Origin of the sequence: Allofournierella sp. (genome assembly GCF_048388525.1) — a bacterium.
Taxonomy (GTDB): domain Bacteria; phylum Bacillota; class Clostridia; order Oscillospirales; family Ruminococcaceae; genus BQOK01.
Genome location: NZ_DBGCTQ010000014.1, coordinates 1 through 43839 on the forward strand (window position 1 = coordinate 1; position 43839 = coordinate 43839).

General features: G+C 58.8%; 42 protein-coding genes and 1 pseudogene. 30 read left to right on the plus strand and 13 right to left on the minus strand.

What is annotated here, in order from left to right; all coding sequences use genetic code 11:
- The 8 genes from ACMLHZ_RS01375 to ACMLHZ_RS01410 all read left to right on the plus strand — a co-directional run.
- Positions 1-497, plus strand: a 497-nt coding sequence (locus ACMLHZ_RS01375; RefSeq protein WP_418666023.1) for an Hsp70 family protein, incomplete at its 5' end; no start/stop codon positions are given.
- A gap of 130 nt (positions 498-627) precedes the next feature.
- Complete coding sequence (dnaJ, locus tag ACMLHZ_RS01380; protein WP_418666024.1) at positions 628-1812, plus strand: molecular chaperone DnaJ; 1185 nt, start codon at positions 628-630, stop codon at positions 1810-1812.
- Positions 1813-1976: 164 nt separating this feature from the next.
- On the plus strand, positions 1977-2453 hold the full coding sequence (locus ACMLHZ_RS01385) for a MarR family winged helix-turn-helix transcriptional regulator (RefSeq protein ID WP_418666025.1): 477 nt from the start codon (positions 1977-1979) through the stop codon (positions 2451-2453).
- A 236-nt stretch (positions 2454-2689) separates the two neighbouring features.
- Positions 2690-4411, plus strand: a complete 1722-nt coding sequence (locus ACMLHZ_RS01390; protein WP_418666026.1) for a PatB family C-S lyase — start codon at positions 2690-2692, stop codon at positions 4409-4411.
- A gap of 61 nt (positions 4412-4472) precedes the next feature.
- Positions 4473-5807 (plus strand): APC family permease, encoded by a 1335-nt coding sequence (locus ACMLHZ_RS01395; RefSeq protein ID WP_418666027.1) that lies wholly within the window; start codon positions 4473-4475, stop codon positions 5805-5807.
- A 186-nt stretch (positions 5808-5993) separates the two neighbouring features.
- Complete coding sequence (locus ACMLHZ_RS01400) at positions 5994-7184, plus strand: MalY/PatB family protein (RefSeq protein ID WP_418666028.1); 1191 nt, start codon at positions 5994-5996, stop codon at positions 7182-7184.
- Between the two features lie 134 nt (positions 7185-7318).
- Complete coding sequence (locus ACMLHZ_RS01405; protein ID WP_418666029.1) at positions 7319-8227, plus strand: MBL fold metallo-hydrolase; 909 nt, start codon at positions 7319-7321, stop codon at positions 8225-8227.
- A 381-nt stretch (positions 8228-8608) separates the two neighbouring features.
- Positions 8609-9814 carry an MFS transporter gene (locus ACMLHZ_RS01410; RefSeq protein ID WP_418666030.1) on the plus strand — a complete coding sequence of 402 codons (1206 nt, stop codon included), beginning with the start codon at positions 8609-8611 and terminating at the stop codon, positions 9812-9814.
- A 57-nt stretch (positions 9815-9871) separates the two neighbouring features.
- On the opposite strand, the gene ACMLHZ_RS01415 is transcribed toward ACMLHZ_RS01410, so the two are convergent.
- On the minus strand, positions 9872-10594 hold the full coding sequence (locus ACMLHZ_RS01415; RefSeq protein WP_418666031.1) for a DUF624 domain-containing protein: 723 nt from the start codon (positions 10592-10594) through the stop codon (positions 9872-9874).
- A 164-nt stretch (positions 10595-10758) separates the two neighbouring features.
- On the opposite strand from ACMLHZ_RS01415, the gene ACMLHZ_RS01420 reads away from it, so the two are divergent.
- From ACMLHZ_RS01420 to ACMLHZ_RS01460, 9 genes are all read left to right on the plus strand, one after another.
- Positions 10759-12501 carry a sensor histidine kinase gene (locus ACMLHZ_RS01420; RefSeq protein WP_418666032.1) on the plus strand — a complete coding sequence of 581 codons (1743 nt, stop codon included), beginning with the start codon at positions 10759-10761 and terminating at the stop codon, positions 12499-12501.
- Positions 12502-12526: 25 nt separating this feature from the next.
- Positions 12527-13270 (plus strand): response regulator transcription factor, encoded by a 744-nt coding sequence (locus ACMLHZ_RS01425; protein ID WP_418666033.1) that lies wholly within the window; start codon positions 12527-12529, stop codon positions 13268-13270.
- A 266-nt stretch (positions 13271-13536) separates the two neighbouring features.
- The gene (locus ACMLHZ_RS01430; protein ID WP_418666034.1) at positions 13537-14868 is read left to right on the plus strand and encodes an ABC transporter substrate-binding protein; all 1332 of its coding nucleotides are present in this window, start codon (positions 13537-13539) and stop codon (positions 14866-14868) included.
- Positions 14869-15028: 160 nt separating this feature from the next.
- Positions 15029-15958: a carbohydrate ABC transporter permease gene (locus ACMLHZ_RS01435; RefSeq protein ID WP_418666035.1), complete on the plus strand. Its 930-nt coding sequence runs from the start codon at positions 15029-15031 to the stop codon at positions 15956-15958.
- Complete coding sequence (locus ACMLHZ_RS01440; protein ID WP_418666036.1) at positions 15948-16796, plus strand: carbohydrate ABC transporter permease; 849 nt, start codon at positions 15948-15950, stop codon at positions 16794-16796. The genes ACMLHZ_RS01435 and ACMLHZ_RS01440 overlap by 11 nt, the downstream gene beginning before the upstream one ends.
- Before the next feature lie 21 nt (positions 16797-16817).
- Entirely contained in the window at positions 16818-17573 is a 756-nt protein-coding gene (locus tag ACMLHZ_RS01445) for a sugar isomerase domain-containing protein (RefSeq protein WP_418666037.1), read from the plus strand.
- Between the two features lie 24 nt (positions 17574-17597).
- Positions 17598-18377 carry a hypothetical protein gene (locus ACMLHZ_RS01450; RefSeq protein ID WP_418666038.1) on the plus strand — a complete coding sequence of 260 codons (780 nt, stop codon included), beginning with the start codon at positions 17598-17600 and terminating at the stop codon, positions 18375-18377.
- 5 nt (positions 18378-18382) lie between these two features.
- The gene (locus ACMLHZ_RS01455; protein WP_418666039.1) at positions 18383-19459 is read left to right on the plus strand and encodes a Gfo/Idh/MocA family protein; all 1077 of its coding nucleotides are present in this window, start codon (positions 18383-18385) and stop codon (positions 19457-19459) included.
- Positions 19460-19476: 17 nt separating this feature from the next.
- Positions 19477-20508 (plus strand): hypothetical protein, encoded by a 1032-nt coding sequence (locus ACMLHZ_RS01460; protein ID WP_418666040.1) that lies wholly within the window; start codon positions 19477-19479, stop codon positions 20506-20508.
- A 145-nt stretch (positions 20509-20653) separates the two neighbouring features.
- Here the strand turns inward: ACMLHZ_RS01460 and ACMLHZ_RS01465 are convergent, their stop codons facing one another.
- The 8 genes from ACMLHZ_RS01465 to ACMLHZ_RS01500 form a co-directional block, all read right to left on the minus strand.
- Positions 20654-21865 (minus strand): Gfo/Idh/MocA family protein, encoded by a 1212-nt coding sequence (locus ACMLHZ_RS01465; RefSeq protein WP_418666041.1) that lies wholly within the window; start codon positions 21863-21865, stop codon positions 20654-20656.
- Between the two features lie 41 nt (positions 21866-21906).
- A complete protein-coding gene (locus ACMLHZ_RS01470; RefSeq protein WP_418666042.1) occupies positions 21907-23109 on the minus strand; it encodes a glycine C-acetyltransferase in 1203 nt (400 codons plus the stop codon).
- Positions 23106-24149 (minus strand): L-threonine 3-dehydrogenase, encoded by a 1044-nt coding sequence (gene tdh / locus ACMLHZ_RS01475; RefSeq protein ID WP_418666063.1) that lies wholly within the window; start codon positions 24147-24149, stop codon positions 23106-23108. Before tdh ends, ACMLHZ_RS01470 begins: the two co-directional genes overlap by 4 nt.
- Positions 24150-24186: 37 nt before the next feature.
- Complete coding sequence (locus tag ACMLHZ_RS01480) at positions 24187-25014, minus strand: acyltransferase domain-containing protein (protein ID WP_418666043.1); 828 nt, start codon at positions 25012-25014, stop codon at positions 24187-24189.
- A 4-nt stretch (positions 25015-25018) separates the two neighbouring features.
- Positions 25019-25915, minus strand: a complete 897-nt coding sequence (locus ACMLHZ_RS01485; RefSeq protein ID WP_418666044.1) for a carbohydrate ABC transporter permease — start codon at positions 25913-25915, stop codon at positions 25019-25021.
- A 12-nt stretch (positions 25916-25927) separates the two neighbouring features.
- Positions 25928-26824, minus strand: coding sequence for an ABC transporter permease (locus tag ACMLHZ_RS01490; protein ID WP_418666045.1), 897 nt, complete (start codon positions 26822-26824; stop codon positions 25928-25930).
- Positions 26825-26906: 82 nt separating this feature from the next.
- Positions 26907-28571 carry an extracellular solute-binding protein gene (locus ACMLHZ_RS01495; protein ID WP_418666046.1) on the minus strand — a complete coding sequence of 555 codons (1665 nt, stop codon included), beginning with the start codon at positions 28569-28571 and terminating at the stop codon, positions 26907-26909.
- Positions 28572-28650: 79 nt separating this feature from the next.
- The gene (locus tag ACMLHZ_RS01500; protein ID WP_418666047.1) at positions 28651-30567 is read right to left on the minus strand and encodes a DUF5696 domain-containing protein; all 1917 of its coding nucleotides are present in this window, start codon (positions 30565-30567) and stop codon (positions 28651-28653) included.
- A 181-nt stretch (positions 30568-30748) separates the two neighbouring features.
- On the opposite strand from ACMLHZ_RS01500, the gene ACMLHZ_RS01505 reads away from it, so the two are divergent.
- Positions 30749-31687, plus strand: coding sequence for a helix-turn-helix domain-containing protein (locus tag ACMLHZ_RS01505; protein WP_418666048.1), 939 nt, complete (start codon positions 30749-30751; stop codon positions 31685-31687).
- Positions 31688-31942: 255 nt separating this feature from the next.
- On the opposite strand, the gene ACMLHZ_RS01510 is transcribed toward ACMLHZ_RS01505, so the two are convergent.
- Positions 31943-32863 (minus strand): aldo/keto reductase, encoded by a 921-nt coding sequence (locus ACMLHZ_RS01510; protein WP_418666049.1) that lies wholly within the window; start codon positions 32861-32863, stop codon positions 31943-31945.
- A 398-nt stretch (positions 32864-33261) separates the two neighbouring features.
- On the opposite strand from ACMLHZ_RS01510, the gene ACMLHZ_RS01515 reads away from it, so the two are divergent.
- Together ACMLHZ_RS01515 and ACMLHZ_RS01520 are read left to right on the plus strand one after the other, a co-directional pair.
- On the plus strand, positions 33262-34284 hold the full coding sequence (locus ACMLHZ_RS01515; protein WP_418666050.1) for a PDDEXK nuclease domain-containing protein: 1023 nt from the start codon (positions 33262-33264) through the stop codon (positions 34282-34284).
- A gap of 5 nt (positions 34285-34289) precedes the next feature.
- Positions 34290-34706, plus strand: coding sequence for an RloB family protein (locus ACMLHZ_RS01520; protein WP_418666051.1), 417 nt, complete (start codon positions 34290-34292; stop codon positions 34704-34706).
- Positions 34707-34764: 58 nt separating this feature from the next.
- Here the strand turns inward: ACMLHZ_RS01520 and ACMLHZ_RS01525 are convergent, their stop codons facing one another.
- Both ACMLHZ_RS01525 and ACMLHZ_RS01530 read right to left on the minus strand, forming a co-directional pair.
- Positions 34765-35079: a helix-turn-helix domain-containing protein gene (locus tag ACMLHZ_RS01525; protein ID WP_418666064.1), complete on the minus strand. Its 315-nt coding sequence runs from the start codon at positions 35077-35079 to the stop codon at positions 34765-34767.
- Between the two features lie 105 nt (positions 35080-35184).
- Entirely contained in the window at positions 35185-35490 is a 306-nt protein-coding gene (locus ACMLHZ_RS01530; protein ID WP_418666052.1) for a helix-turn-helix domain-containing protein, read from the minus strand.
- Positions 35491-35629: 139 nt separating this feature from the next.
- Here ACMLHZ_RS01530 and ACMLHZ_RS01535 point away from each other — a divergent pair, with 139 nt between their 5' ends.
- The 5 genes and pseudogenes from ACMLHZ_RS01535 (at position 35630) to ACMLHZ_RS01555 (ending at position 38234) form a co-directional block, all read left to right on the plus strand.
- Positions 35630-35878 (plus strand): AbrB/MazE/SpoVT family DNA-binding domain-containing protein, encoded by a 249-nt coding sequence (locus tag ACMLHZ_RS01535; RefSeq protein ID WP_418666053.1) that lies wholly within the window; start codon positions 35630-35632, stop codon positions 35876-35878.
- Between the two features lie 107 nt (positions 35879-35985).
- Positions 35986-36357 carry a sigma factor-like helix-turn-helix DNA-binding protein gene (locus tag ACMLHZ_RS01540; RefSeq protein WP_418666054.1) on the plus strand — a complete coding sequence of 124 codons (372 nt, stop codon included), beginning with the start codon at positions 35986-35988 and terminating at the stop codon, positions 36355-36357.
- Positions 36358-36536: 179 nt separating this feature from the next.
- Positions 36537-36749 carry a helix-turn-helix domain-containing protein gene (locus ACMLHZ_RS01545; RefSeq protein ID WP_418666055.1) on the plus strand — a complete coding sequence of 71 codons (213 nt, stop codon included), beginning with the start codon at positions 36537-36539 and terminating at the stop codon, positions 36747-36749.
- Positions 36750-36761: 12 nt separating this feature from the next.
- Positions 36762-37566: pseudogene (gene rhuM, locus ACMLHZ_RS01550) on the plus strand (RhuM family protein).
- Positions 37567-37790: 224 nt separating this feature from the next.
- Positions 37791-38234, plus strand: a complete 444-nt coding sequence (locus ACMLHZ_RS01555; protein ID WP_418666056.1) for a GNAT family N-acetyltransferase — start codon at positions 37791-37793, stop codon at positions 38232-38234.
- 131 nt (positions 38235-38365) lie between these two features.
- Here the strand turns inward: ACMLHZ_RS01555 and ACMLHZ_RS01560 are convergent, their stop codons facing one another.
- Positions 38366-39040 (minus strand): GntR family transcriptional regulator, encoded by a 675-nt coding sequence (locus ACMLHZ_RS01560; RefSeq protein ID WP_418666057.1) that lies wholly within the window; start codon positions 39038-39040, stop codon positions 38366-38368.
- Positions 39041-39259: 219 nt separating this feature from the next.
- Here ACMLHZ_RS01560 and ACMLHZ_RS01565 point away from each other — a divergent pair, with 219 nt between their 5' ends.
- From ACMLHZ_RS01565 to ACMLHZ_RS01585, 5 genes are all read left to right on the plus strand, one after another.
- Positions 39260-40306, plus strand: coding sequence for a DctP family TRAP transporter solute-binding subunit (locus ACMLHZ_RS01565; protein ID WP_418666058.1), 1047 nt, complete (start codon positions 39260-39262; stop codon positions 40304-40306).
- A gap of 32 nt (positions 40307-40338) precedes the next feature.
- The gene (locus ACMLHZ_RS01570) at positions 40339-40830 is read left to right on the plus strand and encodes a TRAP transporter small permease (protein ID WP_418666059.1); all 492 of its coding nucleotides are present in this window, start codon (positions 40339-40341) and stop codon (positions 40828-40830) included.
- Entirely contained in the window at positions 40827-42101 is a 1275-nt protein-coding gene (locus tag ACMLHZ_RS01575) for a TRAP transporter large permease (protein WP_418666060.1), read from the plus strand. The genes ACMLHZ_RS01570 and ACMLHZ_RS01575 overlap by 4 nt, the downstream gene beginning before the upstream one ends.
- 29 nt (positions 42102-42130) lie before the next feature.
- Complete coding sequence (locus ACMLHZ_RS01580) at positions 42131-43309, plus strand: mandelate racemase/muconate lactonizing enzyme family protein (protein ID WP_418666061.1); 1179 nt, start codon at positions 42131-42133, stop codon at positions 43307-43309.
- 180 nt (positions 43310-43489) lie between these two features.
- A partial coding sequence (locus ACMLHZ_RS01585; protein ID WP_418666062.1) for a hypothetical protein occupies positions 43490-43839 on the plus strand: 350 nt, incomplete at its 3' end.

The window sequence follows — 43839 nt, forward strand, 5'->3', positions numbered from 1 at the left end:
AGGTGACCTTCGACATCGACGCGAACGGCATCGTGCACGTTTCCGCCAAGGACCTGGGCAGCGGCAAGGAGCAGAGCATCACCATCACCGCCTCCACCAACATGAGCAAGGACGACATCGACAAGGCCGTTAAGGAAGCCGAGCAGTTTGCCGCCGAGGACAAAAAGCACCGCGAGGAGATCGACGTGCGCAACGGCGCCGACCAGCTGGTATTCCAGACCGAAAAGAGCCTGGCCGAACTGGGCGACAAGGTGGACGCGGGCAAAAAGGCCGAGGTGGAAGCAAAGCTGGGCGAATTGAAGGAAGCGCTCAAGGGCACCGATATCGAGGCCATCAAGGCAAAACAGGACGAGGTGCAGAAGGCGTTCTACGCCGTGAGCGAAGAGCTATACAAGAGCGCGCAGGCCCAGCAGGGCCCCGGCCCCGAGGCCGGCCCCGCCCCCGAGCCGGGCAAACCGGACGACGGCGTGGTTGACGCGGACTTCAAAGAAGTGTAAAATAAAATTTCCCGAGCCTCCCCTCCCGCGAGGGGAGGCGTTCTGGGTAAGGGCCGCCCGCACCGGGCAAAGGGGCCCGCAATTCTTTTAGAGGGGGCCCGCCCCGCGGGCAGACATAGGTGAACGAGCAATGGCAGAAAAACGCGATTATTACGAAGTCCTGGGCGTTGCAAAAAACGCCGGTGACGACGAGCTGAAAAAAGCCTATCGCAAACAGGCCAAAAAATATCACCCCGACCTGAACCCCGGCGACAAGGAGGCCGAGGCCAAGTTCAAAGAAGTGAACGAGGCCTACGAGGTGCTGGGCGACGCCGAAAAGCGCGCCCGGTATGACCAGTTCGGCTTTGCCGGGGTGGATCCCAGTTACGGCGCGGGCGCCGGTGGGGCCGGCGGCTTTGGCGGCGGTTTCGGCGGGTTTAACGGCGGCTTTGGCGGGGTGGACCTGGGCGATATCTTCGGCGATATTTTTGGCGGCGGTTTTGGCTTTGGCGGCGGCCAGCGCGCAAACCCGAATGCACCGCGCAAGGGCGCGGACGTGCGGGTGAGCCTGGTGCTGAGCTTTATGGAGGCCGTGCACGGCTGCACCAAGACCATTTCCATTGCAAAGCAGGACACCTGCGGCGAGTGCGGCGGCAGCGGCGCGGCCAAGGGCACCCACCCCGAGGTGTGCCCGGACTGCGGCGGCAGCGGCTACGTGAACCGCAACCTGCGCATGGGCGGTATGGTCATGCAGCAGCGCCAGCCCTGTTCCCGCTGCGGCGGCAAGGGCAAGATTGTGAAAACGCCCTGCGCCCACTGCCACGGCAGCGGGAAGGTGAGCGCCAAGAAGAACCTGGAGGTCAAAATCCCCGCAGGCATTGGCGATGACCAGAGCATTGCCCTGCGGGGCCAGGGCGACGCGGGCGCGAACGGCGGGCCTGCAGGCGACGTGATCGTGATCGTGACCGTGCGGCCCGACCCCATGTTTGAGCGGGACGGCTACGACGTTTGGGTCACAGTGCCTATCACCTACAGCCAGGCAGTGCTGGGGGCGGACATCGTGGTACCCACCGTGGACGGCAAGGTGGAGTACACGGTGCCCGAGGGGACCCAAAGCGGCACCACTTTCCGGCTGCGGGGCAAGGGCATCCAGTACGTGGGGGGCCGCGGCCGCGGCGACGAGTATGTGAAGGTCACGGTGGAGATCCCCAAAAAGCTGAGCCGCGCCCAGCGCGAGGCCCTGCAGGCGTTTGAGAATACCCTGAAGGAAGAGAATTACGAACAGCGCAAGGGCTTTTTTAAAAACTTAAAGGATAAATTCGATAAAAATAAATGATCGGCCGCGGGGCGCGGCTTCGGGGCAGCGCTTTACCCCGGAGCCGCGCTTTACTGTGAAGATAAAGGTTTGCCCAAATATAAAAAATATGGTACGATTAAAAAAATCCGGTTTGAGCACTGAAAGCACGCCCAAGGCCGGTTCCCAGGAAAGGTTGTTGCTGCGTGGAAGTACCCGGAATCCAAAATAAAAAACGGGAGACGCCCGCATTTTACCGGTTTGTGAGCCTGTATCAGGATTATATGAACCAGACCCGTGATTACGGCGACGGGATACAGCACAGCATGGTGGAAATGCATATTCTCGCCATCGTGTGCGACGAACCGGGCATCACGGTGGGGCGGGTTGCCCAGCAGTGGGGCCGCACAAAGGGCGCGGCCTCGCAAAATGTGACCAAGCTGGAAAAGCGGGGGCTGCTGGTGCGGGCAAAGCATTTGAGCAATGCCCGCGAGGTGCATCTTTACCCCACTCCGGAAGGCCGGCAGTTGGCGGCAATGCACGCGGCCTACGACGCACAGAATGAAAAGGATTTTGCCGAGCGCCTGATGGCCCGCTGCACTGTGGAGGAACTGAAAATGTTCGACCGGATGCTTCAGGTCTACAGCGATATTTTGGAACAGAACCTGAACGCTGCCCGGTGAATATTCCTACACGATCCGAATGGTATAGTGCAAAACAATAAAAGCCACAGCACGGAAAACACCGTACTGTGGCTTTTTTATTGTGCTTATTTCCCATAAAAAACAAAATAAATTCAATAAAATGTACAAATATTTCTTCTCGTAATAAAAAATTATTGACAAAATTTTTGGCAAAGCGTAGGATAAAGCCATAAGGTTTAGCGCTAAACAATTAAGAGAGAATGGAAGGTGTTTGCATGTACGATTTCGACGAGATCATCGACCGGCAGGGCACAAACAGCGTCAAATACGGCGTGAGTAAAATGATGTATCCCGGCCTGCCGGAGAGCTTTATCCCCATGTGGATCGCCGATATGGACTTTGCGTGCCCCCAGCCCGTGCTGGACGCGATGAAAGCCCGGCTTGACAAGCGCATCCTGGGTTACAGCATGATCCTGGATCCGGGGTATTTTGAGGCGCTGGCAGGCTGGATGGCCGGCCGGCACGGCTGGCAGGCGGACCCCTCGGCCAGCCTGTTCAGCTCGGGCGTGGTGCCCGCGCTGGAAGTGGCGGTAAAAATGCTCACCCAGCCCACCGACGGCGTTTTGCTGAACACCCCCGCTTACCACCCCTTCGACGACGCCATTAAGAAAAACGGCCGCACCCCGGTGTACAGCCGCCTGGTGTGCAAACAGGGCCGCTACGAGATGGACTGGGCGGACTTTGAGCAGAAGGCCAAGGACCCCTCGGTAACGCTGTACTTTTTGTGCAACCCCCACAACCCCACCGGCCGGGTGTGGAGCAAAGAGGAGCTTGTGCGCATCGGCGAGATCTGTTTTGCCAACAACGTGTTCGTGGTGAGCGACGAGATCCATTTTGACTTCATCCGGGCGGGGGTGCGGCACACCGTGTTCGCCAGCCTGTTCCCGGGTGAAAAGCGCATCATCACCTGCACCGCCCCCTCCAAGACCTTCAACCTGGCGGGCAACCAGCTGTCCAACATCTTCTTTGCCGACCCCGCCGTGCAGCAGCAGTGGCAGGCCGCGCAGGTGCTGGGCCAGCCCAACCCCCTGTCCATCGAGGCCTGCAAGGCGGCCTACAGCCGGTGCGGGGATTGGGTGGACGAGCTGAACGCCTATCTGGACGAAAATTTCCGCCACTTTGCCCGGCGCATCCAAAACGAGCTGCCCGGCGTGAAATTCACCATTCCCGAGTCCACCTATCTTGCCTGGGTGGACGTGAGCGGCACAGGCCTGACCCGCCAGGAGCTGGCGCTGCGGCTGGTGCGCGAGGGGCTGCAGGTGGAGTTTGAGGACGAATTTGTGGACAACGGCGACGGCCACATCCGCATGAACCTGGCCTGCCCCCGCGCCACCGTGGACCGGGCGGTGGACGCGATGGTGCGGGCCATGGGCCCCGGCGCAAAGCCGGGCACCCCCCGTGTGCAGCCGGGCGACACGCTGCCGGACGTTGCGGTGGACACACCCTTTGAAGCGGGGCTGCCCCTGAGCCAAGTGGTGGGCGGTAAGCCCACCATGCTGGTATTCCTGCGCTACAGCGGCTGCCCGCTGTGCCAATTAGACATGCATGAGCTGGCCGCCGGTTACGACGCCATTCGGGCGGCGGGAGGCCAGGCGGTGGTGGTGCTGCAGTCCGACCCGCAAAAGCTGGCCGGGGAGCTGGGCAGCCCGGCGGCGCTGCCCTACACCATTCTGTGTGACCCGGAGAAAAAATTGTACGAGCGGCTGGCCGTGTGGCCCGCCGCCAGCCAGATGGAACTGATGGGTCCCGGCCTGATGGAAAAAATGGCGCAGGTTGAGGCCAAGGGCATCCGGCATGGCGATTACGAGGGTGACGAGATGCAGCTGCCTGCCGCGTTTGCGGTGGACGGGCAGCTCCGGGTCACCTGGGCGCACTATGGCCAGGGCCTGGCCGATACCCCCACCCCCGCGGAGATCGCAGCGCGGCTGAAGGCGTAAAGCGCCGCATTACAACCGCCGCCCGGCGGCCGGGCGGCCAATCACAGAATAGGAGAAAATCATGGAACAAACGAAAGGCAAACTCAAGCTGTTCGACCTGATTTCCATCGGTGTGGGATCGGTGGTCGGCGCGGGCATCTTCTCTATGCTGATGAGCGGCATGGCCATGACCGGCCGAAGCATTGCCCTGGCCCTGGTGGGCGCCATGCTCATCACCCTGCTGCAGCAGGTGCGCAGCATTTTCATGTCGTCCATGTTTGCGCTGGACGGCGGCATGTACGCCCAGCAGGCGCTGATCCTGCCGCCGGTGTTCACCGGCATGACGGCGGTGGTGTTCGTGTTTTCAAACTTTTCCTTCTCGGTATTCGGTATCTCCATCGCCCAGTATCTCTCGCAGCTCATTCCCGCGCTGGCGCCGTTCCAGCGCATTCTGGGGGTCGTGATCCTGACCGCGTTTTTCCTGGTGACCATTAAAGGCACCGGTTTTCTGGCCAAGATCCAGAATGTGCTGGCCGTGTGTATGTACGCGGCGCTGGCCCTGTTCATCGTGTTTGGCCTGATCAAGGGCGGCACGGCCGAGGCGGCGGCCACCCCTTATTTTGCGGGCGGCCCCATGGGCTTTTTGATGGCCATCGCCATCATGAGCTTTACCTGCAACGGAGCCACCAACGTGATCAATCTTTCGGCCGACACGCACAACCCCAAGCGCAACATCCCCCTGGGGGTGCTCATCTCGGCCGGAATCTGCGCACTGATCTATTTCCTGCTGGGCTATGTTGCCTCCAGCGTGGTGCCGTTTGCCCAGGCGGGCAGCGCCACCCTGGGTTCGGTGGCCCAGCAGATCATGCCGGGGGCGCTGTATATCTTCTTTGTGGTGGGCGGCGCCATCTTTGCGCTGGCAACCAGCCTTTTGGGCGGCATCGCCGCCATCAGCGCACCCATCGTGGCCGGCGCCGAGGACGGCTGGCTGCCCAAGGCCTGGGCAAAGCGCACCAAGAACGGCTACCCCTGGGTGGTCATGCTGGTGATGTACCTGATCGCGGTGGTTCCCGCGGCGCTCAATTTCAGCCTGGACACCATCGTTTCCTTTATCCTGGTGCCCGGTATGATCCTGAACGTGGTGACCATCTGCCTGTCTTTCAAGCTGCCCAAAAATTATCCGGATTCCTGGGCCAAATGCAACCTGCGCTGCCCCTACTGGCTGTACTGTGTGCTGCTGGTGCTTTCGATGATCGCCTCGCTGGTCACGGCCGTGTTCTCTTTGCTGGGCCTGGATCTGATCGGTCTGCTGGGCAACCTGCTGCTTACCGCGTTTTTGTTCGGCTTCTCGTTCTGGCGCGTTAAAAGCGGCAAGGTGCAGCTGCACAGCATCGAGTCGGTCAAAGCTGAAACCTGACCCTGCTATTCCTCTCTCTTCTCTCTGGCTGAAAACACCCGCCCGGTCCGGGCGGGTGTTTTCAGCGGGAAGCGGAGCGCCGCTCTTAAAACGTGCAGGGCAGCCTTGTACGGGGCGGCGCCCTGCGCTATACTGAACAAAGGCCGCGCGCCCAAAGGCCTGCGGCACGGAAAGAAGGAATACAACGTGAAATACGATTTTGACCGGGTGGTGGACCGGTACGGCACCTACTCTGCCAAGTGGGACAGCATCCGCCTGCTGATGCCCCCCGCCCAAAAGCCCATTATCCCCCTGATGGTGGCGGATATGGATTTTCGCACCGCGCAGCCCATCCTGGACGCCATGCACCGCGTGGCCGATTTTGGCATGTACGGCTACACCGCCGCCTGGGCCGAGCCGGAGTACGCGGCCTCGGTGGTCCGCTGGTTCAAAGAGCGGTTCGCCTGGGAATTTTCGCCCGAGGCGGTGGTCTATTCCAACGGCACCATCGAGGCGCTGAACTGCGCGGTGCGCACCTTCTCGAATGTGGGCGACGGGGTTATCCTGTGCCGCCCGGTATACGGGCACTTCACCCAAGCCATTGAAAACGAGTGCCACCGCCGGGTGGTGGACTGCCACCTGCTGTGTGACGAAGAGGGCCGCTACAGCGTCGATTTTGACCAGCTGGAAGCGCTGTGCGCGGACCCGGCAAACCGCATCTTTGTGCTGTGCAGCCCCCACAACCCCGTGGGCCGGGTGTGGGAAAAAGAGGAGCTGCGGCGCATGGCGGCCATCTGCAAGGCCCACGATGTGCTGCTTATTTCGGACGAGGTGCACTGCGACATCCGCCGAAAGGGCGTGGCCCATTACCCGATCGCCAGCTTGGTGCGGGATCAAACCAACATCATCACCCTTACCGCCGTGAACAAAAGCTTCAACCTGGCGGGGCTGCAGTGCTCCAACGCCATCATCCCGGACCCCTTCCTGCGGGCGCGCTTCAAGCGGGAGTTCGGCGACCGCATGCCCACCCCCTTTGCGGTGGCGGCGCTCATCGCGGCGTATGGCCAGGGCGGCGAGTGGCTGGAACAGGTGAACGATTACATCGACGGCAACATCGACTTCGCGCTGGACTTTCTGAAGCAAAACCTGCCCTGGGTCAAGGCCTGCCGGCCCCAGGGCACCTACATCCTGTGGCTCGACTTTTCAGCCTGCGGCCTGCCCGACGCCGAGATCCACGCCCGCATTTACGACAGGGCCCTGGTTCTGGCGCAGGACGGCGTGGTGCACGACCCCGGGCAGGGGCAGTGCTTCCAGCGCCTCTGTGTGCCCTGCGCGCGCAGCGTGCTGGCCGAGGCTCTGGGGCGCATCGCCGCTGCGTTCGCAGACTTAAAACTGTAAAAAAATGTAAAATTTGCCGCCCCTGCACCGCAGCGGGTGGCTTTTTTGCCGCCCGGGTGATATGATGGGATAAAAGCGCGCGGCAGGCCGGAAACGCCGCGCAAACGCAGCCGTGAGAACAAGGGGGAACATGTATGTACGAATTGATCCAGGCCGGGCCGCGCACCTGGTATATGGAGTGCCCGACCCGGGTGGGCGTTTGGGAGATGGGCGAAGGCCGGGTCTGCCTGATCGACGCGGGCAGCGACCGGGACGCGGGCAAAAAGCTGCTGCGCCACCTGGAAACAAAGGGCTGGAAGCTGGACCGGGTGCTGAACACCCACTCCCACGCCGACCACATCGGCGGCAACCGCCTGCTGCAGCAGCGCACGGGCTGCGCCGTCTACTGCCCCGGGGCGGACTGGGCGTTTGCACGCTTTCCGGTGCTGGAGCCCGCGTATCTGTATGGGGGGCGGCCGGCAAAACCGCTGAAAAATAAATTTTTGATGGCGGCCGAGAGCGAGGTGCGGCTGCTGGGCCCCGAGGCGCTGCCCCAGGGCATGGAAATGCTGGAGGTACCGGGCCACTCCTTCTCGCAGGCGGCGTTCAAGACGCCGGACGGCGTGTGGTTTTTGGCCGACTGCCTGGCCAGCGCCGACACGCTGGAAAAATACCACGTGGCAGTGCTGCACGATCCGGCCTTGGCCCGCGAAAGCCTGCGCCGTGTGATGGAGCTGGAGGGCGAGCTTTTTGTGCCCGCCCACGCCCCGGCCGTGGCCCAGGCCGCGCTGCGGACTCTGGCTCGGCAAAACCTGGAAAAGATGGATGAGATCGAGGCGCTGCTGCTGGACCTGTGCGCCGGCGGCGCCAGCTTTGACCAGGTGCTCAAGGGCGTGTTCGACCACTACGGCCTCACGCTGGACATCAGCCAGTATGTGCTGGTGGGCAGCACCCTGCGATCCTACCTGTCGCACCTGGCCGACCAGGGCCGCCTGCAAATGCGCTTTGCCGCCAACTGCCTGCGCTGGCATGCGCTGCCGGTTGACGGGCCCGGCCCGGCATGATACAATAAAAAACAATCTTAACAAAAAGGAGGGGCGCCTTCATGGGATGGAAATTGCGTGAGATACGCCTTCAAAAAGGCAACATTTCGGCACTTCCCTGTATAAGTGCGCCCTTTTTGAACCTCCCGGGCACCTGCCGCCGGTAAAACCGCCGGCCCGGTGCGCGGGCCGGGGGAGCGCGGCGTTGGGGCCGTGCTCCGGGTCGGTTTTTGTCACAGGCAGGCCGGGCAAAACGCTTTTTCACGCCTTTTCCAGGGGGATCGGGCAAAAAAGCGTTTCCGTCTTCCGCTCTGGATAAAATACAGGATCCTTTCACAAGAGGGCGCTCCACCCGCGCCGCCTTTGGGCGGCGCCTGGCCCTTTTTGTGAAAGGACTTTTTTATGAAAATAAAAATGCAGATCGCCAGGCTTTATGGCCTGGAATTTCTCACTGCCTTTGGGCTGGCCCAGGTCATCTGGCTGGCGCTGCTGGCGGGCCGGGGCTTTTCCCTGGCCCAGATCGGCCTGGCCGAGGGCTTTTTTCACCTGGTCAGCTTTCTGTGCGAGGTGCCCAGCGGCATGATCGCGGATCTTTTGGGCCGCAAGCGCACACTGGTGGCGGCCTGCCTGGTGAGGGCGGCTGCGGCCCTTTGCATGGTGGCAAGCACCGGACTGTTGGGCGTGTGCGGGGCCATGGGGCTGCACGCGTTCTCGTATAATCTCATCAGCGGCACCCGTGAGGCGATCACCTACGACAGCCTGCTGGCGGCGGGCCGCCCGGGGGAGTATGAGCGGGTGGCCGGGCGCCAGAGCACCATCTGGCGGGTCACGGGCGCCGCGTGCGCGGTTGGCACGGCCCTGACCATTGCCCTGGGCTGGCGCAGGGCGTACCTTGTGGACGCCGCCGCGGCCCTGGCGGGGGCGCTGCTGGCGGCAGGTCTCACCGAGCCGGTGGTGACCCGGGCACAGGCCGTGCGGCAGACCCGCGCCCTGGCCCACTTTGCCGCCCGCACCCGCGCCCACATTGCCCAAAGCCTGGGTTTTTTGGTGCAAAACCCCCGTGCCGCCTGTAAGATGCTGGCGGACGGCGGCAGCGGCTGTGCGGCGGCACTCAGCGTGATGCTGCTTCAGCAGTATATGATCGAGCTGGGGTTGCCCGCCGCAGCGTTGGGGCTGCCCCTGCTGATCATCAACCTGGCGGGGGCATTTGGGGCCGCGCTGGCCCCCCGGCTGCGCCTGCCTTTTGGCCGGGCGGCAGCGCTGTGCGTGGGGGGCGTGGCCTGTTCGGTGCTGCTGGAGGGGGCGCCCCTGCTGGCACTGGCAGTGCTGGGCGGCGCGGCGGCTACCTTTTGGGACGGCGTGCTGGAAATAAAAATGACCGCCCGCCTGAACCAGGACTTCCCCAGTGACCAGCGTGCCACCCTGGTGAGTGTGCAGAGCATGTGCTACAGCCTGCTCATGCTGCCCATGAGCCCCCTGGCCGGCGCAGTGTGCGGGGCCGCGGGCACCGGCGCGGGCATTGCCCTGCTGGGCGCAGGGCTGGCGCTGGGGGCACTGGCGGGATTTGGGGCGTACCGGTTCCAGGCGGCCCGGACCGGGAAAGCGTAAAAAGGGAACGCCGCGGCGGCTCAGATGAGCGGCCGCGGCGTTCCCTTTTGGTGTGGCTTATACCGGGTTTCCCTCCCGGTCGAACCGGTAGCCCTTTGCGGCGGCCTCTTCCGGGTGCCGGCGGTAATAGGGGAGAAAAATATGCCGTTCGGCCGTTTTCCAGCCGAAAAAGCAAAAGCTGAAGCAGGCCAGCGAAAACCCAAGGAGAAAGAGCAGGGGCAGGGAGGCGGGAAACCACAGGGCCCCCGCGCAAAGAATGGCCAGCGCCAAAACGGAACCGGCCACCGAGGCATGCCGCCCCGCCGCCCACAGTGCGGCGGCATTTTTCAGCAGCAAGGGAAAGGAAAGCTCCATATGGGCCGCCAGCAAAAGGGCATACCCCCAAATGCCGGCCAGCACCACCAGGGCGGCCCCGGCCCCAGCCAGCAAGCCAAAGCGGCCCTGTGAGGCGGCGGCCAGGACGGTGCAGGCCAGCCAGCAGAGGATCGGCAGGCCGGTGAAGCCCAGGGCCAACCCCTGGGCAAAATTTTGTTTAAAGCTGCGCAAAAAAGCTGCGGGCAGCGCCCCGCCGTGCCCCCGCAGGGCAAGGCAGCACACCCGGTGCAGCGCCACACAGGCGGGGCCGATGGTGACAAGGGGAACGCAGCACACCAAAAACAGCAGATTGCACAACAGCAGCCCCGCCAGATTTGTGAACAGCACCTCCATAAAGCGGGCGGGCCCGGCGGGCCGCCGCCCCTCCGGGTCCGGCCGGTGCGGGTCAAAATTCCAAAAGCCCATGCCGCTTGCCCTCCTTTTTACCCCAGTATAGCACCCCCTCCCGTTCGCTAAAATACTGGTATCTTGTTAAAAATACCGATATCTTATGATATGCTTTTCTTTATTTCGACTTTTTTGTACTCTGAAGGGGGGCGGCGCGGCACCCCCGGAAAGGCGGCAAAAGGATGGGGACACATGAAAAAGAAAAAAGGCGGTGGCCGCGGCCCCGCTTTTCCTACATCGGCAGCCTGACGCTGGGCAGCATCCTGCTGGTTACGATTCCGCTGTCCATCGCCATGCTGGTGGCGGGCCAGCGCATCGTGCGCTATATGGAGCAGACAGTGCAGCAGCGGGTGGACCAGACCGTGGGCTACCTGAACACCACGCTGGACCAGTATTTTTCCGAGCTGCGGGATCTGACCATCCTGCCGCTCTATGACGGGGACATGCAAACGGTGCTGCTGGCGCACGCAGACCCCGAACAGCAAAAATACCTGACCTTTGAAGAACAGAGCAAGGCCACGGCCGCGCTCTCCAGCATCGTGTATGAAAAGCCCACCGTGCGCTCCACGGACCTTTATCTGCTGGACGGAAACCAATTGAATTCCAGCAGCAGCGTGCTGAAGTGGACCCACGGCGAGCGGAAATGGATGGAGGTGTGCGACGGCGACCAGTATCGGACCTTCATCCTGCCCTGGGCTGGCAGCCTGGCGCTGGTGCGCCGCCTGCAGGACCCGCTTACCGGGCGGCACGCAGGCTATATCAAGGTGGAGCTGGAACAAAGCGCGGTGCCCAGCCTTTTGCGGCAGGTCAGCCTGCCGGAGGGCAGCGAGCTGTCGATCTGCAACGACGCGGGCCAGTGCATCTACCCGCTGCCCGGGGGCGGGCCCGCCCCCGGCGGCAGCGGTGAAAAATACCTCTCGGGATTTATGACCTCCGCTTCGACCAATTTAAAGGTCGTGGTGCGGGTGGCGACCAGCGGCCTGGAAGAGGACATCCGCGCCCTGTTCAGCTTTGCGGTGGCGGTGATCGCGTGTGCGCTGGCGCTGAGCTGGCTGTTTGCGGTGGCGGCGTCGGTTAAGCTGACCCGGCCGATCCTGGAGCTCAAGGAAAAAATGGCCCAGGTGGGCGAGGGACGGTTCAGCACCCGCGCCACGGTACAAAGCCGGGACGAGATCGGCCAACTGGAGGCCATGTTCAACAGCATGGCCGAGAGCATTGAAATGCTCATCAACGAGGTGTACGAGGAGTCGCTGGCCAGCAAGGAAGCGCAGATCTCGGCGCTGCAAAGCCAAATCAACCCGCATTTTTTATACAATACACTGGAAACCATCAACATGATGGCCATCAACTGCGAGAACTATGAGGTCAGCGAGGCCGTGAGCAATCTGGGGCAGATGATGCACTACTGCGTGAGCAACGAACAGCATTTTGCACCCCTTGCCGAGGAACTGCGCTTTTTGCAGGCCTATTACGACATCCAGACCCTGCGCTTTGAAAACCTTCGCTCTTTGCGGGTGGATGCGCCGGAAGATGTTCTGGGCCTGCCGGTGCCCAAGTTGCTTTTGCAGCCCTTTGTGGAAAACATTATGCGCCACGGGCTCGACACCGCTTCGCACCGCCCGCTGGATATCTGGCTCACCGCGCGGCTGGCGGGGAGCGGGCAGCTGGTGCTGGTGATTCAGAACAATGGCCGCCCCATGACCGGGCAGGAGCGGCAGCGGGTAAATGAGAACCTGCGCAAGGCCGAGAGCACGCCGCCCAACGCTCCCTGGAAAGCCAGCGGCCACGGTTACGGGCTCACCAACGTGCACCGCAGGCTGCGGCTGATTTACGGCGAGGCGTGCGGCGTGTTTTTGGACGACAGCTATACCGACGGGGTGCGCTTTGTTCTGCGGCTGGGCTGCGCCCCCCACGGGGCAGGGTGAAAATGAACGGAAAAGGAGAAACGCCATGTATCGCGTTATGATCGTAGAGGACGAAAAGATCATCCGCACCGGGATCGCCAGTGTGGTCAGCCGGTTTGGCAGCGGATTGGAGGTGGCCTGGCAATGCGCAGACGCCTATGCGGCCTGGGATCTGTTTCAGGCCGAGGCGCCGGACCTTGTGATCACCGACATCGTGATGCGGGGCATGACCGGCCTGGAACTGGCCCGCAAGATCCGCGAGGCGGGCAGCGATGTGCCGCTGGTCATTCTGAGCGGCTACGCCGAATTTGAATATGCCCGCAGCGCCATTCAACTGGGGGTGTGCGAGTATGTGGTAAAGCCGCTGAACGTGAAGCAGTTCACCGGGCTGCTGGCGCGGCTGGAAAAACTTTTGGACGAGCGCAAGGGCGCCCCGGAAAACGCCGGCCCGGCCGCAGACCCGGCCGCGGGGAATTTAGCGATCCGGCGGGTGGAGGAGTATGTGGCCGGGCATTTGGGAGAAGATTTGAGCCTGGCCACCGTGGCGGCGCGGGTGAATTTGAGCACCAATTACCTTTCGATGCTTTTCAGAAGCACCACCAGCCAAAAGTACAGCGAATACGTGCTGCGCATGCGCATGGAAAAAGCCAAAAAACTGCTGGCACAGAGCGAATTTAAAATTTACGAGATTGCCGAGATCTGCGGCTACAACAGCGTAAAGCACTTTATCAGCGCTTTTAAAAAGCACACGGGCACCACCCCCACCCAATATAAAAACAGCCACGGCTGAAGGCACGGCGCGCTGCCGGCGGCGGAAGAGCGCGGATAAAACGGCGGCGGAAAAAGAAATGCGAACCTTTTCATCAATTTATGGGATTGCGCGTTTTGTGCCCGTGCATGTATCATTTATATTGCAAACAACACAATAATTGGCATAAAAGGTGAATACATTTTATGCTGTTTGTGCAGAGCGGGCAGATGGGTACAGGCAAACGGCGCGCCGAACCCTTTTTATAAATACGCCGACATCTTTATTGCACAAAGGAGGAAACACACATGAAACGCATTTTCGCACTGATTTTGGCGGCAGCTCTGGCGCTTTCGCTGGCGGGCTGCGGCGGCACGGCTTCCGGCGCGTCCGCCGCCCCACCCCCGGCTTCGCCCGCTTCCGGCGCGGGCCAAAGCGGCGAACTGTCGGGCCAGACCGTCCGGATGGTGATCTGGGGCTCCGACGAGCGCAAGGCCAGCTACGATGAACTGTTCAAAGAATTTACCGCGCAGACCGGCATCAACGTGGAGATCAACCTTGTGGAACTGGAGAGCATCGTGACCAAGACCAGCGCCCAGATCGCTGCGGGGGACTCGTACGACATGGTATGGATGAGCGAAGCCATGATCCCTCAAATGATGAACAACGGCCTGCTGGAGGATGTGAGCGCCGTGAAAAACGACGCGGAATACGACTATGCGGACCTGTCGCGTTCTTTACAGGCCACCTATGAGGGGGCGAACGGCGAGGTGTACGCAGTGGCCTTTACCTCCTCGCCCCGCGTGTGGTTCTACAACAAGGACCTTGTGGCCAAAACCGGCCTGGAGGACCCGCTCGCCCTGGCCGAGCGGGGAGAGTGGACCTACGACAAGCTGACCGAATACTCCCGTGCCATCAAGGCGCTGGGCAAGGGCAATTACGGTTTTTCCATCTGGAACTACCAGTCGCCCAACGATTGGAACATCCTGCTGGACTGGACCTGGGCGCAGGGCGCGTCTTTCTTCGACCCGGACATGACAAAATGCACCATTAACACCCCCGAAGGGGTGGCGGCGCTGGATTCTTATAAAGCCTGCATCGAGGAGGGGCTTACCCCCACCGCCGATTCCTCGCTGGATTTTGCCTCCGGGCAGATCGGCTTCTCCCGCAATACCATTTCCCAAAAGGGCACGCTGGGCGACGTGGACTTTGCCTGGGACATCCTGCCGAACCCCAGCGGCGCGGTGAAGGACGCCCCCGTGGCCGTGGGCGTGGCCGCCTACGTGGTGCCCAAGGGCGCGCCACACAAGGAGGCGGCGATCGAGGCCATCAAATACATCACTTCCAAAGAGCTGGTGGCCAGTGACTTTTTGATGGGCAGCTTCAGCCCGGTACGCGTTTCGGTGCTGGGCAGCGACAAATATCTGGATCAGGGCGAAGCGCCCTCGGCCAAGGCGCTGGAGCTGGCGATCCTGGACCCCATGAGCGGCAACACACAGGTGTACCCCACCTGCGACAGCTACGACGAGTGCGACCTGAAGGTGAAAGAGCTGCTCAGCGCCTGGTACGCCGGCCAGTACACCACCTCGGAGCTGGCGGCCGAGATGGAGACCCAGTGCAATGCCATCATCGCCCCGTAAAGCGCGGCCCGCGCGCCGCACAAGTAAATAGCAGCGTATCCACCGCGTAGAAGTCCGGGGGGCATGGCCTGTTTTCCCAAACGACGGCTATGCCCCCCTTTTGCACCCTTTTTTCAGGCAAAACCGGCAAATAGTGAACGGGAAAGGAGGCCTCTTCCCCATGAAAACCATGGAAAAGGCAAAGCGCCCCCCAAAACGCGCGCACGGCCGCTCCCTTGGCCGCAGGGACTACAAATATGGTTTCGGGTTCATCGCGCCCATGCTCATCGGCTTTTCGGTGTTCGTGATCGCGCCCCTGGCGGCCACCGTCTATCTGAGCTTCTGCGATTATTCCCTGATCAAGGGCATGGCCTGGTGCGGATGGGGCAATTACATCAAGCTTTTCACCGCGGACCCCACCTTTGTGGTGGCGGTCAAAAACACCCTGTACTTCACCCTTCTGCTCATCCCCTCCAATCTGGTGCTGTGCCTGGGGCTTGCGATGCTGCTTCACAAAAACATCCGGGGCGTGGGGTTCTTCCGCACCGCCATTTTTACGCCCTATGTGACCAATGTGGTGTCGTGGGCACTGGTATGGCAGTTCATGCTGCAGAGCGACGGCGGGTTTATCAACATGGTGCTGAACATGTTCGGGCTGGAGGGAACCAACTGGCTGTACAACACAAAGCTGGTCATTCCCATTGTGGTGCTGGTGACCCTGCTCAAGGGCTTCGGCATGAACACCATCATTTTTATCGGCGCGCTGCAGGAGGTGCCCCAAATGTATTACGAGGCCGCAAGCCTGGACGGCGCCAGCAAGCGCCAGCAGTTTTTCCGCATCACGCTGCCCATGATCTCGCCCACGATTTTTCTGATTATCATCATCACCATGATCGGCTCGCTCAAGGTGTTCGCCCAGATCAACGTGCTCACCCAGGGCGGGCCCGGCACAGCCAGCTATGTGATGGTGTATTACATCTACCAGGTGGCCTTTAAAATGAACAAGTTCGGTTACGGCTCGGCCCTCTCGGTGATCCTGTTCCTGGTGATCATGGGGCTCACCCTGGCCCAGTGGAGCGTAAGAAAGAAGTGGGTGTATTATGAGGACTAAAAAACATCTGAGCGCCCGCCAGAAAGAAAACGTGACCAAATACGTTATCATGGCGATCGTATCGCTGCTGGTGCTGTTTCCCTATTACTGGATGGTGTGCACCTCGCTCAAGACCCCGTCCAAAATTTTTATCACGCCCCCCCAGTGGTGGCCGGACCCGGTAAAGTGGGCCAACTACACCGATCTGTTTACCCGCTCGCACTTTGGCACCTATCTTTGGAACAGCTTCAAGGTGGCAAGCCTCACCACCGCCGGCACGGTGGCGGTGGCAGCGCTGGCGGCTTATGGCCTTGCCAAGATCAAATTTCCGGGGCGGAATTTCTTTTTCCTTTTGTTCCTCAGTGCCATGATGCTGCCGGTGGAAGTGCTTACGGTGCCCACCTTTTTGGGGTTAGCCCGTTTCCACCTGACCGACAGCCACTTTGCCCTTATTGTGCCGCAGATCTTCGGCATGGGCGGCGCGTTCGGCATTTTTATGATGCGCCAGTACTTCATCACCGTGCCGGATGAACTGATCGAGGCCGCCAAGATCGACGGCTGCGCCCAGCCCCGCATCTTTGGGCGGATTGTGCTGCCCATGGCCTCGTCCACCATGGCGTCGCTGGTGATCTATACCTTTTTCAATGCCTGGAACGATTATTTTTTGCCCCTGATCTACCTGAACAGCAGCGAGAAATACACTTCGACCCTGGCCCTGTCGCTGTTCAGCAACGAGGTGGGCACCACCTGGAACTACGTGATGGCGGCCTCGGTCATCAGCACCCTGCCGCTGCTCATCGTGTTCTTCTGTGCACAGAAAAAATTCATCGAGAGCCTGGCAATGTCCGGTATTAAGTAACAGGAAAGGAAGCGTTTTATCATGACCGATCATTCCAATGGGTATCTGCCCAAGGTATTTGAACTTCTGGAGCGGGTGGAGGCCGAGCAATACGAAAACATACGGGCCGCGGCCCGCCTGATGGCAAGCGCCATTCAAAAGGACCAGCTCATTCATGTGTACGGCGGCGGCGGGCACACCACCCTGCCGGTGGGGGAGATGTTTTTCCGGGCCGGGGGCCTGTGCAACATCGACCCCTGCATGGAGACCGGCCTCTCGGTGTTCAACCAGGCCCAAAAATACCTGGCGCTGGAGCGGTGCGAAAATTACGGCCGGGCCATCATGAGCTATTACGACATCCAACCGGGCGAAGTGCTGCTGCTGTTCCACAACATCGGCACCAACGCCGCCACCATCGACGCGGCCCTGGCCGCCAGGGAGCGGGGCGCGGTGATCGTGGCGATCTCGTCCGCCGCGTGGCAGCAGGGCCTGCCCGCCGGTTACCCGCTGCGACACTCTTCCGGCAAAAACCTGAATGATCTGGCCGACGTGTGCATCGACGATTACAACCCCTTGGGCGACACGGTGGTGGAGCTGCCCGGGTTTGACACGCCCATCGGCCCCATCTCCAACATTGTGGATTTTTACATCGCCCACCGGCTGGAGATCGAGTGCGCCAAGGAGTGCCTTGCCCGGGGCGTGCAGCCCCCCTTCTGGCACAGCGCAAACGTGCCCGGCGGCGACGAGGCAAACCGGAAATACCTGGAACGATACAGCCCCCGCATCAAGATGCTGTAAAACGGAAAAGGAGGAGCGACCATCATGGAGGAACAGCGTTTCGCCCCGTATCTCAGGGAGGTGGCCGAAAAATACACGGCTGCCGGCCCCTTGCAGATCGCCCTGGAAAACGGTGCGGTACGGGTGGAACATGCGGCGGGCGCCTGCCGCTTTTACTATGACTTCGCCCAGCCGCCGGCGCAAAGCGGGAGCGAGCTGCCGCTGCTGCACTGGCGTGCCAAGCGGCGCTATGCCGAGCTGCGCGGCATAGTGGAACAGGGGTTCATTGGCAGGCCGCTTGCAATGCGCATTCACCACATCGTGCCAAGGGACGAATTTGGCCGCAGCCCGCAGGACCTGGTGAGCTTTGAGGCCGACCTGGCCGAATGGATTACCGGCCAGAGAGTCGAGCGGGTGTTCGCGGATTTTTCGGGCGCGGATTACGTCAACTGTATTTTTTGCACCGGGGGCGGGGTGCGGGTAAGCCTGGAGCTTGGCTTTTCGCCGGCCGGCAGCCAGCCGGTGCTTCTGCACGAGGTGATCGGCAAAGAGGGGGTCGCCTCGGACGTGGCGGTGGACACCCAGACCCAGCAATACCCTGTGTATGTGCTGCGGGGCGGCGAGACCGTGACCTACGCCGACCTGGACGCGGAGCTGTACGGCCTGGAAAACACGCAGGCCGACTGCATCCGGTTTATTTTGGGCGTGCTGCGGGAGCCGGAAGAAGCCGCAGCGCTGCGGGCGGCGGCCGATCATCTTCGGGCAGTGTGGCGGGCCGCCGTGTGCTCGGGCAAAACCACAGCGTATACCAAGGTGGAGGTGTGACAGAGATGAGGCAGGTAAACATGGCGATCTGCTCGCTCACCCACGCGCATGTGCGCAAATATTACCAAACCCTGCACGACAACGCAAAGCTCAACTGGGTGGCGGTGAGCTGCGCGGACCGGGCCATTGCGGACCATTTTAAGACCCTGGGCTACGGTGTGCCAGTGTATGAGAGCACGGAAGAGATGCTGCGCGCCCACCCGGAGATCGAGGGGGTGGTGGTGGCCAGCGAAAACAGCCGCCATTTCGAGGACATGGCCCTGTGCTGCAAGTACGGCAAGCACATGCTCTCCATGAAGGTGCCCACCTTCGACCTGGCCGAATACGACCGCATGATCCATATGGTGGAAAAAGCGGGGGTCATCTGCCAGGTGGAGCTGGAAATGCACTACAACCCCACCGCCCGGCGGGCGCTGGAGCTGGCACAGAGCGGGGCGATCGGGGAGCTGGTGTCCTTCAACGCCACCAACATTACCCTCTCGCCCGTGTGGGCGTTCCCCTGGCAGGGCGTACCGGAAAAATCCTATGGCAGGCGGGTGCCCCTGCGGCCCGGCGATGCGCGCTGCCGCGGCGGCGCGCTGAGCGACCACCCCCACATTTTCGATATGCTGCGCTGGGTCACCGGCAGCGACTACGAGTATGTGTTCGCCGACGCGGCCGACAACATCCGCGACATCGAGGAAGAGGACCTGCTCTATGTGACCGGCCGCATGAAAAACGGCTGCAGGTTCCTTTTGGACCCCAGCTGGAGCCGCCTGGAAGAAAAGCTGGAACGGCCCGGCCCCGGGTGGGAGCGCTTTCCCAAGCGCATGGAGGTGAACTATTCCATCGTGGGCACCAAGGGGGTCATCCAGGCAGACTGCTTTGGCCCCAACGTCTATTTCTGCGGCGGCCCCAACGACCGCTACACCATCCAGTACACCTATTTTGACGAGTGGGTGGGCATGATGGACGAATTCTGCGACTGCATCCTGCGCCGCCGCCAGCCCAAAATCAATCTGCGGTGGCACCGCCGGACCGTGGAGGCCATGGTGCGCTGCTATGAGTCCATCGCCAGCGGCCGGCCGGTCTATATGAACTGACAGGGAGGAACGGGAGAATGGCAATCAAACACACCGCCGTGAGCTATTACGGCCTGAATTATGTGGAGCACGCCGAACAGGATTTCAGGGAAATGCTGGCCCACGGCTGCGACACGGTGATCCTGGCCATCACCGAGTTCGATATGGACTTTTGGTTCCCCAACCTGAACGCCATTGTAAAGAAGGCCCACGAGCTGGGCCTGCGGGTGCTGGCGGATACCTGGGGCGTGGGCAAGTACTTCGGGGGCGAACAGGTGAGCCTGTTTTTACAGAACAATATCCATCACCGGCAGGTGTCGGCCTACACCGGCGAGGCGCTGCCCGCCGCCTGCTTCAACACAAACGCCTTCCGCGATTATTTCACCGGCCTGTGCATGAAGCTGGCCCGCGAGACCGAGGTGGACGGCTTTTTTTGGGACGAGCCGCACTACGCCTACCCCAAGGCCTACGCCTCCATCACCGGCGGCGCGGGGGACGACTGGTCCTGCCGCTGCCCCGAGTGCATGAAAAAATTCGAGGCCTATTACGGCTACGAGATGCCCCGCTTTATGAACGACGACGTGAAGCAGTTCCGCTGGCGCGAGGCGCTGGAGACCCTGGCGGGCACCTCCAAGGCCCTGAAGGAACACGACCCCGGGCTTGAGATCACCTGCTGTGTGCACGCCACCCTGAACGGCTACTATGTCACCGAGCAGCGCGGCTACGACAACTGGGAGCTGGTGGCAGCCTGCCCCTGGTTCGACGTGTTCTCCACCACCATCATCAACTGGTCACTGCCCGAGAGCTTTTTCAAAGAGATCACCCAGCGCACGGTGGCCATGGCCAAAAAGTACGGCAAGCAGTCGGAGCGGTGGCTGATGGGCTACAACAAGCGCCCGGAGGACCTGGCCCAGGTGGACCGGGTGGTAAAGCTGTACGAGAGCCTTGGGGTGGACCGGCTGGCAACCTGGACCTACCGGGGCGGCTACGGCACCTCGGTGGCGGCCGAGGACCCGCTGGAGCTGTGGGACCGCATCGGAGAAAATTACCGCCGGGTGCGCGGGGGCTGAAGCCACCGCTTTCTTTAAAAGAGAACAGCAGGGAAAAGCCGCAGGATAAAGGGGCCACGCACAGGTGCAAAACAATCAAGGGGCCGCACCGGCATTTGCCGGTGCGGCCCCTTGATCGCTTACTATTTCTGCTGCGGCCCGGCCATTAGGGTTCCCAGGGGCCGCGCTGCAGCCATTTGCCGTTTGTGAAGTCCGGTATGGCGACCGGCGCACCGCCCATGGCCACGCTTTGCTCGCTCAGGCAGGTAACGCTCATCCAGGCCGCCGCGTCGTACACGTCAATGGGCGCGGGCTTTCCGGCTTTTACCGCCTCGAAGAAAGATCCCAGCACCAGCCAGTCCATGCCGTCGTGGCCGCCGCGCACCCCCTCGGCAAGGTATTTTTTCCACATAGGGTGCTCGTACTGCCCGCGGTAGTCCTTGGCGTTGTCCCAGCGCTCGCGCCATTTGAAATCGTACTCGTTGTCCTTACCGTCCAAAAAAATGCTGTTGTTGTCCTCCATATACATGCCCTTTGTGCCCTGCACGTGGAACCCGCGGGAATAGGCCCGGGGCAGGGTGGTGTCCAGCGTGAGGCAGATGGTCTCGCCCCGGGCGCACTTGATGACGGTGGTCACCACATCGCCCTGGGCAAACCGCATGTTGGTGGCGTCGTAAGAGGGGCCTTTTTCCCGCAGCAGATACTCGTGCAGGCCGGCCGCCTTGCTGGCCATCGACACCAGCGTAAGCATCCGGTTGCCGCGGCCGATATCCAGCACGTTGGCAATGGGCCCCAGCTCGTGCGTGGGGTAGTTCTCGCAGTTGCGGCCCAGATAATTGCGGAAACGGTAGTGCCGCATCTCCCGGCCGTAGGCCACTTCATCCCGCAGGTCGTGCCGGTAGCCGCCCTGGCAGTGCACGATCTCGCCGAATACGCCCTGCCGCACCATGTTCAGCACCATCAGCTCCTCGCGCCCAAAGCAGCAGTTTTCCAGCATCATGCAGTGGATCCCGGTCTCCTCGTGGGCGCGCACGAGCCGCCAGCAATCCTCTATGGAATAAGCGCCCCCCACCTCCACGGCGGTGTACTTGCCCGCCCGCATGGCCTCACAGGCAAGGTCGAGATGCGACTCCCACGATGCCATGATGATGACCGCGTCCACCTCCTCCATCGCCAGGATCGTGTGATAATCTTCCACAAGGCGCGGCTCGGGCTGCCCCGCCTCCAGTACCATCTTTTTTGCATTTTCGCGGCGGTCCTCGTACTGGTCGCATACCGCCAAAACCCGCACGCCCTTATAAGGTAAAATGCAGTGCTTCAGCAAGCTGGCCCCGCGATTTCCCAAGCCGACGACCGCAACTCCCAATTGTTCCTTCATAAAAACTTCAACTCTTTTCTGTCAATTCTGTTTTGCGGGCTTTATCCCGCAGTGGGGCAAAGCCCCATTTCCCGCCGCACTTCTTTGAAGCAGCGCACCGCGAAGTCCAGGTCTTCTTTTGTGTGCGCGGCGCTCACCTGGGTGCGGATGCGCGCTTTGCCCTGGGGCACCACCGGGTAGCAAAAGCCGATCACATAAACACCCTTTTCCAGCATGCGCGCCGCAAACTCCTGTGCCGTGCGGGCATCATACAGCATTACCGGCACGATGGGGTGCACCCCGTCCGGCACGTCAAAACCGGCTTCTTTCAGCACACCCCGAAAATATCGCGTGTTCCCGGCAAGCTTATCCCGCAGCGCGGTGGACGAGGCAAGAATGTCAAAGGTGTGGATGGCCGCCGCGCAGATCGAGGGGGCCAGCGTGTTTGAGAACAGGTAGGGGCGCGAGCGCTGGCGCAGCAGCTCCACGATGGGCCGGCAGGCCGCCGTGTAGCCGCCCGAGGCGCCGCCCAGGGCCTTGCCCAGCGTGCCGGTAATGATGTCCACCCGGCCTGTTACGCCGCAGTATTCCGCCGTGCCGCGGCCCGTATCACCCACAAAGCCCACCGCGTGGCTGTCGTCCACCATCACCAGCGCGCTGAATTCGTCCGCCAGATCGCAGACGCCCCGCAGATCTGCAATAAAACCGTCCATGGAGAATACACCGTCCGTGGCGATGAGCTTGGTGCGGCAGCCCGCCTGCGCCGCCGCTTCCAGCTGGCGGCGCAGATCGGCCATATCGCTGTTTTTATAGCGGAAGCGCTTGGCCTTGCACAGCCGCACGCCGTCGATGATGCTTGCGTGGTTCAGTTCATCCGAGATTACGGCGTCCTCCGGGCCCAGCAGCGTTTCAAACAGCCCGCCGTTGGCGTCGAAGCAGGAAGAGTACAAAATGGCGTCCTCCATGCCCACAAACGCGGCGATCTTTTGTTCCAGCTGCCGGTGCTGCGCCTGGGTGCCGCAGATAAAACGCACCGAGGAGAGGCCGTAGCCCCAGGTATCATAGCTCGCCTTTGCCGCTTCGATCAGGCGCGGGTCGTCGGCCAGACCCAGGTAGTTGTTGGCGCACAGGTTCAAAACGCCCGCGGCGGCCGTGGTGTCGATGCGCCCACCCTGCGGCGTAGTGATCAGCCGCTCTTCCTTATAAGTGCCCGCCTTGCGGATGGCCTCCAGCTGGGCTGCGTAACGTTCCATGGCAGGTTTCATACCGGGCTCCTTTCCGCTTGCCAATCCAAGATCACCTTGCCGGCTTTGCCGCTGTTCATGGCGGCGAAGCCCTCTTCAAATTGTGTGTAATGCAGCCGGTGGGTGATAAGGGGGCGAAGGTCCAGCCCGCCCTCCACCATCGTCATCATTTTGTACCAGGTCTCATACATCCTGCGCCCGTAAACGCCCTGGATGCACAGCCCTTTAAAAATGATCTGGTTCCAGTCGAGGTCCGCGCCGGGCTGCTGGATGCCCAGCAGCGCGATCCTGCCCCCATTGCGCATGTTGGCGATCATGCTTTTCAGCGCCGCGGTGCTGCCGCTCATTTCCATCCCCACATCGAAGCCTTCCACCATGCGGCGCTCGGTGAAGATGTCCTCCAGGCGCTCCCGCAGAATATTCACCGTACGTGTCGCGCCCATCGTTTTGCTCAGCTCCAGGCGGTAGTCGTTCACATCCGTGACCACCACGCTGCGTGCGCCGTTTTTCCGGGCGATGGCCGCGGCCATGATGCCGATGGGGCCCGCACCCGCGATCAGCACGTCCTCGCCCACCACGTCGAACATCAGGGCGGTGTGCGCGGCGTTGCCGAACGCGTCGAAAAACGCCACCACCTCCTCGTCGATGCCCGGGTTGATGGGGATCACGTTTGCGGCAGGGATCACGATGTACTGGGCAAATGCGCCGTCCCGGTTCACCCCCACGCCCTGGGTGCTTTTGCACCACTGACCATTTCCGGCGCGGCAGTTGCGGCAGTGGCCGCACACGATGTGCCCCTCGCCGGAAACGATCTGCCCCGGGCGGTATGCCGTAACGCCGGCGCCCAGCGCGTCGATCTCGCCCACATATTCATGGCCGACGATCAGGGGCGGCTTTATGTTTTCCCGGCTCCAGGCATCCCAGTTGTAGATGTGCAGGTCGGTACCGCAGATCGCGGTTTTATGGATTTTTATGCGCACCTCTGCCAGCCCCGGTTCAGGCACGGGCATCCGCTTTAAAACAAGCCCTTTTTCCGGCCCGGTTTTCACCAGGGCATCCATCATGCGCTGCGGCATGAATATCCCTTCTTTCTTAGGATCATTTTTCAGGCAGGCCGCGCGGTATCACGCCGGCGCCCATGCCAACGCGCCCGCCGCCCAGTAAAAACTGCTTGAGTGCTTTTTGCAGGCCAGTGTTTTCCGGGTAGGCACGGATCTCGTTTCGGATCTCTCCAAACACGCGCTCCTCGGCCTGGCGAAACGAAAAATCCTCGTCGTACACCTCGAACAGCGACTGAAAGTGCAAAATGTTGGAGTTTTGCGGCAAAAGCTGTTGCAAGGCGGGCGACAAAAGCCAGGAGTGGCAGTACATCAGCTCCGGCCGCCCCTTTTCAAAAAACGCCCAGGCCTGCGCCATTGAAGATCGGACCACCTGGGGGCGTAGCGGCCCGCCTGCGGGGATGTGTATCTCCAGCATGGGCACGCCCGCGGCAAAGCTCCTGCCCGCGGCGGTGATTTTATCCTTCAAAATGCGCGGCCGGTATTGCAGCCGCCCCAGGCGGTACAGCTTTCCCTTCAGCGAAAGCGCCAGCCAGTCCCATTCCACCAGCCCCGGCTTGCCGGTGCGCCGCAGGCATTCGCCGTACCACAGCGCCAGATCGCTCATGGTGTCGCGGTACACCTGCCCGGGAATCCCGGCGGCCCGCCATTTTGCTTCCCGCTCCATGGCGTACTGCACAAAAAGGCACAGCGCGAGCTGCTCCGGTTCGGGCTGAGCCCGGACCTTTTCAAAAAAGGCCGCTTCGTCCCGCTCGAAAAGCGAAAGATAACCGCGCCTTTCCTGCGCGGAGAGGGGGCAGTGCTGCGCGCAGTCCGCCACCTGTTCCGGCAGGCCGATCCACTGCGCAAATTCGCGAACCGTCCTCATGGCATCAACCCTTTACGCTGCCCATCACAAGGCCCGTGGTAAAGTACTTTTGCAGGAACGGATACACCGCCATCACCGGGATCGCGCCCAGGAACAGCTGCGCTGCGCGGCCCGTGCGCGCGTTCATCAGGGCGATGAGCCGCTGGATGTCCCTTCCGTTCGCCTCCCGCATGAGCTGCTCAAAATTTTGCAGCAGAGTTTGCAGGTAGGTCTGCAGCGGATACATGGAGGGTTTGCTGAGGTAGATCATACCGGAGAACCAATCGTTCCAGTGGAACACGATGCAGAACAGGCCCACCGTGGCCAGCGCCGGCGTGAGCAGGGGCAAAAGCACCCGCGTCAAAATTACAATGGGGCTCGCGCCGTCCATGCGCGCGGCCTCCTCGATTTCATCCGGCAGCCCCCGCATGAAGTTCATCAAAATGATCATGTTGTACACCGGCAGGGCGCCCGGCAGCACTAGCGCCCAAAGCGAATCCTTGAGCCCCAGGCGCGATACCACCAAATAGGTGGGGATCATGCCGCCGCTGATGAGCATGGTGATCACAAAATAGGTCATAAAAATGTTGCGCCCGGCCAGCTCTTTCTTGCTTTTGGAGAGCGGATAGGCGGTGAGCACCATCAGCACGATGTTGATGGCCACCCCCAGCCCCACACGCTTGAACGAGACCCAGAGGGCGCGCAGAAATTTGCCCCCCTTCAGCGCGTAGTCGTAGGAGGCCGTTGTGAAGTCGACAGGCCAGAAGGCCACCTTTCCGGCCTGCACGGCGGCCGTGCCGCTGAACGAGATGGCCAGCAGATTCACAAAGGGCAGCACACAGGTAACGCACACCACCGTCAGGAACAGGATGTTGAAGATATCAAACCCTGTGAGCTTTTTCTTTTTCAGTGAAGTTCTCATGGTTTCCCTCCCTCAGAAGATGCGGTATCCGGCCACCCTGTCGGCCAAAAGATAAGAAAGACCGACCAAAAGGCTGGAGATCACGGATTTGAACAGCCCCACGGCCGCGCCCACGCTGTACTGCGCCTGCTCGAAGCCCATGCGGTAAACATAGGTGTCGATGATGTCGCCCGTCTGGTACACGATGGGGGAATAGAGGTTGTATATCTGGTCGAAGCCCGCGTCCAGCACGCTGCCCAGCGAGAGCACCAGCATCAAAATAATGGTGGGCAGGATCATGGGCAGGGTAATGCGCAGGATGCGCTGCAAACGGGTGGCGCCATCCAGCACCGCCGACTCATACAGCTGCGGGTCGATGCTGGTCAGTGCGGCCAGGTAGATCACTGTACCGAAGCCGAAGCTCTTCCAAATATCGCTCACGATCATGGTAAAGGGGAACACGGAGGGGTCGCTCAAAAAGCCCACCGGCTGCAGCCCCACGGCCTTGAGGATCGTGTTGAGGATACCATTGCCGGAAAGGATGTCGGTCAGCACGCCGGCCAGGATGACCCACGAGAGGAAGTTCGGAATGTAAACCAGTGTCTGGAATATACGCTTGAGCCTGTTTGAGCGCAGCTCGTTGAGCAGCAGCGCGAACAGCACGGGCACCACGATGCCGCCTAAAAGCTTGAAAAACGAAATAAAGAAGGTGTTCCAAATGGTTCGGATAAAGGTGGGCTGACGGAACAGATACCTGAAATTTTCCAGCCCTACCCACGGAGAGGAAAAGCCCAGCCCGGGGTTGTATTTTTCAAACGCGATGATCAGCCCGTACAGCGGGATATATGCAAACAGAAAAATCACCACAATGCCCGGGACGAGCATCAGATAATACTGCCACTGCCGCTTTACCTTATTGAGATTGCGCAAGATTCGTCCCTTCTTTCATGGGCAGCAGCGCGGAGCAAAAGCTCCGCGCTGCGCCTTTAGACTGAGATCGGCCGGCAAGCGTTTATTTGCCGTACATCTCGTTGATCTCCTGTGTGGCCTGGTCGCCGCCCGCGGCCTTCCAGGATCCCACCACCGTGTCAAAATAGTCCACCGGCTTTTGCCCCACGATGATCTGGGTGAAGCCCTCGATCAAAATGTCGTCCAGCGTGGTGCCCATGGTGCTCAGGGTCGGGGGAGGAGCGCCCCACATGGCGTCCTTGATGATCCGGCCCGAGTCCAGAACGTTTTTGGAAACGTAGTAGGCGGCGTATTCGCCGTTGCCCTGCTGGCAGTAATCCGCCACCGAAGCAGGCGTGCCGTTCTTTAAATAATCCACGCAGTTGTAATATTTGGCCGAGTTTTTGCCCAGCGCTGTCACGTCCACGCCCTCGCCCTGCTCCAGCGCCCCGGACACCTGCACGTACTGGTCATAGTCGGTATTGGGGTTGAACACGCGCAGACCATAGGGGATTACGGGGTATGCCTTGTCGAAGAAGTTGTTGAGCCACTCGGGATCCTCCTTGCCGGCCGCGTCGTCGCTCAGGTAGGCAAACAGGTTCAGCAGCTTGAGGGCCGCCTCGGGGTGCTCGCAGTCCTTGCTCACCACAATGTAGCCATAGTTCGGGAAGGTGATGGGAAACTTCACTTCCGCCCCGGTGGCCGAGGGAATCTCGTGGGCGTCGAAGATGGCGTCGGTGCCCAGGTTGCCGATTACGGCCACACCCGGGTCATCGCCCCACCACTGGTAGAACGGGTTGATCCCCACCGTGCCGCTGACCACCTCCTGCGACATCTGGGTCATATCCTGCGAGGTGAATTCGGGGTTGATGATCCCGTCCTTGTACCATTCGGCATACGCCGCCAGGGCATTTTTCACCTCAGGCTGCACTGCGCTGTAGCCCAGGCTACCGTCCGCCGTTTCCATCCAGATGCCCGTGTAAGAGCCGCCTGCCACCAGGTAAGCGCCCCAGGCGGGCGAGAGGATCTTGAAGGAGGTCAGATCCTTGTCTTCGGTGATACCATAGCCGCCGTGCTCCTTCATAAATGCGCGGGCCACGGCCTCCACATCCCCGATGCTTTTCGGATCTTCCAGGCCGGTGGCTTCCATCCAGTCATGCCGGATCCAGATCTGATTGATCTGGTCGATCACCCCGTACGAAAGCTGGGGGATCGCGTATATCCTGCCGTCGCGCTTGGCCGTCTCAAAGGTATCGGCCTCTTGCTCCATGTAGCTCTTCAGGGTATCCGAGGCATACTGCTCATAGACCTCGGTGAGATCCCAGATCAGGCCCGCCTCGTACAGCTGCTGGAACTGGTCCGCCTTGCAGAAGAATACATCCGGCAGCGAGCCATCCGCGATGGCCAGGTTGAGCTTGGTGGTATAGTCGCTGCTGACCACCCAGTCGTTGGTCACCTCGATGTTGAACCGCTCTTTGTACTCGCGGTACCAGGGGTTGTCGTCGTAAGTATCGCCGTCGTGCCATTGGATGCCGGCGTTCTCCACCAAAGCGGTGGTGATTTGCACCGGTTCGTCGTAGGGCGCCCAGATGTCGATCTCGCCTGCCGGCTGTGCGGGAGAAGAACCGGAAGCAGGCGCTGCGCTGCTTGCCGGGGCACTGCCGCAGGCGGCCAGGCTGCAGGCCATGGCGGCTGCGAGAGTGAGTGCGATCGCTTTTCTTATTTTCATGTTGTCCTCCTTTTATTGTGCCTTCTATCCATACCTTCCGCTTAAAAAAGCAGAAGGGCGATAACAATTGCGCCGCGCCTTAAGCCTGCGCCTTGCCGATCTCCCAAACGCCTTTTGCGGTGTCGATCAGCACGGTGGTTCCGTCTGCAAATGTGGTCCGCTGCAAATTCGCCCTGCCTTCCACAAATTCGTGGCTCACCATTTCTTGAAATGCAACCCGCTCGTGCAGTGCCGCCACCGGGCGGCAGCGCTCTATCTTCTGCCGGAGGGTCAGGGGCGTTCCCACGGAAAATGCGCCGTCGATGTTGTCGTAAGCAGGGTCCCGCTCAAGATAGGGCGCCCCGCCGTTCAGAAGTGCGTACAGCATGTGATCGTTCTTCTGGGAAAAGCGGTCCATCATCCAGGGCTCGATCACACAGTCGTGATACACCAGGTTGAACAGCGGCGCCGGCAGCCCCAGGGGGGCGGCTTCGGGCGGGCGCATCATGTGCTCGTAGGGCGCGTAGTGGCAGAATACCAGAGTCGGCACGGCCCATTCGTTCACTTCTTCGGAACCTGGGATCAGCCCGTTGGCCATCAAATACGAAAAGCAGCGGCAGCGCCAGCGGTAGCTTTCCTCCCGGGTCATGGGGTGGAGGAGGTTGGCACATTCGTCACCTTCATTGCAGGTGAACACGTCCAGGTAACTGCAGTCGGGCGCCACGCCCTGTTCGCGCAGGGCTTTGATATTTCGCCGCAGATAATAGGGCGCCTGCGTTGTGCACAGGTAGTCCTGCGCGCCCCCCGCCCAGTGGCTGTGGCCGGGATATGTGCCGTCTGGCCCCACGCAGGAATACTCCCGCTGAAAGCTGGGCGCTTTGTGATAATAGTCCCGGTATTGGTCATGCAGCGCCAGAAGATCCCCATAACCGTGCAGTGTTTCGCACAGAGCTTTCAATCCATGCGCGCCGCCCGCTTCCCCGCACACGGGAAGATAATCGGGATGGCAGTTGTCGTATCCAGGCTGCGCCCAGCCGTCCAGATGAAGCAGCAGCCGGCCGGCCCCCAACCGGTGGAGCCGGCTGATCTCGCCTGCGCGTTCCCTGAAGCGGATGAGGCGGTCGTTGTCCTGCGGCTGCTTTGGGTCAAAAAACGAGGAATCCGGCCGGATATGCCGTTTGATCCCTTTATGAAGAAACGAGCACCCCGCCAGCTGCCTTACCCCGGGCAGGCGCACGGCCTTTTCCTCCAGCGTGACAAGCAGGCCCCGCTCTTTCGCGTACTGGCGGTACGCCTTGCAGATCGTGTTGTGGTCGCAGCGGCGGAAGAAGCGGTAGCGCAGGCTGCGGCGGCCCGCCATCCTGCCCAGGCTGTTCTCCAGGCGGATGCCCACCCGTGTCCAGCCCCCGCCGGCGGGATGCTCGGCCTCATAGCCGGCGTTTGCGGGCGTCTCGCAGATCAGCATGTAACCCTGCCCCTGCCTTACCTGGGCAAACCAGGGCATATAGCTTGCCGCCGTGCCGAACAGCCCGTTGAACGGGATACCCTCCAGCGGGTGGGGCCAGTCGTTGGGCAGCAGCAGCCCCTGCCGCAGGTTCAGCAGGGTATACCAGTCGCTTCTGGCCGCCTCAAATTCCATGGGGCCCGGCCAGTATACCGCCGTTACGGAACGGCTTTCCGCCAGCGGGATCCATTCCAAATGGACGTCGCCCGTACACGCTTCGATCCAGATCAGCGTCTGAAAGCAAAACCGCGCCGCGTCCCCGCTGCCGGAAAACCCTTTGTAGGTGCTTGCGATCCCTGCGCCCACACCGTTTTCGTAGGTCTCGTGCACAATTTCCCTTGCCTCGGAAAAGTAAATCAGCTCCCCATGGCCGATGCGAAAATGTGGCTTATACGTTTCCGCCCAGGCCCAGGTGCCCGCTTCGCAGGTGATGCGCAGCCGCTCTTCGGGATGCTCCAAGGTCACGTCCATATGTAAGCGGGGGAATGTACAGTGCGAGGTCTTGTTTTCCATGCGTTCAGCTCCCTCTAGACCGCAATCAAAGGATTTGGACAATATACACATATCTTTTAACTTGATTGTACAGTTATTGCAGCGTTTTTGCTTGCCTTTTTGTCTTGATAACTTATAATATTATCTATAATCGTTTGAATGCGGCAACTTTAGGGCGCACTATGCCCGGAGGGAAAGCACAATGGCCTATGTGAGCACCTATCTGAAAAAAGAGGTGGCGATCAGTTCCATCGTCACCATCCACTATTTCGAATACCCCTGTGATTTTGTTTTTCACGGCGAATCGCACGATTTTTGGGAGTTTCTTTACGTGGACCGGGGCGGTATCTGCGTTCAGGCTGGGGGTGAAACCCATACCCTCGGACCGGGCGAAGTGATTTTTCACGAGCCGTGCGAATTTCATGCCTTCAGGGCCACGGGCGAAAGGCCACCTAACCTGGTGGTGATGTCTTTTTTTTCGGATTCTTCATTCATGGACTATTTTCGGGGCGGCGTTTTTCGGCTGACACCCAACGAGCGGACCATCATCTCGCGGATCATCGCCGCCGCGAAGGATTGTTTCTCAACGCCCCTGAACGTCCCGTCGATTGAAAAAGTGGAGCTGCGCGATGGCCAGTTGGCCGGTTATCCGCAGCTGATCTCGCTTTACCTGGAGCAGTTTCTGCTTACGATCTACCACACCCGGAACCGCATGCAGGCTTCGGCAAAGCATCTGCATCTTTCGGAAAATGAAGAGCAGCTTTCCGGTGAAAAAATACTGGATCAGATCGTAAAATATATGGAGGACCATCTCACCGAAAAACTGACGGTGCCTGACCTGTGCACGCTTTTTTCCCTTTCGCGGGCAACATTGGAAGGGCTGTTCCACAAAGAAAAAGAGATGGGCGCCATCGCCTATTTCAACATGCTGAAGATAGACAAGGCAAAAGAGCTGCTGCGCGGGGAAGCCATGAATATCACCGAGCTTTCCTATTACTTATCTTTCAGCTCGCTGCAATACTTTTCGCGGCAGTTCAAACTTGCTACCGGGATGTCCCCCCGGGAATATCTGTGCTCGGTAAAGGGCATCGCGCAAAGCCTGAAAAACAGCGTCCCGCATTATTACGCGCCGCCGCGGTAAAGTGAAAGGGGGCTCGGCCCACCGGGCAGGGAAACGCGGCTGCGGTGCAATGGGAAGGCGAAAAGAAAACGGCTGCGGCGCATTCCGATGGCCGAGACAATCGGAATGCGCCGCAGTTATCCACTTAATAATTTTAAAGCTGATCGGAAGAAGCCATATCGCGAAAGCCAATTAAACGCTGGGGGAAACGGTGCAAAAAGACTTTTTAATGGCCACGTAGGCTCCCGAATAAACTTTTTATAACGGTCGGTGTCATCACGGCTGGCGGTTGCCCGCCGCCCGGTACAGCTCGTACCATTCGGGGCGGGTCAGGCGGACCTGCGCCCCTGCGCACAGCTCGGCCAGGTGCGCAGGCGAGGCGGTGCCCGCGATCACCTGCATGCCCGCCGGGTGCCGCAGCACCCAGGCTGCCGCGATGGCCGCCTTGCTCACGCCGTACTGCGCGGCCAGCCGGGCCAGCGCCTCGTTCAGCTCGGGCCAGTCGGGGTGATCCAGGAACACGCCCCCAAACATGCCGAATTGCAGGGGGCTCCACGCCTGAATAGTCGTTCCGGCCAGGCGGCATTCGTCCAGCACGCCCCCATCCCGGTCCAGCCCGTCGTCGAACAGGGTGTTGGCGCTTACGCCCTGGCGCACCATGCCGCAGTGCGCCAGCGAGAACTGGAGCTGGTTCACGCGCAGCGGTTCGCCCACGGCCCGCTGCAAAAGGCGCAGCTGCGGCCCGCTGAAATTGCTTACCCCAAAGTGGAGCGCCTTGCCCTCGGCCCGCAGCAGCCGGAACGCCTCGGCCACCTCGTCCGGCTCCATCAAAGCGTCCGGCCGGTGCAGCAAAAGCACGTCCAGGTGGTCGGTGCGCAGCCGCCGCAGGCTGGCTTCGGCCGCTTCCAGGATGTATTCTTTTGAGAGGTCATAGCACACCCCCGGCCGGATGCCGCACTTGCTTTGCAGCACCATGCGCTGGCGCAGGCCGGGCTGGCTTGCCAGCAGGCGGCCGAAGCTCTCCTCGCAGGCGCCCTTGCCGTAAATGTCGGCGTGGTCGAAAAAGTTCACGCCCAGCTCCAGGGCGCCGTGCACGTGGCGGTCCAGCTGGGCCGCGGTGAGCGAGGCGATGCGCATGCAGCCCAGCCCCACCGCCGAAACGCGTAGGCCGCTGCCGCCGAGATCAAGATAGTTCATAAAACAGGCCTCCTTTGTCGGGTGGATGTGAAAGGGGAATATACTTATTATACCATGAACGTGGAACGTGAATGGTATAATAAGCAATTTCATCGGTTGCCCTAGCGAGCTTGGGGTGCTGTGAAGTTGGAATCAATTGCAATAATGTACATCTGGATGATATAATATAGATATTATAGAGACCGAAGAATCTCTGTTTAGCGATAAGCCTAAAAATATTTTCGCCTTGAAACTTTAGAGGGTACAACGCAACTGTTTTTGATGTTCTTTATCTCTTTACTATCTAATAATAAAAAGATAAGAAATGAAGCCTTTCTGTCAACCCTGTTTTTCATAAAGAAGATAATAAAGTAAGTCATACCAGGCAAAGAATAGATACCTTGAAAGAGGCGATAAGCTTGAACAACTTGACGCATACGAATTCTGTAATGGATGAAATAAGAGAATTATTATTAAGTGCACGTCAGCGTGTGGCAGTCCAGGTAAACACAGAACTTTTATCTACTTACTGGAATATAGGCAGAATTATAGTAGAACATGAGCAGACAAACAAAGAGCGGGCAGATTATGGCAAGAAAGTATTAAAGCAGATCTCAAAAGATTTGACGAAAGAGTTTGGAAAAGGATTTTCTGTTTCGAATCTCCAATTTATGCGGCGCTTTTATCAAACATATCAAATTCAACAGGCAGTGTCTGCTAAATTATCATGGTCACATTACTGTGAGCTTTTAACGGTTACCGATGCCGATAAGCGTAGCTTTTATGAAAAGGAAGCAGTTAATTCTGGGTGGTCAATACGAGAATTGAAGCGGCAAATTTCCACATCTCTTTTTGAACGCCTGTTATTATCCGAGGGGAAAACGAACAAAGAAACGGTGCTTGCCCTTGCCGAAAAAGGAATAGAACTAGCTACGCCGCTTGACATGATAAAAGATCCTTATGTGTTCGAGTTTTTGGGCATGCCGGAAAACAAACCAATGCTTGAAAACGATCTTGAAAAAGCGCTTGTTGAGCAGATAGAGAAATTCTTGCTGGAATTAGGGCGTGGTTTCATGTTTGTGGGCACACAGCAGCGTATTACATTGAACAATATACACTATTATGTGGATATGGTTTTCTATAACAAAGTTCTTCGGGCATATGTGTTGATTGAGTTAAAAACGACAAAGCTCACGCCGGAAGCCGCTGGGCAGCTTAATATGTACCTGAATTACTATGCTGCCGAAGTAAACGACGAACAGGATAATCCACCAATCGGTATTATCCTGTGTACGGATAAGGATAGCATAGCCGCAGAATATGCTTTAGGGGGATTGTCGAATACTATTTTCGCTTCTCGGTATGTTTCCTATATTCCCAAAAAAGAACAGCTAATTGCCCAAGTAGAAGCTGTTTTGAATGAATGGCACAATAAAAGATAGCTGCAGTGTGGCTTACACAACGGCTGGTTATTGACCGCGTCCGGGTCACGCGGTTTGATCAGATCATAGAAACGGCAAAACGGGAGGGTGTTCGCGCGGGGTGGTCTAATCTCTGCATTGAAATTTGGTTCGATGCCTATTTTGGTAAAATGCACAGTTATGTGGATTCAGTTGTATGCTGTAGGGAATTTGCAAACACCTTCGAAAAGAAAACGGGGCAGGAATACAGAAAATCCAGCGGACAAATTTATGCTCTGTTGAATCAATACGGCGAGGAAACAGTGGCAATTCAACTTGCGGAATCCCGGCTTTCACAGTATTTAAAAAATGGGAGGGATAAACCCTCGCAGATGTGCCCCTGTACCACGGTACATAAACTGGTGAGGGAGATACGAAAAAAGACAGGTGACAAGGATATATAAAGGCGACCGCCCCGGGCCACACGGTCCGGGGCGGCCTTACTTGTACATAGGGTATATTCTATATGCTTTTAAACAAAGCCAGAAAAAGAGATTGCTGTTCTGGTGTTAAGGAGGCCCAATTGTCCAACAGTTCCCGCTGTTTTGAAGTGAGAGGAAGGGGTTCCTCCCCCTCAGTAAAAAACTGAGATAAGGTAAGCCCAAAGCCGTTGCAGATTTTTTCCAAAGATTTTATTGTGGGAGCTTGCCTTTTACGGTACCAAGTGGAAATTGTTGACTGCGAGATACCCGAATGTTGGGCCAGTTCATATTCAGACCAGTGCCGTGCCAAGCGCAGGCGGGTGATTTCTTCAAGAATATCTTTTATGCTGTCCACCCCAATCAATACTAACTTTTATCGTATATTATAGTTCTCCAAAAAATTAAATATTAGTTGGACAAGCCGTATAAAACATTGTTTTAAAAACAGTGAAAACGTTTCCTACATATTCTGTAGCAAGGCTTTAATGATTTGTTGTTGCGTAGGATTTAGAGAAGACCAGTTATCCAGCATTTCCTTTTGTTCAGGTGTAAGTGAAACAGGATCATTACCTTCCGCAAAGAACTGAGAAAGTGTAATTCCGAAACCTTTACATACTTTTTCTATGGTTTTTATAGTTGGCGTTTGATTTTTTCGATACCAAGTAGAGATGGTAGACTGCGAGATTTTGCAATGCGTTGAAAGCTCATATTCATTCCAATTTCTCTCTAAACGAAGTCTAGTTATTTCATCAAGAACATTTTTCATACGTCACCACTTCTTGAATGCTTTGTTATTGCGTATATTATACTTCGCAAAAAACTTGATTTTTAGTTGTTTATAACGTATAATTTATACGTTATAAAACATAAAACCCGCTTTTATAAAAGAAAGGATGGAAGAAAAAATGAAGATCAGCACAGTAAGAAGGACCGACGGCCTGGGCAGGGTGGTGCTGCCCGAAGAGCTGCGCAGCGCGCTGGGCCTGGGCGAGGGCGCGTCGGTGCGGCTGACCCTGGAGGGCCGGCGGGTGATCCTGGAAAAAGAAACGCCCCAGTGCGCCCTGTGCGGCTGCACTGAAAACCTGTATACGCAGGGCGAAAGCGCGGTCTGCGCGCAGTGCATCCAGGCGCTTGCCGAGATGGCGTCGCTTTAAAGGCGGCGGCCTTTGCATGAGCTTCAAAAAAGGTGGGCGTAAACCGGCCTAAAAAGGTTCGGCAAAATAAGGGATACAGCCTGAAAAACGGCAGAAAGGCGGCACCCATGGTCCGCACAACATTAAAAACGATTTCCCAAAAGCCTTTCCCGCAAAACTACCTGGAAGAGGTGCTTGAACGGGAGCTCGGCCAAAACGAGGTCCCGCCCGATTTTGCGGCGGGGCTGCGGCCGGTCCTGGCCGAGTGCATGGCGAACGGGGTAAGGGCCGAAAAGATCGTTCGGCTTCGCTACGAGAGTGGTCTTACCTACACGCAGATCGCAAAGGAGATCGGTGTGGAGCAAGAGCGGATCCGCTACATCATCCGCGACTCGCAGAGGCGGCTGCGCCGGCCCAGATACCGCAGCTTTTTAAAAGGGGGGTATGCAGCCTGGCAAAGCAAGACCGGCGGCAAACGCGCAGGCCCGCCAAACGTTTGATCCGTTTGGCGGGCCTGCACCTGTTTGAGACAAAACAAAAAGAATCGTGATAACAGGCATTCTGCGGAAAGCGGGGTGCTTGTTTTTTATTTGAACATTGAGAAGAACTTGGAAGTGCGGTATAATAAATTATCTGATAAATGCAATTTATTAAAACTGTGTAGGCAGAGGAGATTTGAATGCTGAAAAATAATATAGAAGTAGATGTGAAGGTAAAATGTATCGAGAGCGGCATAACACAGGCACAGCTTGCGGAGAAAATTAAAACCACCAGTCCATATGTCAACCGCATCATCAAAAAGCAGGACGGCGTTGTAAATAGAACCTTTATTCAGATGCTGGAAGGCCTTGGTTACGACATCGAACTTACTTATGTGAAGAGAGAAGATTAGGAGGACACTATTGTGGACAGTTATGGAGAAATGTTGATTTATCAGACGGAAGATGGTCTGACCAAAATAGATGTAAACATAGTTGATGAAACAGTGTGGCTTTCTATTGATCAAATGGCTGAATTATTTCAGAGGGATAAAAGCGTTATCGGAAAACATGTGAGAAATATATTTAAAGAAGGCGAACTGGATAAAAATTCAGTGTGGGCAAAATTTGCCTATACTGCTTCTGATAATAAAACATATCAAGTCGATTATTATAATCTTGATGTTGTTATCTCTGTTGGATATCGTGTAAAGTCACAGCGTGGTGTGCAGTTTCGTATCTGGGCGACAAGCGTCTTAAAAGAATATATCAAAAAAGGTTTTGCGATGGACGATGACCGTCTAAAAGACCTGGGCGGAGGCGGAAGTGATTTATCATCGTGCAGATGCCGAAAAAGACTTTATGGGACTGATGTCATTTTCGGGAGAACAGCCAACGCTGCGGGAAGCAAAAATTGCAAAGAACTATCTGGATGAAAAAGAGTTGCGGGCAATGGGTCAACTGGTATCGGGATATCTTGATTTTGCGGAAAGACAGGCGGAACGGGAAATCCCCATGACCATGGAAGACTGGACAAAACATCTTGACGGGATTTTGACGTCTACAGGGGAAAATCTTCTCATCGGAAGGGGAACAGTCAGCCACTTACAGGCGATGGAAAGGGCTCAGGCGGAGTATAAAAAGTATAAAGCAAAAACGCTCAGCAGTGTGGAAAATGATTATTTGAATAGCATAAAGCTGCTGGAACAAAAAGGAAAACAGCAAAAATAAAGTTCGATGAAAAAGTGATTGCTGCAAAATTTGCAACAACCACTCATAAGATGGAGATGTAAGAAAAGATTGTGTACTGAAGGATCACTATGTCTAAGAAGAAAGATGAAGTAACGATACATATAGTCCAAAATGAAGCGGATTAAAAATTCGTTTTGAAGATCTCGAAGAATTTAGTGATCGGCTGCAGGAAACAGTGAGATTTTTTTGTTAGAGGAGCGAAAATGAAAATTATTGAAGTGACAGACAGAAATTCGTTGTTGATGGAACAGCTATTAGGCGTGTGGGAAAGTTCTGTAAAGGCCACCCATCTCTTTTTATCTGAGAATGAAATAGAAAGCATCAAGAGATATGTCCCTCAGGCATTAAAAGAAATACCGCATTTGATCGCCGCGGAAAACGAAAATCAAGTTCCGGTGGGCTTTATGGGAATTGCAGAACAGCACCTGGAAATGCTGTTCATCGCTCACGGGGAAAGGGGAAAAGGCCTTGGCAAGGCGTTGCTCAGATATGGAATGGAAAAGTATTCGGTCAAAGATTTGGCGGTGAATGAACAAAATCCCCTTGCGAAGGGTTTCTATGAACACATGGGCTTTAAGGTTTATAAAAGAACAGAAAATGACGAACAGGGAAACCCTTATCCTCTTTTGTATATGAGCAGACGGTAATTTTTGTTTAAAAGGGTGGGGTATACCTGCTTTTTGCTGCGAGGCAATAAAAACGGCGCTTTCCCATGGCTCAACGAGCGGGGAAAGCGCCGTTTTTAACGGTCAAAGTTTTTTCTCCGCGCAGGCAGCCCTCACAGCCGCAGCGCGGGGAAGCTGGTGCTCATGTCGCTGTCCAGCAGCGAGCGGATGGCGGCGTCCCGCGAGTTGTTCAGGTGTTCGGTCAGCAGGCCGGCCGCTTCCTCCGCGTTGCCCGCCAGCACCGCACGCAGCAGGGCGATGTGCTCCTGCGTGGCCGAAAGCTGCCGCCCGTGGATGTTTTTGCCCGCCAGAATGCGCAGCCGGTTGCTCTGGTCAAGGATATGGCCCATGGGGTCCCGGATGTAGGGGTTTGGGCAGGCGTTGCACAAAATGCGGTGCAGCAGATCGTCCATGGAATAGATCTTTTCATACTGCCCCTCGTCCATGGGCGCCGCCAGCATCTGCCGCAGGATCTCTTCCAGAGGGGCCCGGTCCACATTCTGCAAAAAGTTGCGCAGGATATAGGGCTCGGTGTGCAGCCGGGCCTCAAAGATCATGCTCACCTCGCTGATGGAAATATCGGCCACCACCGCGCCCCGCTTGGGCAGAATGCGGATCAGGTGCTCGTGCTCCAGCTTGTTCAGCGCCTCACGGATGGGCGTGCGGCTGGCGTCCACGGTGGCCATCAGCTCGGCCTCGCTCAGCACCGTGTTGGGCATGTAAACACAGTGGATGATGTTTTGCTTGATCAGGCGGTAGGCTTTGTCTTTTAAGCTGTATTCGGCCATTCCTTTGCTCCTTCCGGCGGGTGGATCCCCGCCCAGGTTTATTATAAAAGAAGAAAAAGCAAAAGGCAACACATGTTTTAACATCCATTCAAAGGATTCATCTTGTATACAAGATGAATCCTTTGAATTTATAAAAAGGGCATATATAATAAAAATAGAAAGATTGGTCAAATATATTGACCGATAAGTGGATTATTTTGGATAAAAAGGAGAGAAATCATGAAACGGTTTGTTGCTTTTTGCCTGGCATGTACCTTGTGTCTCACTCTTCTGGCAGGCTGCGGCGGAGCACCGGCAGCTTCTGTGCCCGCCTCGCAGCCGGGCTCCGGAGCGGATCCCGGCGCCGCGCCCGCCCCGGGCGCGGCCATCACCCTGACCTTTGGGCACGGCCAGTCCGAGGCGCATTCCTTCCACAAGGCCGCCCTCTTTTTCAAACAGCTCATCGAAGAACGCTCGGGCGGGGCGATCACGGTGAATGTGCAGCCCAACGGCGCGCTGGGCGACGAGAAGGAGATGGCCGAGGGCCTGCAGATGGGCACCGTGGACATGGTTGTATGCGCGGTGGCCACCCTCACCGGGTTCGACCCGGCGCTGGATGTGTTCAACCTGCCCTACCTGTTTGAGAGCCGCGAGCAGGGCATCGCGGTGCTGGACGGCGAGATCGGCCGCGGGATGTTCGAGAACCTCGAGGGGCAGGGTCTCAAGCTGCTGGGCTTTTTTGACCTTGGCTTCCGCAGCATGACCAACAGCCAGCGCCCCATCGCCGCCCCCGAGGATTGCAAGGGCCTGCGCATGCGCACCCTTCAGTCCAACGTATTGGTGGAGGGGCTGAACAGCTTCGGCATCGACGCGGTGTCCATGAGCTTCGGCGAGCTGTTCACCGCCCTGCAGACCGGCGCGGTGGACGGGCAGGAGAACCCCATCTCGGTCATCGACGCCTCACGCTTTTACGAGGTGCAGAAGTACCTCTCGCTCACCGAGCACATGTATGTGGTGCTGCCCCTGCTCGTAAGCACAAAAACCTGGGAAAAGCTCTCGGCCGATCAGCAGCTGCTGCTGATGCAGTGCGCCCAGGAGACCGTGCAGCACCAGCGCGAAGAGAACCTGGCCAACTATGAAACCGAACTCGCCGATCTGGAAGCCAACGGCATGCAGGTGAACGAGGTCGACAAGGCCGCGTTCCAGGGGGCCATCCAGCCCCTGTACGATACCTACGCCGCCCAGTTCGGCGATACGGTGGAAAAGATCCGCGCGGTCAAGCCCTGAGCGCGGGCAACGCCCTTAAAAGGAGGTCTGGGATGATGTTGCGTGTGGTAAAAAAGCTGGACCGGGCGCTCAACCGGGCGCTGGAATACCTGGTCATGGCCCTCTTGGCGGGCATGGTGCTGGTGGTCACGGCGCAGCTGGTGTTCCGCTGGCTGCACGCCTCGATCCGCTGGAGCGAGGAGCTTTCGCAGTATGCCATGGTGTGGTGCGCGTTTTTAAGCGGCGCGCTGTGCGTGCGCAAGGGGGCCATGGTGGGGCTGGATCTGATCCAGCTGGCGCTGCCCGCCCGTGCGGGCCGTGTGGTGAAGGGGCTGGTGCTGGTGATCCAGGTACTGCTGCTGGCCGCGCTCACGGTGGTGGGCGCAAAGCTGGCCGTGATGTATTGGGGCAACACCACCCCCATGCTGAAATGGTCCATGGGGCTGGTGTACGCGGCCATTCCGGCCGGGTTTGGCCTCATGACCCTGGACTCGGTGTTCGTATTGTGTGAGGGCTGCGTGAAAGGGTGGGTGAACCGGGAATGATCGCAATTTTATTTGTGTGCTTTTTTGTGCTGCTGTTCCTGGGCCTGCCCATTGCGTTCACCCTGGGCGGCTCCTCGCTGCTGGCCATCGCGCTGGGCAGCGATATGGATCTTGCCATTGTGGCCCAGCGCATTTTTTCCGGCTCGTCCGGCTTCACCCTGATGGCGATCCCGTTTTTTGTGCTGGCGGGCAACCTGATGAGCTCCGGCGGCATCTCCCGGCGGCTAATCAACTTCTGCAACGTGATGCTGGGGCATGTGTCGGGCGGGCTCGCCATGGTGGCGGTGGTGGCCTGCGGCTTCTTTGCGGCCATCTCCGGCTCCAGCGCGGCCACCGCGGCCGCCATCGGGGCCATCATCATCCCTGAAATGCTCACCCACCGCTATGACCGCAATTTCGCCGCCGCCACGGTGGCCTCTTCGGCCGAGCTGGGGGTCATCATCCCGCCCAGCATCGGCCTGATCATGTACGGGGTGGCGGCCGAGCAGTCCATCGGCGATCTGTTCAAGGCGGGGCTGCTGCCGGGCGTTTTCATCTGTGTCACCCTGATGGCCGCCGCCCATTTCATGGCGAAAAAGCAGGGGTTTGTGCCCAGCGAGAAAAGCACCGGCAAACAAAAGCTTGCCGCCCTGCGCAAGGCCCTGCTCGCCCTGTTCATGCCGGTCATGATCCTGGGCAGCATCTACGGGGGCCTGTGCACCGCCACCGAGGCGGCGGTGCTGGCGGTGGTTTACGGCTTTGTGGTGGGTGTGTTCGTGTATAAAGAGATCCAATGGAAGGACCTGCCCAAAATTTTGCTGGATTCCTGCCTTACCGCGGCCACCGTGCTGGTCATCATTGGCTGCTCCAACATTTTTGGCTGGGTGCTGGCCAAGCAGTCGGTGCCGCAGCTGGTGGCAAACGCGTTCCTGAGCATCTCCGGCAGCAAATATGTGTTCCTGCTGCTGGTCAACGTGCTGCTGCTGTTGGTGGGCATGTTCTGCGAGGCGGGGGCCGCCATGGTCATCCTGGCGCCCCTGCTGGCCCCGGTGGCCGCGGGTCTTGGCATCGACCTGGTGCATTTCGGCATCATCATGATGGCGAACCTGGCGGTGGGCATGGTCACCCCGCCCGTGGGCGTGAACCTGTACGTGGTGTGCGACAGCGCCAAGGTGAAGATCGAGGGCATGATGCGGTATCTGCTGGTGTTCTTTGCGGTGCTCATCCTTGACCTGCTGGTGATCACCTTCGTGCCGCAGCTCTCGCTGCTGCTTCCCCATCTTTTGGCCTGACACAGCCTTTTGAAAGCGAGGAAGATTGATTGAAAATTACCAACATACAGGCAGTCTGCCTGAAATACCCCTACGAGCGCCCCATTGCGGACGGCTGCACCGTGTGCGGCGCCCGGTCGTCGGTGCTGGTGCGGGTAAACACCGACACCCAGCTTTACGGCCTGGGCGAGGCCGCCACCTTTGGGGGCAGCCTGGATGCGATGAAGGTCATCATTGAGCGCCAGCTTGCCCCGCTTTTGGTGGGCGAGGACCCGCTGGACATCGAGCGGCTGTGGAACAAGCTGATGTGGAACAATTGGTCGGCGGGCCGCCGGGGCATGGTGATGGGCGGCATCAGCGGCATCGACATCGCCCTTTGGGACCTTTTGGGCAAAGCGGCGGGCATGCCGCTGTACCGCCTGCTGGGGGCGAACGCGCACCGGGTGAAGGGGTATGCCAGCGCGGGCTTTTACGCCCCCGGCAAGGAGATCGCGGATCTGGAGCGGGAGCTGGAGAGCTACTGCGCCATGGGCTTCTCTGATTTCAAGATGAAGATCGGCCGGGTGCAGGGCGGCGTCAATTCGCCCCTGCGGTACATGAACCAGGGGGATTGGGCCTATACCCAAAAACAGGACGCCGCGCGTATTGCCGCGGCCCGGCGGGTGATCGGCCCCGGCGCCCGCCTCATGGTGGACATGAACTGTACCTGGGACCCGGACGCCGTGGTGGCCGGCGAGCAGATGTTCAGTGAATACGGCGTTTATTGGGTCGAGGAGCCCACCCGCAGCGACGACGCGCGCAGCTACGCGCGCATTGCGGCGAGCCTGAAAAGCACGCTGGTGGCGGGCATCGAGTCGGAGCAGGGGCTGGCCCGGTACAGCGAGCTGGTGGAGATGGGCGCCCTGGACGTGGTGCAGGCAAACCTGGGCTGGGCCGGCGGCATCACCGAAGCCAGGCGCATCGCCGCGCTGGCGCTGGCCCACGGAAAAATGTTCACCCCCCACACCTTCTTTTCCGCGGTGCTCAACGCGGCCAACGTGCAGTTCGCGGCCAGCCTTTCCAACGTGCCCTTTATCGAGTGCGAGCTCAACCCGAACCCGCTGCGGACCGACCTGCTCAAGCAGAACCTGGAAATGGATGAGCATATGTGCTTTATCCTGCCCCAGGGGCCGGGGCTTGGGATCGAAGTGGACTGGGAAAAGGCAGAGCGATATCTGTACCGGGGGTGAGGCGGAACACCCTTGCGGCGTGCTTCCGAAAAGCTGTAAAACTGCTTTTCGAAGGCGCGCCGCTTTTTGCTGCCCGCCAAAAGCAGGAAAAAACGGCCCGGTGCTCCGCAAGCGTGCGGGAGTATGCTATAATAACGGCAGGAAACAGGATTGAAGGAAAAAGGGGGGAGAGCCCGCCGTATGGAGCTGCTGCTGAATCTTCTCACCGTTTTGGAGATCATTGCGGTGGAGTTTGTTTCCATCTGGGTGCTGTCTCAGCGCAAACATCCTTTTTGGGCGGCGCTCGGCACCTATGCGGGCATCACGGCCCTGCTCATCGCGTTCATGTGCCTGGTGGCGGTGCGGATGCCCGGCTATGGCGACGGCAGCGGCCGTTTTATGGTGCTGGGGGTGGCGTATTTCCTGCCCGCCCTGGTGAACTATGGCGGTCACTGGAAAAACCGCGTGATTTTGGCGTTCTATTCCTTCTCGTATGGGCTGGCGGGGTTTGCATTGGCGGTAAGGGTGGGGTATCTGTTCGGCCCGGCGCG

Coding starts and splice junctions, on each gene's coding strand:
- ACMLHZ_RS01560 (WP_418666057.1), bottom strand. CDS start 39,040: ATGGCCGAATACAGCTTAAAAGACAAAGCCTACCGCCTGATCAAGCAA.
- ACMLHZ_RS01465 (WP_418666041.1), bottom strand. CDS start 21,865: ATGAAGGAACAATTGGGAGTTGCGGTCGTCGGCTTGGGAAATCGCGGG.
- ACMLHZ_RS01555 (WP_418666056.1), top strand. CDS start 37,791: ATGAAAATTATTGAAGTGACAGACAGAAATTCGTTGTTGATGGAACAG.
- ACMLHZ_RS01480 (WP_418666043.1), bottom strand. CDS start 25,014: ATGAGGACGGTTCGCGAATTTGCGCAGTGGATCGGCCTGCCGGAACAG.
- ACMLHZ_RS01430 (WP_418666034.1), top strand. CDS start 13,537: ATGAAACGCATTTTCGCACTGATTTTGGCGGCAGCTCTGGCGCTTTCG.
- ACMLHZ_RS01390 (WP_418666026.1), top strand. CDS start 2,690: ATGTACGATTTCGACGAGATCATCGACCGGCAGGGCACAAACAGCGTC.
- ACMLHZ_RS01495 (WP_418666046.1), bottom strand. CDS start 28,571: ATGAAAATAAGAAAAGCGATCGCACTCACTCTCGCAGCCGCCATGGCC.
- ACMLHZ_RS01450 (WP_418666038.1), top strand. CDS start 17,598: ATGGAGGAACAGCGTTTCGCCCCGTATCTCAGGGAGGTGGCCGAAAAA.
- ACMLHZ_RS01505 (WP_418666048.1), top strand. CDS start 30,749: ATGGCCTATGTGAGCACCTATCTGAAAAAAGAGGTGGCGATCAGTTCC.
- ACMLHZ_RS01455 (WP_418666039.1), top strand. CDS start 18,383: ATGAGGCAGGTAAACATGGCGATCTGCTCGCTCACCCACGCGCATGTG.
- ACMLHZ_RS01485 (WP_418666044.1), bottom strand. CDS start 25,915: ATGAGAACTTCACTGAAAAAGAAAAAGCTCACAGGGTTTGATATCTTC.
- ACMLHZ_RS01415 (WP_418666031.1), bottom strand. CDS start 10,594: ATGGGCTTTTGGAATTTTGACCCGCACCGGCCGGACCCGGAGGGGCGG.
- ACMLHZ_RS01570 (WP_418666059.1), top strand. CDS start 40,339: ATGATGTTGCGTGTGGTAAAAAAGCTGGACCGGGCGCTCAACCGGGCG.
- ACMLHZ_RS01440 (WP_418666036.1), top strand. CDS start 15,948: ATGAGGACTAAAAAACATCTGAGCGCCCGCCAGAAAGAAAACGTGACC.
- ACMLHZ_RS01445 (WP_418666037.1), top strand. CDS start 16,818: ATGACCGATCATTCCAATGGGTATCTGCCCAAGGTATTTGAACTTCTG.
- ACMLHZ_RS01565 (WP_418666058.1), top strand. CDS start 39,260: ATGAAACGGTTTGTTGCTTTTTGCCTGGCATGTACCTTGTGTCTCACT.
- ACMLHZ_RS01470 (WP_418666042.1), bottom strand. CDS start 23,109: ATGAAACCTGCCATGGAACGTTACGCAGCCCAGCTGGAGGCCATCCGC.
- ACMLHZ_RS01530 (WP_418666052.1), bottom strand. CDS start 35,490: ATGAAAAATGTTCTTGATGAAATAACTAGACTTCGTTTAGAGAGAAAT.
- ACMLHZ_RS01540 (WP_418666054.1), top strand. CDS start 35,986: ATGGTCCGCACAACATTAAAAACGATTTCCCAAAAGCCTTTCCCGCAA.
- ACMLHZ_RS01460 (WP_418666040.1), top strand. CDS start 19,477: ATGGCAATCAAACACACCGCCGTGAGCTATTACGGCCTGAATTATGTG.
- ACMLHZ_RS01510 (WP_418666049.1), bottom strand. CDS start 32,863: ATGAACTATCTTGATCTCGGCGGCAGCGGCCTACGCGTTTCGGCGGTG.
- tdh (WP_418666063.1), bottom strand. CDS start 24,149: ATGGATGCCCTGGTGAAAACCGGGCCGGAAAAAGGGCTTGTTTTAAAG.
- ACMLHZ_RS01410 (WP_418666030.1), top strand. CDS start 8,609: ATGAAAATAAAAATGCAGATCGCCAGGCTTTATGGCCTGGAATTTCTC.
- ACMLHZ_RS01500 (WP_418666047.1), bottom strand. CDS start 30,567: ATGGAAAACAAGACCTCGCACTGTACATTCCCCCGCTTACATATGGAC.
- ACMLHZ_RS01435 (WP_418666035.1), top strand. CDS start 15,029: ATGAAAACCATGGAAAAGGCAAAGCGCCCCCCAAAACGCGCGCACGGC.
- ACMLHZ_RS01420 (WP_418666032.1), top strand. CDS start 10,759: ATGGGGACACATGAAAAAGAAAAAAGGCGGTGGCCGCGGCCCCGCTTT.
- ACMLHZ_RS01545 (WP_418666055.1), top strand. CDS start 36,537: ATGCTGAAAAATAATATAGAAGTAGATGTGAAGGTAAAATGTATCGAG.
- ACMLHZ_RS01425 (WP_418666033.1), top strand. CDS start 12,527: ATGTATCGCGTTATGATCGTAGAGGACGAAAAGATCATCCGCACCGGG.
- ACMLHZ_RS01395 (WP_418666027.1), top strand. CDS start 4,473: ATGGAACAAACGAAAGGCAAACTCAAGCTGTTCGACCTGATTTCCATC.
- dnaJ (WP_418666024.1), top strand. CDS start 628: ATGGCAGAAAAACGCGATTATTACGAAGTCCTGGGCGTTGCAAAAAAC.
- ACMLHZ_RS01405 (WP_418666029.1), top strand. CDS start 7,319: ATGTACGAATTGATCCAGGCCGGGCCGCGCACCTGGTATATGGAGTGC.
- ACMLHZ_RS01535 (WP_418666053.1), top strand. CDS start 35,630: ATGAAGATCAGCACAGTAAGAAGGACCGACGGCCTGGGCAGGGTGGTG.
- ACMLHZ_RS01575 (WP_418666060.1), top strand. CDS start 40,827: ATGATCGCAATTTTATTTGTGTGCTTTTTTGTGCTGCTGTTCCTGGGC.